This is a genomic window from Sphingopyxis yananensis, from assembly GCF_020687785.1.
GTDB lineage: Bacteria > Pseudomonadota > Alphaproteobacteria > Sphingomonadales > Sphingomonadaceae > Sphingopyxis > Sphingopyxis yananensis.
Genome location: NZ_JAJEWI010000003.1, coordinates 57,672 through 108,550, shown reverse-complemented (window position 1 = coordinate 108,550; position 50,879 = coordinate 57,672). Strand labels below are relative to the sequence as shown.

Sequence of the window (50,879 nt, the reverse complement as noted above, 5' to 3'; positions counted from 1 at the left end):
CGTGTAAGACATGTAGGTCAGGCTTGGCTTTTTAACCTGATTTGCTTGCACCTTAAAGCTGCAAGAACCAGGGCCGCCGCCCACATGTCCCTTCATCGACAATCACAATTTCAAAGATCACACCAGACAAAGAACCGGACAGCCTTCCATCCCTCGAAATTCTCATTCGAGAAACCATGCTATCCGTCTATGTTGGCGACCGGTCAGTGCAGCGTTGCCGCCGCGCCCCGTCCGGTGAAAACGCCTCTAAGCGGACTTAGCTGTACCGTCAACCAATGTTTGTCGACTGTTTTGGTTTTACACCCCATTTTCGGTCTATTCAGCGCCGAAATATCGCTGCCTCTCCCCGCAAAACTGCCAAATTTCATGAATTTAATAAAATTCTATTTTTCCCAGCCAAATCACGCTCTTTTGCGCCCCAAGGCCGCAATCAGCATCAGAAGAACCCGCCGAATCCCGAATCATCTTGTCAGATTCGTTCTATTTTTCTGATTCTTAGCCCTGAAGATGATGATTCTGGTGCGCCGCCCTGTGCGATTCCCAGTCTAGATGGTCACAGATTTGGCATAGCCTGCCTCTGTTCCGTGCAACTGTGGCTCAAAAAGTCGAGCAGCGCCCGAACAGAAGGCAATAATCCGCGCTTGGATGGGAATATCGCATGAACAATGGCTGCCTTGGGACGCCAATCCGGCAAGACATGAACAAGGCGCCCTGCTTCTATGTCTTTCCAGATGAGCATGGTCGGCAATTGCACCACCCCCACACCCGCCAAGGCCGCTTCGCGCAGCACGCTCATATCTTCGGTAATCAAATTGGGCTTGTGCGGGATCGACAGCATTTGGCCGTCCTCATGCTGCAACTGCCACAATTGCTTTTCATGGGGCGATGCCATCGACAGGCTGGGCAAGCCGCGCAAATCTTGTGGTGACGTAAAGCCCCCTCGTTCTAAGGCATCTTCTAACAAGGCCGGGCTGGCCACCAGACATTGGGTGCTGATATCCAATTGCCGCATCATCAACTCGCTGACCTCTAGGGGCGGGAAGCGCGCCCGAATGGCGACGTCAAAGCCTTCTGCAATCACGTCAACGCGGCGGTTGGTGCTTTCCAATTGCAGTTCAATGTCGGGATAGGCCTTGAGGAAAGCCGCGAAGATCGGCCCCAAATGGAAATTCAACAAGGCGACCGGACAAGACACCCGCAAAACGCCCGCTGGTTCGGACCGCACCTGCGCCAATATCTGGTCAGCGGCCTCTGCCTCCACCAGCACAGCGCGGCAGCGTTCATAATAAGCGCGTCCAATGTCGGTCACCGAGAAATGGCGCGATGATCGATTGATGAGGCGTACCCCCACCCGATCTTCCAAGCCCTGAATGCGTCGGCTGAGCTTCGACTTTTGCTCCCCCAAAGCCCGCGCTGCGGGAGCAAATCCCCCATGATCCACCACTTGGACGAAATAATAGAGATCGTTGAGGTCTTGCATCGTTGCATGAATAGAACGCTTAGTCCGATTGAGCAATCTTTTCGCCCCATCGTCGCAAGTCTATATGGTTTTTAACAGCGACCCACCGCTCATAGGACGGTCGCCTCGGAGATTGGTTATGACGAAGGAAATCCTTGGACGCTATGGTTCGGACCGGGGACATTGGGTTGGCGACGGTTTTCCCGTTCGCTCGCTCTTTTCCTATAATCGGCTGGGCAAGCATATCAGCCCCTTCTTGCTGCTAGATTATGCTGGGCCGCATTATTTCGAACCCACAACCGACCAACGCGGTGTCGGTCAGCACCCCCACCGTGGATTTGAAACGGTCACCATCGTTTATGACGGCGAAGTGGAGCATCGCGATTCCGCTGGCAATGGCGGCGTGATTGGTCCGGGTGATGTGCAGTGGATGACCGCTGGCGGCGGCATTATTCACGAAGAATATCACTCCCCATCCTTTGCCAAAACGGGCGGTCCGTTCCGCATGATTCAATTGTGGGTGAATCTGCCTGCCAAGGACAAGATGGCTCCGGCCGCTTATCAAGGCATATTGTCGGCAGATATTCCTGTGGTGAATTTGCGAGATAATGCGGGCACGGCGCGGGTGATTGCTGGGGAATATTTGGGTGCTACGGGCCCCGCCAAAACCTTTACCCCCATCAATATGTGGGACGTGCAGGTCAAGCGGGATGCCATAGTCGATCTGGCTTTGCCCAAAGGGCACACCGCCATCATTGTGGTGTTGAAAGGCCATATCACCGTGAATGGCAGCATGGAAGGCGGCGAAGCCGAAGCCATTTTGCTGAGCACAGACGGCGAAGGTGCGCAAATCTTTGCCAACGGCGATGCAACATTATTGGTGCTGACCGGTGAACCCATTGACGAACCCATTTTCGGTCATGGCCCCTTTGTCATGAACACCGAAAAGGAAATTCGTCAGGCCATTGAAGATTTCAACACTGGCCGCTTTGTTCAGCACGAAGGAGCAACGGAGTAACTGCCGTATCTTAGATGCTGAACATCTGGTCCGATAGGGCTTTCCCCCCCCCGCCCTATCGGACCACCCCACCCCGTCCCTTTTCATATCCCAACGATGGTGCGTGCGCCGCAGCGCATCTTGTCGGCAAAGCGTCTGCGCTTTGCCCGCTCCCTTCGTGCGGCCTTTTGCAGGAAGAATATCATGTCCAAACCCTATGTTCGTCTGGATCGCAACGACGCGGCTGTTTTGCTGGTTGATCATCAAGCTGGCCTGTTGTCGCTGGTCCGCGACTTTGACCCCGATAAGTTCAAGAATAATGTGTTAGCGCTGGGCGATCTGGCGAAATATTTTGAGCTGCCGACCATTTTGACCACCAGCTTTGAAACCGGCCCCAATGGTCCGCTGGTCCCCGAACTGAAGGAACAATTCCCCGACGCGCCTTATATCGCCCGTCCTGGTCAGATTAACGCATGGGACAATGAAGAATTTGTCGCCGCCGTCAAAGCCACCGGTAAAAAGCAATTGATTATCGCAGGTGTCGTCACCGAAGTCTGTGTGGCCTTTCCTGCATTGTCCGCGCTGGCGGAAGGGTATGACGTCTTTGTGGTCACGGACGCATCGGGCACGTTCAATGAAGTGACCCGCCACAGCGCATGGTCGCGCATGACCGCCGCGGGTGCCCAATTAATGACATGGTTTGGCTTGGCCTGCGAATTGCACCGCGATTGGCGCAATGATGTGGATGGGCTGGGCGCGCTATTTTCGAACCATATTCCCGATTATCGCAACCTGATCACCAGTTACAACATCGTAACGCAAGGCAAATAAAAACCTATTGCCCAACAAAGGGTGGCGGATCATTCCGTCACCCTTTGTGCTTATCCCGCCGTTTCCAAGGCCCGCCAATGGCGATAGCCCAGCACCGCCAGCACAGCCATGGCGGCGTATAGTCCCGCCGTCAGCCACAGGGCCGATGCGGCGAACAGGCCAACATAGAATATGTCCACCACCACCCACAGCATCCAACTGGCCGCATAGCGGCGCGCGGTCCAATATTGGGCCAGCAGACTGAAGCTGCTGAGGATGGCGTCCGGCCACGGCAAAGGCGCATCGCTATAATGGCTGGACAACCAACCCGTCAGCCCCGCCCCCACCATGGTCAGCGCCAAGGCCGCCGCCGCATTTCGCCCGCGCAGCGGAACGACGGACACCATGCCATCATCCCCGCGCCCGCGCAGCCACATCAGCCAGCCATATAATATGAACAAGCCGAACAGCAGTTGTAAGATCATATTGGCGTAAAGCTGGGCATCCCAGAATATCTTCACATACAGGCCCGCCGACACCAACACCACGGGCCAGCACCACAGGCTGCGCTTGGTGGTCAGCCATATTCCCAAAAAGGCCAAAGGCACCGCCAATATTTCCAATGACGTCATAAGGCCGACGTCCCTTCGGCAAGGCTGCGCAGGAAATGCTGGCCTTGGTCCGATAGGAACCAATGGGCATGGCCCAAGGCATATCCGTCCCACGCCAAGTCGGCGGCGGCGGCATCGCGCACGATGCCCGCGAAATAATCAACCTCGGACAATGCAAATTCCACATGGACCAGCGGCAACAGGCGCAGCACCAACGCGATATCCGCCGTGCTGAGCGGCTGGATGCTATGATATCCCGCCAGCAAAGCGGCAGCCGCATCAACATCCGCGGCCTCGGTCAACTGACCATCATCCATGCCCAGCCATGGTATGACGCTACGCTCCAGCGCCATCGCCAAATCATGCAAAGCAAAGCTGGGGGCCGCGACACCGAAATCCAGCACCGTCGATACCGTGCCATCTGCCGCCCACAGCAAATTGGATGGGTGCCAGTCGCCATGCGTCCATAATCGCGGCTGCTGGGCAATGGCCGGATACAGGCCGTCCCCCAGTTCCGCCCAAATCTTTGTTAAGGAAGCGCGCCAATTACGCCCCTGAAGATAGGCCGCCACCGCAGGCCGCGCATATATATAGCGATCAGCGGCCAACACAGGATCGGCGGCGGTCAATATCTGCGCGCTGGCCACCAGCGGATAGGGGCCGCGATCCGGCGCATCATATCCCAGCGCCGCATGGTGCAACCGCGCCAAGGCGGCCCCCGCCGCAAAGCTGTGGCGATCATTCAAAAATCCGGTCCATGACAGTCGGTCGCGATAGAGATCCGTTCCCTGCCCTTGTCCGTGCAATTCATAAACCCACGGCCCATCCGCCAGCACCGTGCCCCCGCCATGGGCGCGATACATGGGCGGCACCGACAGGCCCTGCGCCTGTAAATGACGGACGAAACCATGTTCTTCGTTCAACGCCGCCATGCTGCGCAAGCGCGGGTGGTGCCGTTTCAAAAACAACCGCCCCGCACCGCATTCCACCAAGGCCGCCGCCGAAAAGGGGCGCGGGCTGTGCCATTGCAGCGCCTGAAACCCACCCGCATCCGGAAAATGCTGCACCACGCGCGCCGCCTCGGCATCGGTGATGGCGGGCCACACTGGGGTTTCCAACGCCGTGCCCATGCCATGCACCAAATGCCCAGACCCGTTCATCGCGTCAGAACGCCCGCGACAAGGTGCCGACAAACGCCCGCCCACTGCCGATATAATAGCTGGGGGCGCTGCCATAAATGTTGGTGCCACCACGCCCCTCGGTGTCCAGCGCATTGCTCGACACCGAATAAACGCCCGACAAGACCTTGGGGTTGGTGATGTTAATCGCGTTCAGGCGCAAATCCGTGCGCTTGCCATCCAACATCCCCGCCAAATGCACGCCGATAGACAGGTCCAACGTCGCATAAGGCTTGATGCTTTCATCGTTCATAAAGGTCGCATATTGGCGGCCGACATATTTCAGCGCCATGCTGCCAAACAGCAATCCATCGTCATAGCTGCTACCGGCCGCAAATTGATATTTGGGGCTGGCCACCGCATTCTTGCCCTTGGTCGGCAGGAAATCATACCCCACGGGCAGGTCATCCAGCAATTTGGTGCGCAAAATTTCGCCGGACAGATAGATGCCCCAGCCTTCCGTTGGACGATAGCTGATTTCCGCATCCAATCCATGGCTGCGCATGGAACCGGCGTTCACTGTCGCGCTCACTTGCGCGCCGCCATCATTCAAAATAGTCGGCACTTGGCGGTTGCGGAACCAATAGTGGAAAGCTGTCAGCGCCAAGGACAGCTTCGCGCCATTGTAACGATAACCCAGTTCCGACGACACGCTATATTCATTCTTCAGGCTTGTGCTGCCTTGGCTCACCACAACGCCATCATAATAATAGTCGTAAAGCGCAAACTCATTAGGAATGCGGAAGTTCGTGTTCACATTGGCGAAAATCTGCTGGCTGTCACCCACGTCATAGCGGATCGCCGCGCGCGGCAACAAGGCGCTGCTGCTATAGCGAATGTCGCTTTGTGGACCGGGCAAATAATTATGCCCCCGCCGCAGCACATTCACCGCCTTCAACCCCACATCCACGCCCAATTTGTCGCTCAGCGCGATGCTATCCGCCAAAAATGCGCCTTTCGTCACCGTAACGGTGCGGGCATTTTCATAAGCCAACAAGCGGCCATCAGCGGTGCGAATGGCTTTATCCTGATAACCCCATTCATCCACCGGACGGCCATCCGCGTTCAACGACGTATAGCTTTGCGTTACACGGTCGGTGCCATAATCAAACCACAGACCAGCGGTGACGCGGTGCGCGCCCGCTTGCAAGGTGAGTTTGGCAACGTCGCCAACACGGAACTGCTTGCCGGTCCAATTGCCCATCACATTGGCTTTGCCGTCCACCGCGCCGGGCAGATTGATCGGCTCATCCAGCAACTCCGTGCCCAGATAATTGCCCTCGGTCCACAGCTCTGTTCCATAAGGCGAATTGCCATGGCCCATCTGTAGATAGGCCGAATTGTTCAGCGTCAGCCTGTCATTCAGCGCCACTTGCAAGGGCGCGCTGATATAGAGGTTGCGGAACGGCGCACGGTACAAGCGCCAATAATTTAAATTGCCATCGCCATAGTCGGCATCAAAATTATAATCGCGGCCCACGGCCTTCCAATCCGCCTTGGTCACAGCCGGATAGGTCGATGTTTTGGCGTCATTATAAGAGAAAGAGATGCTGGCGCGGTTACTATCGCCCCATGTCGTCAGGAATTTGGCATCCACATGCTGGCGCTTGTCAAATCCCGCCCCGCGCCAATTGTCCGCGCGGTTGTTGGAATAGGATAGAAAGGCCCGAACCCCGCTATTGCCAATCTCGCCCGTATCCACGCGCACAAAGGCACGGCGTGCATCATAGCTACCATAGGACAGGTTCACCAACGCGCCCATCTGGTCCTTGGGGTCATCCAAGGACAGCGAGATCATGCCGCCTGCCGCTGCCACCACTGGGCTATCAATATCCACACTGCCCTGCGCCAGTATGATCTGTTTGATATTTTCCGTGTCCGCAAATTGCGCGGGATAGGCATAGAAATAGCCGATGTCATTTTGCGGCGCGCCTTCCATCAAGACGCCAATACTGTCCTGCCCCAAACCGCGCAGCGTGATGCCGCTGCTGGCGGACAGGCCATAAGGGTCGCTCATCGCCACATTGGCGCCGGGCAAGATATTCACCAATTGAAAGGCATTCATCGTTGGTGCCTGTTTAGTGATGAATTCGCTGGAAATCGCGCTAATGGATCGCGGCGCGTCTTGGGCCGGCAGCAAGCCGACAGGGTCGCGGTGGCCGATCACTTGAATTGGGGCATGGCCGCTATCCTCTGCGCCCGCGTCGGACGCCGCATCAGACGCCATATTCATCGCCAAGGCAGGCACAGCCAAAAATAATGTTGGAAAAACAAGCGCCGCACGGCCAAGATAATGCAATTTTAATGTCATATTCTACGCGTCCACTCCATAGGAGGGACGACAGAAAATCTGCCCACCCTCCCTACGCCGGTATCAACCGGATCAGGTTCAGCGGGTCGTGGTCTGCAAACCACCTCTCAGCCACTGCAACAGCGGCCCCCCGGGGATAAGCGGCCCATACAAGGCTTTGTGACAAGAAGATAGAGGGTGCCGTAGGGAAGCCAGTCAGCCGCACCCACAGGCCCAATTGACCGCACCCCGAAAGCTGGTGGCACAGGCTGGGCTATTCGGCACCATCGGCGCTGAAAAACTGGCAATGCCAGCCATGCAACATAGGCCAATAGCAGAGGATGATGTCAGGAAATATGGAGGCCCGAGCCGGAATCGAACCGGCGTGCGAGGATTTGCAGTCCTCTGCGTCACCACTCCGCCATCGGGCCTCGATGCGTAATCGCGTGGTGACAGCGCCACTAACCAATTCATCGCGCAGTGGCAATGCCTTCTTGTCGCAAATCTTTCATGCACAGCGAATTTTTATCGAAGAATCTCGTGCTAGCCACGGGACAACAAGCCGAAAAGCGCCCGCCAATCCGCAATGCAGGCTTGGCGCGGCGCTGTTCAAAGGCTATGCGCGGGCAGAACACGACTCTTTGCTGTATTGCAATTGTAATACAGCTTGTTCTGGGCTAGGCGTCGTGCCAGTCATGGGCCCAGCGAATCGGATTGACACGGATGGCAACCAAATTGAACGAATCCACTGCTGCTGAAATGCGGTCGGCGATGATCGACTGTCAGCTTCGCCCCACAGACGTTATCGACAATGACGTCGTGCGCGTGATGGGCAAATTGGCCCGCGAAGACTTTGTTCCCGCCGCTTTGGCCAGCGTGGCCTATGCAGATCGCTCGCTTCCCCTTGGCGCGGGCCGCGTGCTGAATGCGCCGCTGGTGACGGGCAGCATGTTGATGAAGGCCGAAGTGACCGCTGGACAGCGCGCCTTGGTCATTGGCGCTGGCACGGGCTATGTCGCCACCTTGATCGCCGAATTGGGTGCCCAAGTTGTAGCCGTCGAAGATAATGCCGATCTGCGAAATGCCGCACCAGCATCGGCAAAAATTGATGCCATTCAATGGGTGGATGCGCCGCTGACGGCGGGCGCAGCAGACAAAGGCCCGTTTGACCTGATTATCATCGACGGCGCGATTGAAGAATTGCCCGACGCGCTGACCGATCAATTGGTTGACGGTGGCCGCCTGATCACCGCGAAGCGTGACGGTGCCGTGGCGCGCCTGCAGCTAGGCATCAAAACCAACGGCATATTAAATCTGCGTCCTTATACCGATATGGACGTTGCGCCACTGGCCGCCTTTGCCGCGCCCAAGGGTTTTCAATTCTAAAATCCTAATATCCACACACAGACTATGACGAGCAAAGCTGTTGTCTTTCTGACCTATTGAAGCGGAACCCCTATGACTCATTCCACCGGCGCCCATCGGCCCCGTCGCAAAATCTTGCTGGCTGGCCTTGTGACCGGCACGATGATGATAGGGGTCCCTGCTGGGGCGGAAACGCTGCAAGAAGCGCTCGTCAAAGCCTATGTCAACAACCCAACCCTAACCGCCGCCCGTGCGGGCCAGCGCGCGAATGACGAAAATGTCCCGATCCAGCGCAGCTATGGTCTGCCGGGGGTTAATCTATCGGGCAATTATAACGACAATATCGCGCAATCGGGCGGCTCGGTTGGTCAACCCGATCGCAGCTTGTCCGCGACCACGCAATTGGCCGTACCCATTTATCAAGGCGGCGCGGTGCGCAACAGCCTGAAGGCCGCCAAGCTGCGCGTTGATGCGGGGCAAGCCAATTTGCGCGCCACCGAAGCCAGCGTTTTTTCCCAAGTTGTTGGCGCTTATATGGACGTCATTCGCGATCAGGCGATTGTCCAACTGAACCGCAACAATGTCGATGTGCTGCGCACCAACTTAGAAGCGACGCGGGACCGCTTTGAAATTGGTGATTTAACCCGCACGGACGTGGCCCAATCGGACGCCCGCTTGGCCCGAGCCGAGGGGGAATTGCGCGGCAGCGAAGCCCAGCTTATCTCCAGCCGTGAAGCCTATATCCGCTTGGTCGGCAGCGCGCCGGATGATTTGCAAGCACCGCCGCCCTTGCCCAATCTGCCAACCACGGTGGATGACGCGGTGAACACAGCGCTGAACAACAACCCCGACATCGCTAGCGCCGCGTTGAATGTCGAAGCCGCCCGCGCCGACATCGGTACAGCCCGCGCGGCGCGCCTACCCAAAATATCGGCAACGGTCAGCGGCACTTACAGCAATTATCTGAACAGTCTGGACAGCATCGTCCCCAATGTCCCTGTCGATCAGGACAATAAAAGCGCGGTGGCGGGTGTATCGCTGACCCTGCCGTTGTTCGCGGCGGGACGCAATTCGGCGCAGGTTCGTCAGGCCCAAAGCCGGTCGAGCCAGTCGCTGGAACAATATATCGAAGCCGAACGCTTTGTGATCGCGCAAACACGCGGGGCCTATGCGGCATGGCAAGCCAATGACCGCGTCATTTCGGCATCCCAGCAAGCGGTGCGCGCCAACGCCTTGTCCCTCGAAGGGGTGCGGGCGGAAAATAGCGTCGGCACGCGGTCGATCTTGGATATTTTGAACGCCGAGCAAGAATATCTGAACGCGCAAGTGCAATTGGTGTCCGCCCAGCGCAATGCCTATGTCGCGGCCTTTTCCTTATTGGCCGCCATGGGCAAAGCCGAAGCACGGGATTTGGGTCTGGACGGCGGCGTTCTCTATGACCCCAATATTCATTATAACAAGGTGCGCGGCCAATTGTCGGATTGGGCCGATTTGCCCACGCCGGTCCAGCACGCCAGCGACACACGCACGGTTCCAGCGGCCAATGCCGATGTGCCAGCTTCGTCGGTCAGCACGGGTCAATAATTTCCATATCATGGAAATCGGCGCAATTGGGGCTTGGCAAGTGTCGCCTTGTGTCGCTAACCATGGTTGATCGTCCATTTTGACGGACAAAAGGGGTCTAGGCTGATGGGCGACATGTCGCGCGAACCATCTATGGAAGATATTTTATCATCCATTCGCCGCGTTATTGCACGCGATGAAGCGACGGTTCAGGCCCGTATGTCGCGGGTCCAGCCTGCCGGTGACGGCGCACAAATGACCGAACAGCCCAATGAATCCATGGCGGAAAAACTCGACCTTCACACCGTCGAAAAAATCACCATGCCGCTGCATGATCATGGTCCGTCAGCCCATGCAGCCCCGCCAGAGCAGACGACTACGCCCAGCCCCCCTGCGGGTGCTGCGCCAACATTCGCCGCACAGCCAAGTCCCGGGTCGGCTCAGACGCTGAACGACACGCTGATTTCCAACGCCAGCGCCGAAGCGGCGCGCCAATCCTTGGAATCCTTAAACACCGCCTTTGCTTTGTCACCCAATTTGGCGGCCGCGGGTGTTTCATCCCCCGCCCGCACCATTGATGATGTGGTGATGGAGGCTTTGCGCCCCATGCTGAAAACATGGCTGGACCAAAATCTGCCCCCCATCGTCGAGGCTATGGTCGCCAAGGAAATCCGCCGGATTACCGGCCAACGTTGATATCCCGCATGGGAAATAGACAGCAAAAGGGCGGCCAATCAGCCGCCCTTTTGCGTTCATAACGGATACTGAACCGATCAGGCCAGCCCAACCCAATGGGCCAGCAAATGCCGCGCAATGGCCAAGAGCGGCGGCGCGACAAAGGGCGCGTTCATATCGCCGGACAAGGCCGCCCGCACATCCGCTTTGTCCACCCACATGGCGGCTTCCAGCTCGGTTTCATCCAACGTCAGCGTGGGGTCATCGGTCACAGCCATACAGGCCATCATCAGCGACGATGGAAAGGGCCAAGGTTGGCTGGCGATATAGCGAATGTCACGAACACGAATGCCCGCTTCTTCGAACAATTCCCGCGCCACCGCTTCTTCGATGGATTCGCCAGGTTCCACAAACCCCGCGAGCGCCGAGAAAAAGGCCGGCGGGAATCCGGGTTGGCGCGCGACCAACACCTTGCCCTGATGTTCGGCAAGCATAATCACCACCGGATCAACGCGGGGGAAATGTTCGGCGTCGCACGCACCGCATTTGCGGCCCCAGCCCGCACGGAACACCAAGGTTTCACCCCCGCAAGATGCGCAAAAGCGATGGCGCGCATGCCAGTCCACCAGAGACCGCGCCCCGCCATAAACCGCCAAATCTTGATCCGACAAAGATGGTAAAAAGCGCATGATCGTGCGCGAACGGGCATCCACACGGCGGCTTGGCACCGCTTCGCGGACAAAATAGCCGATGCCACGCTCATCACGCCCCAACAGCAACAAGGGGCGGTCGTCCATCGGGTCAATGGCTTCCCACAACAAGCCGCCGCCCTCTGCGGGTATAAAATCGACCCCATGCATCGCCAGACAACGGGCGCGCGGGTCCGCCTGCGCTTGTGCCAAGGCGGCATCATCGGCGCGCAATTGATCAGCGCGGTCCAACCACGCCCCTGTAAAACCCAATGGTCCTGACATATTATTTTATATCCTGCATGACGATTTCGGGAAACTTACTTTGAAAATCAAGGCTGTTCGGCGGCAAATATTGGGCATAGGCCGCCACACGATATCCACGTTTGCGGTCCACAAAACCCAATGTTCCCGCCGCGCCGGACCAGCCATAGATGCCCTCACCGCCCGGCGTATGGGCCAGCGACACCCGCCCGCCTGCGCCGAAACCCGCGCCGTCAATGAAGGTGCCTTTGCGCGCAACATGGTCGCCAATCAGGTTGGACATCGCTAGACGCGCCGTTTCCGGCCGCAAAATTCGCGTATTGCCCAATGCCCCCTCGCCCATCAGCATCGCCAAAAACCGGTCATAGTCGCGCGCGCTAGACACCAAGCCGCTGCCGCCATGCAGCGTCTTTGGCTTGTCCAAATATATGCTGGCCCGCGCTGGATCGATGGGGAATAAAATGCCGCCCAGCGGGCTGTAATTGGTGGTGAACCGCCCCACTTCGGATGACGGCACCTGAAACCATGTGCTGCTCATGTCCAAGGGCGTAAAAATACGCTGGCGCAAAAATTCGTCAAAACTTTGACCCGACGCCACCTCAATCACCCGCCCCGCCAGATCAAGACTGACCGAATAACTCCACTGCGTATCGGGTTCATAGACCAGCGGCAAAGCGGCCAAGCGATCAGCAAATTCTGCCAAGCTGGGGGCAATTTGGCCCGTCATGCCGGGCACGGGCAATTTGGTGAAAACGCCGCCCGTCAAACCCGCCTCTTCATAAGCTTGGCGCAGCGGGCCCTTTTGCATGATCGCATAACCAAAACCTGCCGTATGGGTCAGCAAATGACGGATGGTAATCGGCTGTTTGGCGTCCCGCACATCGCTGATCGACCCATCGGGGGTGTTTTGCACCTTCATCTTCGCAAAGGCGGGCAGAAAATCGGCAATCGGCTGATCGAGCCGCACCACGCCATCGTCGATCAAGATCATCATAGCCATTGCCGTAATCGGCTTGGTGTTGGAATATAGCCGCCACAAACTATTGGCATCGACCTTGGTGGACGAATCCATCGCGATATGGCCCGCCGCCATAATCGTCGCTGGCGCTTGTCCTTTGCCGATCATCGCCAGCGTTCCCGCCAATTCCCGCCGCTGGACGAACGACCCAATGAAATCGCGCACATGGGGATAGGCCGATGACGCAGCATTTGCTCCGGCCGTGCGCGCGGCCTGCGCCCACAAGCTAGGGGGCAGCATCAAGGCGCCGCTGGTCGCCGCTGCCGCGCCCAGCCATGCGCGCCGAGACATCATCTGCGTCATATCCTCACCCTTTCGGCTTTGTCCGGCCTTCGTCGCGGCGCCGTTTTTGATCGACCAATTTGCGATAAAGCGTGGGCAGCCCCGCATCGTCAAGCGTTGATATCGGCCACCACTGCCCATCTTGCAGGTCAGCGGCGCCATTTCCATCCACGCCAAAATCCGTTGCATGCGGCGCGTCCAACACATCCACCCCGCGTTCCACCAATGTCAGGGTCAGGTCGAAATGTGTGAAACTATGGTCGACCGATACCCCGCTGTTGCTGCCCAAGCGGTCATCCCCCCATGCCCCCCCGGGCAACGCCCGCATTCCGCCCAACATGCCCTTGGTTGGGCGCGTAACCAGCCAAATATGCTGATCATCCTCGATCCAATAGGCCAAGCCATGGCGGTGCGGCTTCGCCTTTTTGGCGGGTTTTACCGGAACGCTTTCAATATCTGCGCGCCCAACGACGGCACAATCTTGCATCAACGGGCAAATACCACAGGCGGGGCGGCGAATGGTGCAAATGCCCGCCCCCAAATCCATCATCGCCTGAGCAAAATCGCCCGTCCGCGCTTCTGGCACCAAGGGCGCAAGGGCGGCACGAATCAGTTTCTTCGCGGCGGGCAAAGGGGTTTCGATCCAGCGATATCGGGCCATGACCCGTTCAATATTGGCATCCACCACCACGGCGCGCTGTCCAAAGGCAATGGCGGCCACAGCGGCGGCGGTATAATCCCCCACCCCTGGCAAGGCGCGCAGTTCCGCTTCGCTGGACGGAAATTGGCCATCATATTGGTCGGCCACCACACGGGCACAGGCCAGCAAATTGCGCGCCCGCGCATAATATCCCAGCCCCGCCCATGCAGCCATCACATCGGCATCATCCGCCGCTGCCAAGTCGCTCACGCTGGGCCAACTTTGCGTGAATCGCTGAAAATATCCCGCCACGGCGGCGACCGTGGTTTGTTGCAGCATCACCTCTGCCATCCAAATATAATAAGGATTGGGCACCCGCCCGCTGTTCGGCGGGATGCGCCACGGCAAGGCGCGGGCATGGCGGTCATACCACGCCAGCAAGCGCGAAGCGAAGCTGGGGATGCGGGGGGACGGGGCATGGCCGCTAGTCAAGTCGGTTTCGATGCCGCAATAGGGGTCAGAAGTCTGGACGCTCACCCCATGCTTATGGCATGGGTGCGCCTATGACGAAAGCAGCCAGCGGCGATAAGCTCATTTCCATGCCGCCAGCCGAGGCGGGCACGGCGGCAATGGCGGAACCAGCGCCCAACCCTGCCCAACCCAAAAGCCGCCGCAAAGCCAGCAGCAAAAGCAGCGCGACAAAAAACACCAACAAATCAAAAGCCAAGGGCACGCAGCCCAAATATAGCCGCCCACGCGGCGGCGAAGCACGGCGCGTCGCGGAGTTGGTGCCCGAAGTGGGCGGCACCGCCTTTCGCAAATTTGGCTTTATCCAAACATCGGTGGTCAGCCGCTGGGCAGAGATTGTCGGCCCAAGGCTCGCCAAGGTCACCCAGCCGGTGTTGATTCGCTTTCCAACCGGCAGCAAGGCTGGCGGCACATTGCACCTGTCGATCTGCGGCGCGCACGCCCCGATGCTGCAACATATTGGGCCGGACATAGTGGAATCGGTCAATCGCTTCTTTGGCTATGCCGCCATCGCCAGCGTGCGTATGGCCCATGGCCTGACGCCGCCCAAACCCCCAAAGCCCAAACGGGAATTGGGGCCAGTGCCCGCCGAACTCAGCGACTCATTGCGCGAAATTGCCGACCCCGAATTGCGCATGGTGCTGGAACGTATGGCCGCCGGACTAGGTGTTTCGCGCGGCTTGCCACGCAGCGGATAAACGATATTCTGCCGTTTCAAACAATATTCGCGTCAATGCGACAATAAGGTCCACCGGATGTCTTTTTCTTCCCCCGTCACCCGCCGCGCGGCGATCATCGCCTTTTCCGGCGCAGCCATGCTGATGTTCACGGCTGCCGCCCAGCCATGGACCAACACCGTCAGCCGCACGAATATTGGCGCGCACGCCATCGGCAATCCCGCCGCCAAAACTCGGCTGGTCGAATATTTCAGCTATACCTGCGGGGCATGTGGCCATTTCGCCACCAACAGCGGCGCATTGCTGAACAATCAATATGTCAGCAAGGGCACGGTAATTGTGGAATATCGCAATTTGATCCGCGACCCGCTGGACATGACCGCCGCTTTATTGGCGCGCTGTGGCCGTCCGACCCAATTTTACGGCAATCATCAGGCGATATTCACCGCCCAGCGCCAATGGATTGGCAAGGTTCAGGCCGCGACCGAGGCCCAGCAAAAAAGCTGGTATGAAGGCGATATGGCCGAACGCACCAAGCGCATGGCGGTGGACAGCGGCCTGTTCGCCCTGATGAAACAGCGCGGCTATACGGATGCCCAATTAAACGCCTGCTTGGCCAGCGAAGTCAGTTTGGCGGAACTCACCAGCATGACCAATATTGGCCGCACCCAAGACCATGTGACCGGCACGCCCAGCTTTTTTGTTAACGGTGCCGCCGTCGGCAGCTTGGAATGGGACCGCATTAAAACGGCGCTCGACGCCGCGCTCAAGCCCGCTTAAAAGCGGTATCTTCTGTATTCCCCAGCCTCTTCTGATTTATCCAGCCTCTTTTTATCCATAGAGAGTAACCGACTATGAAGCCATCGTTGAAAATCACTCTTTTATCTTCGCTCGCTGCACTGGCCTTGGCGGGCTGTGGCGGTTCATCTGGGGACCAAAGCAAGGAACAAGCCCAAATCGCCAATGTTGCGGCTCCGGCTGGTAAGACATGGTCCGATGTTGTAACCCCGACCGAAGCCGGCGGCATGTTGCTTGGCAACCCAGACGCCCCAATCAAGGTTGTGGAATTTGCGTCCATCACCTGTTCGCACTGCGCCGATTTTTCGGCCAAATCGTCACAAGAGCTGAAGAAAGATTATATCAACTCCGGCCGGGTCAGCTTGGAAATGCGCCACTTTGTGCGTGACCCATTGGACGCCACCGCTGCTGCCGTCTTGCGCTGTGCCCCAACGGAACGCTATTTCCCGCTGCTCGAAAGCACCTTTGCGGGTCAAGCCGACCTGTTCGCTGGCGCGCAGGCCAACCCACAGGCCGGCGAAGCCGCGATGCAATTGGCCCCAGACAAGCGTTTCACCACCTTGGCGACAAGCTGGAAATTGGATGAATTCTTTAAGGCTCGCGGTATCACCGCAGACCAACTCAATACCTGCTTGTCCAACGTCGACAATATTTCCAAGCTGGAAAAGGTCACCAACGCCGCCACCGAAGAATATAAGATTTCGGGCACGCCCAGCTTCCTGATCAACGGCCGCTTGGCCGAAAACACCGCGTCGTGGGAATTGCTGCGTGATCGTCTGCGCAACATGGGCGCTCGCTAAACACGATAAAAATAAGCTATTACCGTGACATAAGATGTGATGAGAACAGCGAAACCCATTAAAAAAACGCCCCGCATCAGCATGTGGGGCGTTTTATCATTTTGAGCTGCGGCCCCTTGGCTCGCGCCATTCCCATGCGATTATGTGGCCGTCCCAACGACCGCCATCGCCGCCAATATCAAAAATCCGGCAAAGCGATTGCTGCGAAATTTGGCCAATGCATCCGCCCCTTGGTTCAGATCCAAGGTCGTCACTTGACCTATAAAATGCAGCGTCACTGGCAGCAGCGCCAGCAAAGCAACAGGGTCGGGCCGAACCTGCCATATCGCCGCGCCCCACAGGGCCAGCGCCGCCGCATAGCAAAGCGCCACCCCACCGCGCACATGACGCCCCATGGCACGCGCGCTAGATTTCACGCCGACCAAGGCGTCATCCTCAATGTCCTGCAATGCGTAAATGGTGTCATACCCAATGGTCCACAGGATGCAGCCCATATAAAGCAGCGCAATCGGCAGTCCCGCAGGTCCGCCCACCGCAACCCAGCCCACCAACGCACCCCAGCTATAGACCATGCCCAGCCACGCTTGCGGCCACCATGTTATGCGTTTCATGAACGGGTAAGCCGCAACCAACAGCACACTGGCCAGCGCCACCAATTGCGCGTTCCACGGAAATTGCAACAGAACGACCAAACCAATCAGACACAACAGCCCCGCCCAAATCGCGGCCGCGCGCATCGACACCAAGCCGCTGGCGATGGGCCGCGACGCGGTACGCGCCACTTGGCGATCCAAATCACGGTCGACCATGTCGTTCCACACACAGCCTGCACCGCGCATGGCAATGGCCCCGACCAACATCCAGATCAGCAAGTCCCAATGGTCCCGCAAGCCGCCCCCCAAGGCGATGCCAAAGGTGCAAGGCCAAAATAACAGCCACCACCCAATCGGCCGATCAAATCGCGCAAGCAGCGCAAAAGGGCGGGCCGAGGGCGGAAGAAAAGCAACAAGGCCCAGATGCTGGGTGTCGGGTGTATGGCGGATCATGCTCATGCCGCTGGGCGATAGCAGAGCAGCGAACAAGGATAAATGAATGTTTCAAAGAGATAGGATTGAGAAGCAAAAGCACATCCCAATCCAAGCCGTTCAGAACACCGTCGTCAGCAAGCCAACACCGGCGCAAAAGGCGCGTCATTGTAAATTTTGGTCAAATCCCGCCCCTCACGAATATTATAAGCAGCGGTCGTATGCAGGCGTCGCGGCCCGAGCCATGCACCATATATCATGGGCTGATAGTCATAGAATACCTCGACAAACATCACAGCCGCTCCGCCAATAGCCGAGATCTGATTGCCTGATGGGCCCATGCCTTTCAGGGCCGTTCCTGTTCGACCATCACCCTCTACGCCATAGCTGGACGGCACCACCAACTCGCCGAAACAGCGTTGCCATTGAATCCGCTGCCCGCCGTCGCTGTTGGTTTCCAGACTGGAAAGGATCAAGCGTCCATGACGAGCAAAGTTCAGCCCTGACCCTTGAAGGCCAACACCCGTAAAGACTTCGTTGACGTCCACTTCACGGACACGGGGTAAAGAGAGACCATTTCCGACCGCAATACGCGATGCATTGTCCGCAGCGGTCAAGGCCAATTGACTAAGCCGCGTCTGCGTCAGCGTCAAATTGACCAATTCCAGCCCTGCGAGCCCCATAAAAATTAACAGCGGTAGCACCAATGCCATTTCGATTATCACGACAGCACGCACATTCGTGGCGAATGATCGGCAACGGCCTAGCCAAGTTACCATCATGTTTTTACAGGGCATCATTTGCACACCACCGTATAGAGTTCCTTGCCAGCATTAAACGGTTGGTTCCGCAAAATTGTAGAAGATGACAAAGTGACCTCCTGTGGCTGGTTGAGCATGGCCCATACTGGCAATGTTCGGCGGAATTTCATTGTCGCGGTATATAAAATGATGTCATCCGCCCCGCCGTTGCCGGCTTTACCTTCGGATATAGCATCCCATTTGCCGTTGCCATTGATGTCTTGGAAACATTCCCCAACATCATATTTTCCGTTCTTATTAGAGTCCGTATAGGATTCTGGTTTGCCAATCTGTTCATAGCTATCAAATGCTGCACGCGTAAAACGCACATCTGCATCCTTGAACACATTGCGAACCTGCGCCTTTACCCGATCGTCCAGTCGACTAGGATTTTCGATATAGGTTTCGAGCGTGGCATAGCGGGCGGCCTGACCCACAGCGCCCTGCAACACGGATTTTCCATATATTTGCCAGCTATAATCAAAAAATCCCATCAAGATCAGGAAAAACAAAGGCCCCACCAGCGCAAATTCCACGGCGGTTGCGGCGCGGTCATGCCCTTTTAAGCGAGCGATGAAATGATTGAGGGCGGCCATCATTCCTCCAACCTCAAGCGCGAAATCTGCCCCGCAATATCTTGGAACGCGGAACTAAGTTCCTTGGGGTCCTTAACGACATATAATTTACCAGCCGTGGCGCAGCCCGATAAGATAGCGTCATATTTCGTATCAAAAGCAATAACCCAAATCGTAATATTTTCTTCCTTGGCCATATTACACATTTGGGTAAAGCGATTGCTATGCAGCGTTTTTAACGAAGCGTCACTTGTATCGATACTGCCGCTGACACGCTGATCTAAATGCTCATACCCCTGATAGGATAAAATCCCCATCCGCTGATCAACCTCACCATCCGTCATGAAAATCAAATGTCGGTTGATAGGTTTCTGATTGGGGGCCTTTTCATTTTCGTCCTTGAACAATCCCTTGCTGGACAACAAACGAAGACCCCAAATCATGCCAGAATCATGATAGGTTCCGCCCAAGGAACGTAAGCTGTCGATATCGCTTTTAAAAGCCGCACGATCCGTCGCCGTACGGGTGGTGAGTTTGACAGCCTTCGTCGGACAATCACCCCAAGCACCCTGCTGTGAAAAACGATCACGATTCGTCGTGGATGTTTGTACGCCAACAGACGATGGCTTGGTACCAAATGTCGATATGTTCCGAGGGAATGTTAAATTTGGGAACGCCATGGTCCAACGAGACGGAGCGTCCGTAGGCATAACGTCCAACTGCATGTCCAGCGCGGCACTCGGCGCGGAACCAGAGAATGACGTGGTATGACGCTCCATCACACAGCCACCCCACTCATATCCCGTTGTGCTGTCATTATTTTCCGTATCCGCGAACAAACGGCTGCCGGTTTTGACAGCCGATACGTCGAACAACCGATCTTCATATCGATAATGACGAAAAGTTTTGGTGGTCGTCGGATTTGGAGCGTCCGCATGGGTCACCGTCACCACGCGGCGTTTCAGCCAACACATATTATCTTTCCACTCATAAGCGTGGTTATAATATCGGTGGGTGGCACCAGACGATTCTACATATCTGCGTGTGTCATCCTTGTCCAAAACATGTGTCGTGCGGTTTGCGTCGGGCACGCTGGCGTTGGTCGGCCTAGAATCGGCAGGTACAGCGCGTGCGTTATTTCCGGTACATCGGGCAGAGCTATTGGCTCCGCTCGCCACAAGCAGATATTCCCATGTGCCATAAGTTGTATTGGTAATATTTGTTACCGAAGTAGGCGGATTCAAGGCTTTATTCGCCGTAGACCAATTGAATTGAATGGCCGGCGACCGCGATGACAGCAATGTATAATCGGATATCCAACTTGGGTTCTTGGCCAGCAAGATATGCCCGACATTTGCCATGGAATTATAAGGCACCATACCGATGCGCAAACGGCCATCGCCCTTGGCCGCCGCCGCCGAAATCGTATCAAAAAACACCATCGCGCTTTCCTTCAGCGCGGACATTCTTGTGCCCTTTCCGGACGCCGTTTCCATGGACCCCGTGACGTCCAACACCAGCATAACGTCCGTATTCGCAATCTCGAGCTTCGCCGAGCAACTGGTCGACAAGTCAAAACCAGCTTTGCTGAATGGCCACATATGCATGATCAATGTCGGCAAATATGCGGTGGCGGTGCCCCGAACATCCGCGCTCGACAAAGCATTGGCACTAAAACTCACCCGTTGGCTGCCATATAGCCCGTCGGGAAAGTTAAAATGGAACATTTTATTCGCTTCGGTTTCAGACTCTGGGCTCCATTGCCCTGCGGCCATATGGCGCCGCCCAGCCAGCGCCCCGGCATCGCAAGCCTGTTGCAAGCGTAGTTGGGCCATGTAAGCGCGGCTAATGTCGATGCCGGACCCGATCATTCCCAACAAGGGTATCAACGCAGCGGCGGTCATGATCAATACATTGCCATTTTCCGCACGCGCAAAACGCTTGCAAGCCGCAGGCAAAATTTTCGTCCAACTATATTTCATGGCCCAACCCCCTAGACCGCATGCGCGGCGAGCCGATGCACATCACGGAAACTGTATCAACCTTAGCACGAAAGCTTTACCAAACGGCTAATTCTTAACCCCTCATCCCATGCACCCATAGCCGATTCATTAAAAAATCCTGACAATTTCTTTGGCCAAAACATGGCTCAATTTGAACCAGCCAACTCTGGACTGGGCCGATGGCTCTGCTATCTCAGCATTTATGTCTATAAAATCCGATGGGCCACCCGCCAGCACCCCGCGCTTATATGTTGATCAACCGCTTGATCTGGCATCAGAACCGGTGGTTGACGGGGCGGCGGCTCATTATTTGGCCAATGTGATGCGCCTGAAAATTGGCGATCCTGTTTTGCTGTTTGATAATATCAGCGGCGAATGGCTGACGACCGCCAAAATGATAGGAAAAAAATCCATCAGCTTTGTCGTGGAACGCCAAATGCGGGAAATCGAATCGGTGCCCGACCTGTGGATTTGCTTTGCACCCATCAAAAAAGTCCGCATGGATTGGGTCATCGAAAAAGCCTGTGAACTGGGGGCCAGCCATCTTCAGCCTGTCGTCACCGAACGGACGATCATCGACAAGATCAAGCCAGACCGCCTGACGGCGCAAATCATCGAGGCGTGCGAACAATGCGGTCGCACCAGTCTCCCAAGCTTGGGTGCCCCCGTAAAATTGCCAGCCCTGCTAAGGGATTGGCCAGAAGAGCGCCGATTGCTGTTCGCCGACGAAAATGGCGGCGTGCCCATGCCCCAAATTCAAGCGCCCCCACCCGCGGCATTGCTGGTCGGTCCGGAAGGCGGGTTCACCCAAAAAGAGCGCGAATTGCTAAATGCTCATTCCGCGGTCAAAGCCATATCCTTGGGGCCGCGTATTTTGCGGGCCGAGACAGCGGCCGTTTCCGGCATGGCCCTGTGGATGGGGCAATATGGGGATTGGGATGTGGCGCAAACATCCTAACGGCCCATAAATCCGTTTATCCGGCAAAAGAAATGATGACTTAAACATTCGCCATATTATGTCCCTGATCACCGATGCTATGTCTGGCGTCAAAACCGGCGATTGTATTTTTCATGGCAGAATTTAAGGGCGCTACATGAGCACGCGAACCGTTTCCAATCATAATGACCCGATCATCGAAGATCGCAGCCAATTGGCCGAGCCCATGGCCAAGGGTGAAAAGCCCCGTGATCGCTGGCGCATTGGTACGGAGCATGAAAAATTCGTCTATCGCCAAGCCGATTTTCGCGCCCCATCCTATGATGAAAAAGGCGGCATTCACGATCTGTTGATGGGCCTGACCCGCTTTGGCTGGGAACCGGTCATGGAAGGCGGCCATGTCATCGCCCTCGCCGGTGCGGACGGCACGGTCAGCTTGGAACCCGCAGGCCAGTTGGAACTCTCGGGCGCGCCGCTTGAAAATCTGCATCAAACCCATGATGAAACCGCTCGCCATATTGAACAGGTCAAGGCCGTGGGCGCGGATTTGGGCTTGGGCTATTTGGGCCTTGGCATGTGGCCGGACAAGACGCGCGATGCGTTGCCGATCATGCCCAAGGGCCGCTATGGCATTATGTTGAAACATATGCCGCGCGTCGGCAATTTGGGTTTGGATATGATGCTGCGCACCTGCACCATCCAGACCAATTTGGATTATGGCTCAGAAGCCGATATGGTGCAAAAATTCCGCACATCGCTGGCGCTGCAACCCATTGCCACGGCTTTGTTCGCTTCATCCCCCTTCACCGAAGGTAAGCCCAACGGCTATCAAAGCTATCGCAGCCATATTTGGACGGACACCGACCCCCAGCGCACGGGAATGTTGCCGTTCGTGTTCGAAGATGGATTCGGCTATGATCGCTATGTCGACTATATGCTGGACGTGCCCATGTATTTCGTCTTTCGCGACGGCCAATATATTGATGCAGCAGGCCAAAGCTTTCGCGATTTCCTAAAGGGTGAACTGCCGGCTTTGCCAGGCGAATTGCCGCATTTGTCGGACTGGAATGATCATCTTTCCACCGCTTTCCCCGAAGTGCGGCTGAAAAGCTTTTTGGAAATGCGCGGCGCGGACGGTGGACGCCAAGACCAGATTGCAGCTTTGCCTGCTTTTTGGGTTGGCCTGCTTTATGATCAGGGCCCGCTCGACGCCGCTTATGATTTGGTGAAACATTGGACGATCGAACAGCAACAGCAATTGCGCGATGCCGTTCCGCGTGACGGATTGTCCGCCGCTGCCCCCGATGGCGGCCCTGTGCGCGACTTAGCACAGCAAGTGCTAGAGATTGCTGCACAGGGGCTGGCGGCCCGCAACGTGGTGAACGCGGCGGGCGAGGATGAAAGCCGCTATCTGGCCCCGCTTCGTAGCATTGTCGCATCTGGCAAATCACCAGCCGCTGAATATTTGGAACGCTATCATGGTAAATGGCAGCAAGACCTGAGCCATGTTTATAAGGAACTGAGCTTCTGATCCGTCAGCCCGTCTAAAACTATATGGCTTACACGATCATTTACTCCGTCGCGACACGGTGAGTCGCGGGGAATTCTTGGGCTCAACTCTGTTTCGTTCCCATGAATCACCGCGCTTTCTATCCATTCACCCTGCCATCCGTCCGATTCGTCCCACAACATTGATATTCGATTCGTCACCGACACCAGCCGCGCCTATCTGATCGTCACGCAATTGGGGAATGGGGGTTCCCCTTTTTTTGACTAACTGCGGGGTCGCAACATTGTTATCGCATCATCACGGTCGGCGCAGCCTGCGCCAACGCTTGTCTGCGTTGTTCCAAGACCATGAAATCTTCATTCGCACTCACGGGCAAGTTCGCTTTGTGACTCTAACGGCGAAGATGCAGAAGCAAATTTTGACGGGGGTTGCGGCACTGCTCGTCCTGTGGGCAGTCATGACCGCCGCGATGATCATCAGTCGGGGACCAAGCGCCAGCGAACTTCAAGAAATTGCCGAGAAACAAGCCGCAACCTCGGCATCCGAACGGCGCATCGCCGCCTATCGCGACAGCCTCGGTGAGTTGGCCGCTGACCTTGATGCCCGCCAAGGCCAATTAGAAGAGTGGCAAAAGGCCTATTTTGGGCAAGACATTCCCAGCGAAGCCACAAATGAAACCGAAGGCGCGCCGATGAAGGTCAGCCAGCTTGCCTCCCCTCCCGCCGACCCCAAACTGCCCCCCGAAGCCCGCAAGTTGATGCAATTGGCCCAACGCCAAGATCACATGTCCGCCCATCTGCTCGCCGCCGTAAAGGACCGCGCGGAAAACGCCGAATTGGCCGTCAAAAAATTGGGTCTGAATCCTGATTTGATCGTGCGCAATGTCGCATCGGGCCGTGGCGGCCCCTTCATCCCCTCTCGCGGGAAATTGGGTAAGGCCAAGCAATTGGGCGGCTCCTTTGCGGATTTGGAACGGGCCTTGTTTCGGATGGAGGTGCTGGAACGCACCTTGGTCGCTTTGCCATCGGGTAATCCCGCCAATGTGATGATGATGTCATCCGGATTTGGGTATCGCAGCGATCCGTTTAACGGGGCCGGTGCGATGCACGCTGGGCTCGATTTTCGTGGTCCCATTGGCACGCCCATTTTGGCTGCGGCGCCAGGCCGTGTGACCTTTGTCGGCACCAAATCAGGCTATGGCCAAGTGATTGAAGTGGATCATGGCCAATCCATTATGACCCGCTATGCCCATTTGTCTGGCTATACCACGCAAGTCGGTCAGCAAGTCGCGGCGGGCGAGCAAATTGGCAAAATGGGTTCCACTGGGCGTAGCACGGGCAGCCATTTGCATTTCGAAGTGCGCTTAAATGGTGTCGCCGTAAATCCGCGCCGCTTTCTCGAAGCCAAGGCGGATGTTTTGGACGTAAAGGCTGATGCTCGTCAACGGGTCGGTGCCGTCGCAGGGCGCGCCATCTGACCTACGCCATCCAACAATCAATATGCTGCGATGATGTCAGCTTTTCCGATGGCGAAAGACCATAAACAAGCCGCATTTGGTCGTTGAATTGGGCATAGAACCCCGCGCCGCATCATAGGCCGGCAATATGCGGGCCAAATCTCGCGCTCTTGCGCTATCGCAGCAGCGCCAATCCATCGCCATTGGCATCGCGTGACGGGTCACCGACCAGTGTAATCGACAATCGGTCCCGCCCAGCATTTTTGGCGTTATACAGCGCCCGATCAGCTGTCCGATACAAAATAGGATAATGTGTGTCAGCCGGTGATTCGGCGACGCCAACGCTCGCGGTAACCCGCAATTCGCCGGTCCACTCGCTCAGATCGCAATCCGAAACAGCGCGGCGCACGGCATCGGCGAAGCGCCGTAATTCCAATCCGTCGACACCGACCAAAAAGAGCGCGAACTCCTCTCCGCCCACGCGGCCAGCGGCACAATAGGCCCCCTCCCAACGCTCAATCTCATTGGCGACGGAACATAATACATGATCGCCCACATCATGTCCGAAGCGATCATTAATCGATTTAAAACGATCAATATCGACCAATATCAAAGCAATGGGCAGTTGTTCGGTGCGGGCATAATCCATCAGCCGCGCTACATGGTCTTGGAATCCGCGGCGATTATTCAATCCGGTCAGGGGATCACGAAGCGCCAATTTCATGGCGCGATCCGCCTCTCGCTTTGCCGCATCCCGTTCATCGCGCAAAATATGCACGCGGCGTGTCGCGGTCAGCGTAGACCATATCGCCAGCCAACTGGATGCCACCAGAACCACCAGTTTCGACCCACCACCCCAAATTTGGTTGTCGATATTCACCACAGATATGAAACCCAAAACCAGCATGGGCACGCTCCATGCGATAATCATGTCCCGCCCATGACGATAGCCGCGCCGCCGCGCCACCACCATGCTGGCGCTGGCCAATAGCAAATTGACCACCACAATCAGCCCCAGCACCTTGTCCAGATAGACAATAGGGGCATGGCGAATCACCGCCAGCGGCACACCCGCCACCGCGATCAACACCGCCAACCACAAATTGGTCGCCCGCATCCAGCGGGGTATGGCCTGTTTGGGCATGGGATGAATGGCGGCGAAAAACCCCAACGCAATGGCCGATGTCGCCAGCAACGTCGCAAATTGTGCCGACGACGCGCCAGCCAAGGATGGAAAGACCATCAAATGCATCTGGGACCAAACCAGCCCCCACGCGATCATCACACCAGCCCACGCCGTCTGCCACAATAATTGCGGACGCCGCATCGCCGATGCCATGGACAGGCTGTATACAAAGCAAATCACCAGCAACATCAAGGCCCCGCTGACCACAGCCGCTACAGATGCGGATTCCTGACTCGCTTTGCCTTCCGGCATGTAACGGATATGCAGCAGACCATAATCGGTCAGGCGATCGAATCGCATGATCGTGGAAACCAGTGGGTATGACCGATTGGGCGCCGTAAAACGCAATTGCCCCCCCACGCGCCAAAAAGTTCCAAAGTCGCCATTACGAACCTGTTTCCAGCGCACCACCCCATCGGCATAAATGAACCCCACGCTCAGCGCATTAAACCGCGTCTGGTTCAACATAATCGCGATATCATTGGTCAAGGGCTGCGCATATGCTGGGTCCGTTTTTAACCACAGGCTTTTCTGCTGATATTGCTGGGGCGCTGTGCCGCACAGGAAATGCAAATCGTTGAACGCGCTATTTTGAAACGACAGATCGGTCACTGCATAGCAATAATCGCCGGTAAAGCTGACATCCGTACGCCCATTCGCCGCCTGCGCACCGTTCAGGCTGCCGAAAAACAGCATGATCAATATCACAGATAAAATCCGCCTCAATGGGCTGATAAGCTTGGTCATTAGCGCTGAAATGCCCCCACCCCGTCGCATATTTAATTCGCTTCAAACCTAATCTCAACCGCGAGTCGCGAAGCCCTGTTTATATTCAGGCGGTTAAGTTTGATTAACTTCGTGGCGTTTGACGACGATAGCTCAAAGCTTCGCCAAGGTGAAGCCGAGAGATGGTTCCGCTGCCTGCCATATCCGCAATTGTACGCGCGACCCGTAAAATTCGGGTAAATCCGCGCGCGGTCAATCGCAGGCGATCCGTCGCATCTTCCATTAACTTTTGTCCTGCCGAGTCCAATTGGCAGTGCTGGTCCAAACATGCCCCGCCCATCTCGGCGTTACTGCGCGTGGTGGTGCCGGAAAATCTCTCGGCCTGCCGTTCCCGCACCATAGCCACCCGCGCAGCCACGGCTGCACTGGTTTCGCTGGGCGCAGAATGAAGCAAGTCCGCCCCCGACACCGCCGATATTTCCACATGCAAATCGATGCGGTCGAGCAACGGACCCGATAATTTGGCTTGATAATCCATAGCGCAGCGCGGTGCGCGGCTGCACGCCAAGGCGGCATCCCCCAAATATCCGCACCGGCAAGGGTTCATCGCCGCAATTAACTGCACCCGCGCCGGAAAGGTCATATGCGCATTGGCCCGTGCCACCGTCACTTCGCCGTTTTCCAATGGCTGGCGCAGCGAATCCAGCACCATGCGTTGAAATTCCGGCAGTTCATCCAAAAATAAAACGCCCAAATGCGCCAAGCTCACTTCACCGGGCTTTACGCGCAGGCCGCCGCCAACCAAGGCCGCCATTGATGCACTATGATGCGGTGCGCGAAAGGGGCGAGCGCGGGTCATCCGTCCTTGTTCCAGCCCGCCCGACACCGATGATATCATCGACACTTCCAAGGCCTCGGTGGGAGAAAGGGGCGGCAGAATCGATGGCAAGCAACTGGCCAACAAAGATTTCCCCGCCCCCGGTGGGCCGCTCATGAGTAAATTATGCGCGCCCGCTGCGGCAATTTCCAAGGCCCGCTTGGCGACTTCTTGCCCCTTCACTTGCGACAGGCATGGCCCGTCCACTATGGTTTCTACCTCGCCCATCGTAGGGGCCGGTAATAAAGCTATGCCGCGTAAGTGATTCAACAAGGATAGCAAATCGGGCACGGCGACAATGTCCAACTCGCCCGCCCAAGCGGCCTCTGGTCCTTGCGCAGCGGGGCAGATCAGCCCGCGCTCTGTCTCAGCGGCGTGCAGCGCGGCCAGCAGCACCCCTTGGCCGCCCGCCACACGGCCATCCAAGCCCAATTCCCCGACGACCACAAAGGATGACAAGCTTTCTTGGTCGACAACGCCCATCGCCCCCAGCAGCGCCAGCGCAATCGGCAAATCATAATGCGACCCCTCTTTGGGCAAGTCTGCAGGCGATAGATTGACCGTGATCCGCTTGGGCGGCAGCGACAAGCCAATCGCCGCCAAGGCGCCCCGCACGCGCTCGCGGCTTTCTCCCACCGCTTTGTCGGCCAACCCCACAATGGCAAATGCGGGCACGCCCGATGATATTTGGCACTGAACCTCTACGCTTCGCGCCTCTAGCCCCAGAAAAGCCACTGTCGATGCAATCGCGACCATCCTCATTCCCCCAAATGAGTTCGGCGCAGCAAACGCCGTTTGAATATGTGATTCGCGGCAATTTCCGCCGCACCCCCTGCCTGTGTGCCGTGTTCGCGATGAATGGAAAATGGCTAATTTGCCATCAAAGCCCCAGCCAGCCGCAACGCCGCCAACAGGCTTTGGTCACGAATCACGATCCGTCGCCGCGCGGCGTCGCGGTGTAATTTGAAGAAAAATTGCCCTAAACCCATAGCAGCACAATATTTTTACGTGATGGCCGACAAAAAATAATCCCGCCTCCGTTCATCGAAGCCATGGGCCTATTTCGTCGCACCAGCCCCTTGCGGCACCGTCCACCCGCCCCCAATTGACCATGGCCATGGACAAAAAACCTTCCCCTCGGCGCGGCCAACGCTCCCCCCAAATACGGCTCATGCTGTTTTCATCGGGCGTGGGACTGGTCATTATTTCGCCAATTATTGGGGTTTTGCCGGGGCCAGGTGGGCTGATTCTCTTTCCGCTGGGTATGATGCTATGCTTGCAAAACAGCCAATGGGCCAAGCGCCGCTATGTCCGTTTCAAAATTCGTCATCCCAAATATGGCGCGTGGACAGACAGGGTTATGCGCCGCCCTACAGCCGCGCGGCGCAGCGCGAGGGACCAAATGGATTCTAAGCAGATGGAATCTTTACACCATGACAATTGACTTTGGCCCGACTCTCGCTTAATCGGCCCATCAATGCGGTCGCCCGCTTGCGGCGGCCTTTTTTTTATTTCGACCGAAGAGATTTGGGGACACCGCGATGAAGCGCACTTATCAACCAAGCCGCCTTGTGCGCAAGCGCCGTCACGGCTTCCGCGCCCGCAAGGCCACTGTTGGCGGCCGCAAGGTTCTTGCAGCCCGCCGTGCCCGCGGCCGCAAGAAGCTGTCGGCTTAATTTTTGGGGGTTGCACCGGCCATGCTGGTGCGAACTCTTGCCAAAAGAAGCGAATTTCTGGCTGCTAATCGCGGCCTTCGCTTTCCCGTGCCCGGCTTTGTCCTGTTGGTTCGCAAGCGCGACGATGGGAATGAACAGCTGGGCATTGGCTATACCGTCAGCAAAAAAGTTGGCAACGCCGTCACGCGTAACCGGATGAAGCGCCGGATGCGCGCGTTGGCGCGCGAAATTTTGCCCGAAAACGGCATAGCAGGCTGTGACCATGTTCTCATTGGTCGGCCAGGCGGTAATGATATCGGCTTTTCCGATTTGGGGGACCAATTATCCTCTGCCCTTCGTCGTGCTACCAAGAAATTGGAACAAGGCATTACGGTGGACACACGCCCTTATCATGGCGGCCGCCGCAAATCTGGCAAATCAGCCCCGCAGAGCGGCCAAACAAGCGGACAGGCAGATCCCAACCCCCACCGCCCACGCGCCGTTCCCCGCATTCGCAAGAAAAAGGGTAGCGAAACCGACGTATCGCTTGCGATACCAGGGTCGCAGACCCCATATTCATCGCCAGCCCCCAATTTGAAACCCGCGAATCCGGGGCATGACGCTGGGGAATAAAAGGGGGTAAGCCCAGCATGTTGGCCCGCCTGCTCATCTTCATCGCTCGCCTGTGGCAAATCGGACCATCGCGCATTTTGCCACCATCGTGCCGCTATTCGCCATCCTGCAGCGCCTATGCAATTACAGCCCTGAAACGCTATGGTGCGATCAAGGGTGGCTGGTTGGCTATAAAAAGGCTATTGCGCTGCCATCCTTGGGGAGGCCACGGCCATGATCCGGTGCCGTAACAAGCACCCTTCCCCCGCAAGATACTGAAGAGAGACGAACGAGCGTGGACGATAAGCGCAATTTATTCGCGGCGATCCTCCTGTCTGTAGCTGTGCTGCTGGGCTGGAATTTCATTGCCGAGCGATTTTTCCCTACCCCTAGCAAGCCCGACGTAACGGCCAATGTGGCTGGCGATACGGGCGCCGCAGCCCCCGCCGCTGGCACCAGCGGTACGCCGGCGGATATTGCTGGCCAACCGGCGCTGCCCAACACGCAGACCAACAGCCCAGCCAGCATCCGTCCCGTCGAGCAAGTTCTGGCACAGGGTCAACGCGTCGCGATTGAAACACCCTCGCTCAGCGGGTCGATCAATTTGGTGGGTGCGCGAATCGACGACATCACCCTGACGAAATATCGCCAGACCATTAAGAAAGACTCGCCGCCGGTCCGCTTGTTCGCGCCAGCCGGTTCGCCCAGCGCCTATTTCGCCAGCATCGGCTGGTCTGCGCAGCGGGTGAATGTTCCAGGTGCCAACACATTGTGGACAGCCAGCGCCGCCAAGCTGACGCCGACCACGCCGGTCACACTCAGCTGGAATAACGGCACCGGCCAGACCTTCCGTATCGAATATAGCATTGATCAAAATTATTTGATCACCGCGAAACAGACAATCGCCAACACGGGCGCTGCGCCCATTTCGGCCAGCAGCTTTGCGTTGATCGACCGTGCTGGCAAACCAACGGACCCGCATGAACAAGATAGCTGGACCATCCATGTTGGCCCTACTGGCTATTTGGACGGCAAATCGGTGTTTGACGTCGATTATGACGATGTCGAAAAGGCATCGGGCCGCAGCGTGCGTTACAACAGCGCCGCATGGTTGGGCTTCACGGACAAATATTGGCTGGCCGCTGTGGTCCCTGCCAAGGGTGAACGCGTCACGGCCGCGATCAGTTCGCCTGCTGCCAACACATATCAAACTTTGTTCGCCCGCGACTTCACGCAAATTGCCGCCGGCCAACAAGTGACGACCACCAGCCGCATTTTCGCGGGTGCCAAGGAAATGGCTGTCCTGTCTGCTTATCAGGACGATCAAGGCATCACACGTTTATCCAACGCCATCGACTGGGGTTGGTTTGAATTTTTCGCGGTTCCTATCTTCAAACTGCTGAGTTGGTTGTTCCATCAAGTCGGTAATTTTGGCTTTGCAATCATGATGCTGACCGTTCTGATCCGTGCCGCGATGTTCCCTATCGCGAACCGCCAGTTCCACAGCATGGCCCAAATGCGCGTCGTTCAACCCAAGATGAAGGCGCTGCAAGAACGGTATAAAAACGACAAACCCAAGATGCAGCAGGAATTGATGAAGCTGTACAAGGATGAAAAAATCAATCCGCTGGCGGGTTGTTTGCCGATCCTGATTCAGATTCCGATTTTCTATGCGCTGTACAAAGTGTTGATGCTGGCGATTGAAATGCGCCATCAGCCGTTCATTTTGTGGATCAAGGATTTGTCGGCGCAAGACCCTGCGACCTTCCTGAATCTGTTCGGCTATCTGGACTTCACCCCGCCATCCTTGCTCAGCTTGGGCGTGCTGGCGCTGATTCTGGGTATCACCATGCACCTGCAATTCAGCCTGAACCCGCCTGCCACGGACCCGATCCAGCAGCAGGTGTTCAAGATCATGCCTTGGCTGTTCATGTTCATCATGGCACCCTTTGCGGCTGGTTTGCTGCTGTACTGGATCACTAACAACATCCTGTCGATCGCGCAGCAACAGTGGATGTATCGTAAGTTTCCTGCGCTGAAGCAGGCAGCAGCGAAGTGAGCGAGGCGATCCATCCCGAACCCATGTCTGCGATGCTCGAAGAACGAGCGCGCAAGCTGTTCATGGGGCAGATTGAATTTCTGAAATCTGCCCCAGCTTTGGAACATCTTCCGGCACCAAGCGTGCCGGAAATTGCCTTTGCGGGCCGTTCCAATGTTGGCAAATCATCTTTGCTCAATGCCCTGACCAACCGCAAAAGCTTGGCGCGCACGTCCGTCACACCGGGCCGCACGCAAGAGCTGAACTATTTCGACGTCGGCAATCCGCTGGTGTTCCGCTTGGTCGACATGCCCGGATATGGCTTTGCCAAAGCCCCCAAGGATGTCGTCAAGAAATGGCGTTTCTTGGTGAATGACTATCTGCGCGGCCGCCAAGTGCTGAAACGCACATTGGTGCTGATCGACAGCCGTCATGGTATCAAAGACGTCGACCTCGACGTGCTGGCCATGTTGGACGAAGCCGCCGTCAGCTATCGCATGGTGCTGACCAAGACCGACAAAATCAAAGCGTCGGAATTGGAAAAAGTGCTGGCCGCGACGCAGGCCGAAGCCCGCAAGCACCCCGCTGCTCACCCGCAAGTCATTGCGACTAGCAGTGAAAAGGGCATGGGCATTGCGGAATTGCGGGCCGCCGTCTTGGAAGCAGTAGAGAGTTGATCTTTGCTTCATGCCCCCCGATGATGGGGGGCATGAAGCTGTTTATCGGTAACAAAGCCTATTCCAGTTGGAGCCTGCGCGGCTGGCTCGCTGTGAAACATAGCGGCCTTTCGTTCGAGGAAGTGACCGTTCCCCTCTATGATGAAAATTGGTCCCGCCGGCGCGAAGGCGATGAATTCGCCCCATCGGGCGGCAAAGTCCCCATCTTGTGGGATGGCGACGATATCGTCGTGTGGGATAGTCTTGCGATCATCGAACATCTCAACGATCTGACGCAAAACAATCGCGCCTTTTGGCCCAGCGACACGGGCGCCCGCGCCATGGCACGATCGATGGCGGCCGAAATGCACAGCAGCTTTGCCGCGCTGCGCCGCGAACATAGTATGAATATCCGCCGCATCTACCCTGCCGCGCCCATCAGCGCGGATGTCACGGCCGAATTGGAACGATTGTATCAAATTTGGCTACAGGCCCGCGCCCGCTATGGTCAAAATGGCGATTTTTTATTCGGCGACTGGTCTGCCGCCGATATGATGTTCGCCCCCGTCGTCACGCGCCTGATCACCTACAGCCTGCCCATGCCGCGCTTCGTACAAGCCTATGCCATGGCGGTCATCCAGCACCCGCATATGCAAGAATGGATCGGCGGGGCCCAAGCCGAAGATTGGGTCATCGAACGATATGAAGATGGGGCCACCGATCGGTCCGTTTAAGGGATACGGTCAGTGTCATATCCCGTGCCATTTTTGCGGAAATAGCCGTCTGGTGTGAACAGCATATCAATGTCGGAATAGCCGCCGCCAATATCATGTTTTTTGCCGCCCCCAATGGCGACAAAAACGCAATCCTCTTGGGTTTCATTGATCAGATGATGCCCATTTTTCACGCCCTTGGGCCACACCGCTATGTCACCTGCCCGCATGATGGTGCGGCCTTCATCTTCGATCAGCACCGCCTCGCCAGCGATCATGATCAGCATCTCATCCTCGCCATCATGCCAATGACGCTGCGACGACCATGCGGCGGGTTTCAACACCACATGACTAGCGGCGAAATCCTGCAATCCCGTCGGCGGGGCCAAACGCCGATACCAGCGCCCCTGCACGGGTTCATCGAAGGGCGCGGGATAGCCCGTTCGGTTGGTCTGCTCGATATGGCTTAAATCCAATTTGGGCATCGTCCATCATTCCCCGTCATGCTTTTTGCTCTTTTCTTTTTGCAAATGCTGGCTCGACGAAGTCCCTGTGGCAAGCGTAAAGGCAAGGGCTATGACCAAGCTGATCGATCCTGTCGCTCTTGCCATCGACCTGATGGCCGCCCCCAGCATTTCGCCCGCCACCGGAACGGTCTTTGATCGATTCGAAGCGGCGCTGAAACCCTTGGGCTTTGTGGTCGAACGCTTTGTGGACGGCGAAGCGCCGGATGGACCGGTCGAAAATCTCTTGGCCGTCCGCCAAGGCCAAGGCCCCAAGCATTTTGGCTTTGCGGGCCATTTGGATGTCGTCCCCCCCGGTGAAGGCTGGACCAGCCATGCCTTTGCGCCGGAAATTCGCGGCGATATGCTTTATGGGCGCGGCGCGGTGGATATGAAGGGCAGTATCGCCGCTTTTGTGGCCGCCGCTGCCGATATCCCAGCACAGGCAGGCACCATCAGCCTGATTATCACGGGCGATGAAGAAGGCCCCGCCACCTTTGGCACCAAAGCCTTGATGGAGCATATGGCCGTGCGCGGCATTAAGCCGGACGTTATCGTTGTGGGCGAACCCACATCGGTGAACCGCTTGGGCGATATGGTCAAAATCGGTCGGCGCGGGTCGGTGAATATTTGGATTGAGGTGCCGGGGATGCAGGGTCATGTCGCCTATCCCCACTTGGCCGACAATCCGATCCCCAAGCTGATCCGCATTTTGTCGGACATTGACGCTATTGTGTTGGACCAAGGCAATGACTGGTTCCAGCCATCGAATATCGAAGTCACCGATTTGGACGTGGGCAACCCCGCCACCAATGTCATTCCCGCCGCCGCGCGCGCGCGTTTGTCGATTCGCTTTAACGACGAACATCGCGGACAAGCCTTGGTCGACCGCATCACCGCCATCGCCCATGCGGTCGAACCCAAAACACAGGTGCGCGGCGTGATTTCCGGCGAATCCTTCCTGACGCCGCCAGGTGAGTTATCGTCGATTTTGTCGGCGGCGATTCATGAGGAAACCGGCCTGACGCCGGAACTGTCAACCACGGGGGGCACATCGGATGCGCGCTTCTTGTCGGCCCTATGCCCCACAGTGGAATTTGGCCTGTGCAACGCCACCATGCACAAATTGGACGAAGCGGTGGCAGTGGCCGACCTCCATCAACTGACGGCCATTTACCGCCGCATCTTGGGCCATGTGTTCGCGGCCTGACGCATAAGGATATGGGGCAGCTCGAAACAGGCTGCCCTTAGGGTCAGGGCCTAATCCCACCCATCCCGCGCGCGGCGCAGAATGATGTAAACCGCCCCTGCCCCGCCATGATTCACATGGGCGGGACGCAAGGCGACAATATGATCGGCAAAGGATGATGCCGTCAGCCAATCCGGCAAAGTAGCGCGAATCGCGCCGCGCGGGCGTTTGTCACTGCCCGTCATCGGCAATCGGCTGGCATCGGGACGCAGCCGCCCCGCCACCACCAACAATATCCGCGCCCCCTGCATCACCGCACGGGCCAAAGATTGTTCCAGCAAAGCCTGCGCCGACGCCAAAGTGTGGCCGTGCAAGTCAATCGACATGTCGGGCCGCACATGCCCTTTTTTCAAGCGGCGGTCCCAATGGCCGTCCAATGTCGCGGCCTGATGTGCGGTCCGGCGCGGCGGCGGCAAGCTAATCGACGGAGGCTTGCCAGACCCAAAGGGTGTAGCCGACGGCAAATGCAGCGGCGTGCGCGGCAATTTGGGCGGCGGCGGCGACACATCGGCCAGCATCTGGGCCATCGGTTTTCGGGCGCGCTTGTGGATCGGGTCGACGGTTGCCGCCACCCGTTGCCACAAAATTTCTTCGTCCGGCTCTAATGTGCGCCGCGGCATTACGGACGCGCCATCACACGCGCTACGCTGGCGCGGGGCAGTAACAATAAGGCCGAACCACGCCCCGCCATGCCGCCTGCAATCCGGCGCGCTTCGTCGCCCGCTCCCCAAAATGTATCGACGCGATTGGCCCCCTTGATCGCGCCGCCCGTATCTTGGGCCACCCACAGGCCATTGGCCTCCGTGCGGTCCAGCGACAGAAAGACAGGCGCGCCCAGCGGAATAAAATTGGGGTCCGCCGCAATGGATGCGCGCCCCGTTACCGGCAAGCCCAAAGCGCCCAACGGCCCCGCACCGGTCAATTCGCGAAAAAATATCCAACTGGGGTTTTCATTCATCACCGCTGCGCCGCGCACAGGGTCGGCGCGCAGATAATTAATGATGCCCTGCATATCCGCGCCGCCGCGCGGCAATTCCCCGCGATCCAGCAGCAATTTCCCAATGCCGACATAGCCGCGCCCATTTTGGGTGTCATAGCCAATGCGCATCACATCGCCACCCGGCAGACGCAGACGACCAGAGCCTTGGATTTGCAAAAAGAAAAATTCGGCGGCATCGGCGGCATAGGCTATTTCCAGCCCCCGCCCAGCCAGCGCACCCTCGCTAATTTCCTTGCGATCATAATAGCGCACCAGCTTGCCCTGTTGGGCGCGCCCACGCACGGTGCGGCCCTTTAAATCGTCTGAAAAATCACCCAGATTCACTTCCACCAAATCATCAGGGCGGCGATAAATAGGCACATTATACGCAGCGCTGCGCGTGCGCGATGCCGCGATTTCGGGTTCAAAATATCCGGTAGCAAAGGCCGCGCCATTGCCAATTTGCACCGTTTGAAAATATTGCGCGAAAAATTGGGTGGCCTTGTCATCCGCCCAATTTGCCGCCGCCGCACAGGCTTCGGTCCAATCTTGGGGCTGGGTCAATCCGCTAGCATCGCTACGTTTTTGCACCGATGGGCACGAAATGCGAAACGCCGCCAAGGCGCGGCTCGCTTGCTGGTCCGTCACGCCAAGGCTGGCAAAGTCCGGCCCCAGCGCCACGCCCGATGTCGCCGCCGTTCCCCCCCCATTCACCACGGAGGCGGGGGCGGGTGTGGGAAGAGTTTGCGGCTTGCTAGGGGCGCGTACCGCAGGGGCAGGCCCTGCGCCCTGCGGGGGAACCGCTGAACACGCACCAAGAGCGACCATCAGCGCCGAAACCACAGGCAGCCGCCAAGACAGCGTCAGCGCGGAACCTTTTGTCCTCCCGCGCTGTCTGCGCTTTACGGCCCAGACAGAAGCGGGCGTCATCATCGCTTAAACCGCGACGGCTTCGTCGAGCAGCCAGTTGGGATCGCGGCTGCCAATCACGCGGCGGAAGGTCCACATATCGTTGGTCTGCGACGCATCCGACATCGAACCCGCAATCACCACATCATTGGCATCGCGTGTCACGCCGCTGATGTCCGCTTGATAATGGACGGTCACATGGGCTTCACCGCCCGAAATGGTGACGTCGGAGATTTTCGCGCTGTCGATGCCGATCAAGCGATTGTCCAGCTTTTCCCCACGCGATTCGCGGTCTTCGATGGCGGCGACAAAGGCGTCATAGCTGTCGCTGTCGCACAAATCGCGCAATGTCGCACGGTCGCCGGACCAAAAGGCTTCGAGGATCATGCGATAAGCCGCCTCGGCACCGCCCATAAATTGGCCCGCATCAAATTGCGGATCGCTGGCCAGCAATTGCCGCAAGCCCGCCTCGGCTTGGGGTTCATAAACCAAATTGGCGGGAACCAGCGCCGGATCGGCGGTTACTACGCCCTGTTGATCGCCCAATCGGGCGGGTACTGGCGCCACGCGCTGATCATCACGGCGGGGCAAAACAGGCTCTTGCTCATGCCCCGTGCGCTTGCCCAGCACCGAATAGAGCCGCATGCCCAAAAATGCAGCAATCATGGCGAGAAGAACGATCGAAAAAGCGGTCACAAGCAAGATCCAATACGGGTCAATCAATATGTTCAGCGGATATAGGGGAACAACGCCTATCTTTCAAATGGCGTTACGCCTGCTTTGTTCCCTTGGCGAGCGGTGCGATGATGTTTTTATTGCACAGCATCCCACTATTCACGCCAGCTTTGCCTCCCTGCCCTTCATAACGGCGCGCATCCACCCTGCAAAAGCCGGCAGCAGGCTTGTTCAATGATTGTGCTGCATCGCCCGCACTGCTAAGCGCCGCAACACGCTTTGCGACAAGGCCTTAAGGCGGCTTTTGCGCGGGCAACGACAAATTGATCCCAAGGAAAGCAGGAAATATGTCCGACCAAACGCCGAGCGAACCCATCCAAGCTCCGCAAACCAATGGCGAAGACACCGCCCCCACCATTGGCCTGATCTCGCAATATGTGAAGGATTTGTCGTTCGAAAACCCCAGCGCGCCTGCGGTTTATCAGTGGCAGTCGGCGCCGCAATTGGACGTACAGTTTAACATTGGCGCGGACGGCGTGGGCGATGGCCTGTTCGAAGTGGTGCTGAAAATCGACGTCACGTCGAAATCGGACGAAGGCACGGCCTTCATCGTTGACCTGAAATATGCTGGCCTGTTTGGCGTGCGCCATGTGCCCGAAGATCAGCTTCAGCCCTTCTTCTTGGCCGAAGCCCCGCGCATCCTGTTCCCCTTCGCTCGCCGCGTCATTGCCGATTGCGTCCGCGACGGCGGTTTCCCGCCTTTGTTGCTGGAACCCATCGATTTCCACGGCCTGTTCATGCAGCAAGTTCAGGCTCAGGCCGAACAAGCCGCACAAGCCGAATTTGGCGCGCCAGTCGGCAACGCATAATCTGGCCAGAAAGGATCAGGCTGATCGTCTGACTATATGAGCAGCCTGATCAAAAATGTTGGCACCATAGGCGGTTTGACTTTGGTCAGCCGCCTTTTCGGTTTTGCGCGCGATATGCTGTTATCCCGCATATTGGGTGCGGGCGGCGTAGCGGATGCGTGGCAATTGGCCTTTCAATTGCCCAATATCTTTCGTCGCCTTTTTGCCGAAGGGGCCTTTTCCGCCGCCTTTGTGCCGTTGTTCAACCGGCGCATGACCAAAGATGGCGATATCAGCGAAGCCCGCGCTTTTGCCGACACCGTGTTGGCGGTGCTGATTCCGATTTTGATTATCTTTTCGGGTCTGATGATGGTCGCCATGCCATGGATCATGGCCCTGTTCGCCAACGACAATATCAAGGCCGACAAGCCTGTCTTTGATCTGGCGATATGGATGGCGTGGATCGCCTTTCCTTATTTGGGCTTTATGAGCATCGCGACCTTGTTCGCCGCCATATTGAACAGCCTGTCGCGCTTTGCCGCCGCCGCTGCGGCCCCTATTTTGCTGAACATCTGTTTGGTGGCGGCGTTATTGCTGGGATTGTTTACAGGCGATGGCAGCCATGCGGCGCGCGAAAATACCGGATTTTATCTGGCGATATCCGTGTCGGTTTCCGGCATATTGCAATTGCTGTGGCTTTATTATTGGGTCCGCAAAGCCGGTTTCCGGCCCGCCCTGCACCGCCCGCGCATCACCGCCGGTGTCAAGGAAATGGGCGTGCTGATCCTGCCCGCCATTTTTGGCGCGGGCGTGTATCAAATCAGCCGCTTTGTGGACCTGTTCTTCATTTCCGAACTGCCGGACAAAAGCATCACCTATTTGGCGATGGCGGACCGGCTGAATCAATTGCCGCTGGGGATTATCGGCATCGCGCTGGGCACCGCCATTTTGCCATCCTTGTCGCGGATGATCGCGCTGGAGGATAGCGGCGGTGCGTCGCGCCTGCAAAGCAATGCGGTGGAATTGTCGATGCTGCTGACCGTGCCCGCCGCCGTGGCTTTATATGTGGCGGGGCCAGCCATCACCAGCGCCTTTTATGTCGGCGGGGCCTATAGCAAGGCCGACGGCCTGATGACCGGCGCGGTGGTTGGCGGCTTGGTGCTGGGCCTGCCCGCTTATGTGTTGGTCAAGGTGTTGGTGCCCAATTTCTTTGCCCGCAAAGACACCCGCACCCCTGTCATCACCGCCGCTGTGGCATTGGCCGCCAATATCGCGCTCAACCTGTTGCTGATTCCCCATATGGGGTTGATCGGCCTGACGGTGGCGGGGTCCATTGCAGCATGGATTAACGTCGCTTTGCTCTATGGCATTTTGCACAAGCGCGGTCTTTATCGTATCAGCCTGTTGGTGGCGGGGCGCATTGCGCGTATCAGCGGCGCGGCGGCCATTATGGCTGGCGTGTTGTGGTGGATCATTCCCCTGTTTGGCGATGCCTTTACGGGCGGCGTGACCGAGCGATTGCTGGCGCTGGGCAGCGTGGTCGGCAGCGGGGCCTTGGTCTTTTTCGGCTGTGCCTTTGCGTTCGGTGTAGTGGATCGCAGCACCCTTGGCCAATTGCGCCGCCGGCCTGCCTAACAGCGGCGCTAAATTTTGAATTATTAACGACGGAAAGACAATATCATGCGGATCGTATCTGGCATTCAGCCCACCGGAAATTTGCACCTTGGCAATTATCTGGGTGCGATTCGCAATTGGGTACGCATGCAGGATGACACAGCGGAAAAGGGCGGCGAATGCCTGTTCTTTCTGGCCGATCTGCACGCCATTTCCATGCCGCATGACCCCGCCAGCCTGACCAAAAACACGCGGGCGATGACCGCCGCTTTGGTCGCCTGCGGCATTGATACCGACCGCAGCTATTTGTTCAATCAGGCCCGCGTTCCTGCGCACAGTGAATTGCAATGGTTGCTGAACGGCACCGCCCGCATCGGCTGGCTGAACCGCATGACGCAGTTCAAGGATAAAAGCGGCAAGAACCGCGAGGGTGCATCTGCTGCGCTGTTCACTTATCCTGTGCTGCAAGCCGCTGACGTGCTGCTGTATCAGGCCACCCATGTTCCGGTGGGCGAAGACCAAAAGCAACATTTGGAACTGGCCCGCGACATTGCGCAAAAATTCAACAATGATTTCGCCAGCGAAGACGCCCCCGTCTTCACCTTGCCCGAAGCGATCATCCCCGCCGATGCCGCCCGAATCATGAGCCTGCGCGACGGATCATCGAAAATGAGCAAGTCCGACCCATCGGACAACAGCCGGATCAACCTGACGGATGATGCCGATTTGATGATGCAGAAAATCCGCAAAGCCAAAAGCGATGCCGAACCTTTGCCATCCGAGCCAGCGGGCCTGGAAGGCCGCCCCGAAGCTCGCAATCTTGTCGCCCTTTATGCCACCTTTGCCGACATCAGTCTGGACGCCGTGCTGCAACAATTTGGTGGTCAGGGCTTTGGCGCATTCAAACCCGCCTTGGGCGAATTGCTGGTCGAACAACTGGCCCCAATCACCAGCCGATTCAATGCGTTAAAGGATGATGATCTGGTGCTGGATGGCATTTTGAACAAAGGCGCGGCCAGGGCGCGCGACGTCGCCCGTCCGACATTGGACGCCGCCTATGACGCTTTGGGGTTGTGCCGGTAAAAACCGCTCCCCCTCTATTTCGGCCTATCGCCATCCAGAAGCAGCGCCCCTTGTGAAATATATCACAGGGGGCGTTTCTGATTTCGGCCATAGAAAAATAGCAGCCTCGCAAAAAAATGCGACAAAGCGGGTTCAACCAAGGTTCAGTTGCTATGATATAGTCATATATAGGAACAGACCCTCTGCTCATCGCGTATGAGCCCCAAGCCAAATGGGCTCGGCATCGCTGGACAGAGGATATTGGAGCATGATGATGAAACAGAAATTGGCTCGCACTTTTGGCATCGCTGTCCTGACCGGCGCGGCCCTTGCTTTGTCCGCATGTGCCACGCCCTTCAAGGCCGATGTCTCGCGCTTTCAAACCCAGCTTCCCGCGCCCCAAGGCCAAAGCTTTACCATTGAAGCGGGCAATCCCGCGCTCGATGGCGGCATTGAATTTGGCCATTATGCCAATTTGGTGGCGGGTGAACTGACAAAATATGGCTATCGCCCTGCCGCTGCTGGCGAAAAAGGCGAATTATTGGTGCGGTTGGACTATGGCATCGACAATGGCCGTGAGCGGGTACGCTCATCCCCTGCGATGATGGACCCATGGTATGGCGGCTATTATGGCCCACGCTATTACCCCATGGTCGTGCGCGGCCCCAATGGTCGCCGCTATGTCTATGGCTATCGTGACCCCTTCATGTGGGGCGGCTTTGGCCCAAGCTGGGGCGGGCGCGATATTGAAAGCTATACGGTTTACACCAGTGACCTGACGCTGCAAATCAGCCGCGCATCGGACGGCTATCGTTTGTTCGAAGGCCGTGCAGAAGCGCAAGCGACCGACAATAATCTGACGCAGATTATCCCGAATCTGATCGAAGCGATGTTCACCAACTTCCCCGGCAATAGCGGTGAAAAGATTCGCATTACCGTGGCCCCGCCCGAAAAGCGTTAAGCCACCGCTACATACCAAAAAGCCCGCATCATAAGACGCGGGCTTTTTTCATATCTGCAAAATCCGTGCATCAAACAGCCAATGGGCATCCAAGATCACGCCAGCCCATGGCCGCGCAACATAGGGGCCAATGCACGGCAAGCTGATCCAGAAAACCACGAACAACTGGCTGGAAAGCAGAAATTTTATCCGTTCAACATACGGCGAATCGCCGCGATATCCGCGTCCAATTCGCCGTCTTTCACGCGCAGATTTTCAATGGTGCGTACGGCGTGAATCACCGTGCTATGGTCCCGTCCACCAAAGCGGCGGCCAATGTCGGGATAGCTGCGGGGCGTCATTTCCTTGGCCAAGAACATCGCCACCTGACGCGGGCGGGCAATGGAGCGGGTGCGGCGCTTCGACGACATTTCCGACTTATCCAGACGAAAATGGGCGCATACCGCCTTTTGAATTTCGTCAATCGACACACGCGGACGCGCGCTGCGGACATTATCAGCCAAGCGAGTCTCGGCCAGCGCCAAGTCAATCGGCGTGCCTGCCAAGGCCGCATAAGCCAGCAATTTGTTCAGCGCGCCTTCCAGCTCGCGGATGTTGCGGGTGAAATTTTTAACCAGATATTCAATCACCGGAACCGGAACATCGATCATCGGCATATCAGCGATACGCTGACGAATGATGCGTTCGCGCAATTCCTCTTCGGGGGATTCGATATCCGCCACCAAGCCGCCCGACAGACGCGACAATAAACGCGCCTCAACACCGTCCAGCATCGCGGGCGGACGATCCGCCGTCACCACCAAGCGTTTGCCCGACACCATCAAATCATCGATCGTATGCAGCAATTCTTCTTGGGTGCTGTTCTTGCCGATCACAAATTGCAGATCGTCCAGCATCAACAAATCAGCGGCGCGCAAGCGGGCCTTAAACGCCATCATGTCGCCGCCGCGCATCGCGGTGACAAATTCCATCATGAATTTTTCTGCCGACATCATGATGATATTGGCATTGGGGTGATGGACCGCATATTGCTGGGCAATGGCGTGCAGCAAATGGGTTTTGCCCTGCCCCGTTCCACCGCACAAAAAGAGCGGGCTGAACAAGGGCGCTTCGACCATTGTGACGCGCCGTGCGGCATTGGCAGCCAAGATATTGCTGCGCGATACCTGAAACCGATCAAAGGATAGGCGCGCATCAAAGGGCAAGGATTGGCCCGTACCGGCCGTAAAGCCGCCTGCCATCACGCCCACCGGCGCTTGCCCGGCATGGGACTGCGCAAAGGCAGATTTCAGCGACGGCGACACCGGTGCATGGTGCAGCGACGCCCGCACAGCAGACCCGTCCAGCGAGACTTTGTCATGATGCGGGCCAGCGTCATGAAAGGGGCCGCCCAAGGGCTGCGCCGCGGACTCCGCGTCCGCGTCAAAATGCGGTATCGCCGGTTCTTGAGCAATCACCGATGCGCGGTCTTGGGTCGCCATACCGCCCACCACCGACACGCTTTGCACCGATGGCAAATGCTGACGCCATGCCAGCAACAGCCGATCGCCAAAACGTTCGTTCACCCAATTGGCCGAGAATCGGCTGGGCGCTTCCAACGTGACCACACCGCTTAGGGCGCAATGGTCCGCGAAGCGCACGGGCTTGAGCCAGTGATCAAAGGTTCGCGCGCCCAAATCCCGACGCAGCCCCTCGGCAATGCGCAGCCACAGGCCGGCAAAATCGCTTTGCGCGCCTCCCAACTGTGCCATCATGCCTTGGATTTGTCCGCTATGGATCACGCCCTACCGCCCTTTAAAAACTCAAAACGCCCCGCCATGCCATAATCCGCCGTTCACGAAATCTGCTGCATGTTCCAGACGCGCAACAGGGTTCTCGGGCCACAGGAGCCCCGTGAACAGATGAATATGTCGATGTAATGGTCACTGGCGATTCCCTGTGACGCCCCCTGTCTAGGCAGGGTAGGGAGAGTCGATCAAGGCCTCGGCCTGTAAAAATATTGAAATAAAAATCTTGACTCAGGAGACAGGCGGGAGTCCCCGATAATTTAGTTTTTATTGTTATTTTTCAGTATTTTACAAAATAATATAGTAAAGTTCGTAGCCGAATCGCCACAATTCCGTCACTTACCGCGGCGCACCAAATGATAGGCCGGCATCGCCCCATGATGCCCATGGGATCCAGTTTCGCAGAACACAAAAAGAACCCGCCGAATCGCATCCGGCGGGTTCTTTTGATTTTACAATTCGGCCAAAGCCGAACCGTAATTATGCGATCGCGTTCACACCCTTGGTCAGGCGCGAGAATTTGCGTGCAACAGTGTTCTTATGCAGCACACCCTTGGCAACGCCGCGAGCCATTTCCGGCTGGGCTGCCTTCAGGGCAACGGCAGCAGCGTCCTTATCACCAGCGGTGATGGCTGCTTCCACCTTCTTCACGAGCGTGCGAATGCGCGAAACGCGATTCTTGTTCACGAGCGTGCGAGCCTGGTTGCGACGAATGCGCTTCTTTGCCTGCGGCGTATTGGCCATAATTTCCTCAAATTTTCCAAACGGTCAAAGTCAGTAGGAGCACGGTTTCATCGAGGTGATGACCAACGCATCAAATGCGAATCATCCTCTCTATGCCACCGGTTCCTTCAGGACCGGACCCTGCTCGAAGGTTGCGCCCATAGCCAGCCACGCCCATTTGGTCAATGGTCAAAGGCCCAAATCACCGCTTAACGCTGGCATTTTGGACAATGGAAGCTGGATCGGCCGCTTTGTGTCACGCGCTCTATCACCCCGCCGCAGCCAGGGCAAGATTCACCTTCGCGGCCATAGACTCGCCAATCATTGGCAAAATATCCCAGCCCGCCATCGGGTTTCACAAAATCTTTCAAGCTCGACCCGCCCGCCGCAATGGCCTGAATCAAAACCGCTTTTATCGCTTCCACCAGTTTGGTGATTTTGGCGCGCGGCACATCCCTGGCCGCCGCCAGCGGGGAAATTTTGGCCATATTCAGCGCCTCGCACACATAAATATTGCCAAGGCCCGCCACCACTGCCTGATCCAGCAGCACCGCTTTCATGGGGGTGCGCCGCCCTGCCAAACGCTGAGCCAAATATTTTGCGTCAAATGCAGGCTCTAGGGGTTCTGGTCCCAAGGCCACAAAAACTGGGAATTGCACCAATGGGTCCCCGCCCACCAAATCCACCGAGCCAAAACGGCGTGGGTCGTGCAAGAATAAGCGGTGTCCGGCCCGAGTCTCCAGCAACAGATGATCATGCTTCCCCACCTCGCCCCCTTCTGTGCGCCAGCGGCCTGACATGCCCAGATGGAAAATCATATGATCGTCGCGGTCGGTGGAAATAATACCATATTTCGCCCGCCGCGACAGACCCGTCACCTGTGCCCCCGTCAGTCGCTGGGCCAGATCTTGCGGGAAAGGCCGCCGCAAATTGGGGCGATAGGTGATCACCGATTGCAGCACCTGCCCGTCCAAAAAGGGCATCAGACCGCGCACGGTCGTTTCGACTTCGGGTAATTCGGGCATGATAGTCACTTCATTATAGTAAAAGGCGAACGATAATCGCGAACCGCCCATGGAACGAAAGCTGCCGAAAAGCGCCTTTACCATGTGGTTCAATGGACCGCCTTTCGCAAGCCCACGACCCTGAACCATCCATCATCTGGGGCAGCGGCAATCGGGCATACCGTTTTTCCACGACAAAATTTGCGCCCGCCCGCCACCTTGGCTAAAGGCCAGCAGATATCGATCCCCCGAAAAGGCACAGGTCCCATGGAAAATCCGCAAACCGCCAGCTTCGGCTATCAAGAAGTCCCCGTCGCGGACAAAGTCGAAATGGTGGGCAAGGTTTTCAGCAATGTCGCCCGCAAATATGACATTATGAATGACGCCATGTCGGGGGGCATGCACCGTTTGTGGAAGGACCGTTTCGTTCGCCGCGTGAAACCGCAGGCGGACGAAGATATTTTGGACATGGCGGGCGGCACCGGCGACATTGCTTTTCGGATGCAGCGCAGCGGCGCCAAGGTCACGGTGTCGGACATCAACCCCGACATGCTGGGCGTTGGCATGGAACGCGCTGCCAAGCGCGGCATCGACAATTTGGTTTGGTCCGAACAAAATGCCGAAACATTAAGCTTCGCCAGCCAGTCTTTTGACGCCTATACTATTGCCTTTGGTATCCGGAACGTCACCGACATTCCCGCCGCTTTGCGCGAAGCGCACCGCGTGCTGCGCTATGGTGGCCGTTTCTTCTGCTTGGAATTTTCCACCAATGTGTGGCCCGGATTCTCGGATGTTTATGACAGCTATTCGCACCGCTTGGTCCCCAAGCTGGGCAAGCTGATTGCCGATGACGAAGACAGCTATCGCTATTTGATCGAATCGATTCGTCGCTTCCCCCCAATGCCGAAATTTGCCGAAATGATAGGCGAAGCGGGTTTCACATCGGTGAAGGTGGAACCGATCATGGGCGGGCTGGTCGCCATTCACAGCGGATGGAAAGCCTGATCATGACCCACATCGCCCCTCGCCTTTCTGCGGGAGCCTTGGCCGCTCTATGACACGCCCTGCAACGCATCTTACCCGCCTGCTGAAGTGGGGCCGCATTTTGGCGCGCCACGGTGCTTTGCGCGGCATTGAAAATGACCCCAACACCCCAGCGCCGATCAAGCGTTTGTGCCGAATCGCCCGTTTCGGGACCGTCCAACCCAAACAGCCCGACTATGCCGCCGCGTTCCGCGCCATTGGTCCGGCCGCAGTCAAGCTAGGCCAGACCTTGGCCACCCGCCCCGACTTGGTGGGCGAGGAAGCCGTTAAAAATCTGCTGCTGCTGCAAGACCAACTGCCGCCGGTGGATTTCGCGCTGATTCGCGCCGAAATTGAAAATAGCTTTGGCCAACCAATCAGCGCGCTCTTTTCGGAATTTGACGAAATCCCCGTGGGCAGCGCATCCATTGCGCAGGTTCACCGTGCCATCACCACGGATGGCCGCCATGTGGCCGTCAAAGTCCGCCGCCCCGGCGTGGACAAGCAATTTGCCCGCGACATTGAAACCTATGAATGGGCCGCCGCCCATGTCGAGGCGCTGGGCGGCGAAGCGGCGCGTTTGCGCCCCCGCGAAATCATTGCCAATTTCCGCCGCTGGACCTTGCGCGAACTGGATTTGCGGCGCGAAGCCGCCTCCGCATCCGAACTGCAAGACGCCATGGCTGGCGTGTCCTATTTCCAAGTCCCCAATATTGATTGGGACCGCACCAATGGCCGCGTGATGACGCTGGATTGGGTCGATGGCATTAAAATCTCGCGCCGCGATGATTTGATCGCGGCAGGCCATGATATGGAACGTCTGGCCGAAAATCTGATCCACGCCTTTTTGCGCCAAGCCATTGCGGTCGGCTATTTCCACGCCGACATGCATCAGGGCAATTTGTTCGTGACGCCCGATGGCAAAATTGCCGCCATCGACTTTGGCATCATGGGCCGCCTGAATCGTCAAGCGCGCTATTGGCTGGCCGAGATTCTCTATGGTCTGACCACTGGCAATTATCGCCGCGTCGCGGAAATTCATTTCGAGGCGCAATATGTGCCCGATTATCACAATGTCGACGAATTCACGTCCGCGCTGCGCGCCGTGGGCGAACCGATGCGCGGCAAATCGGTCAGCGAATTAAGCGTCGGCCAAATGCTCGACAGCCTGTTCGCCATCACCCGCGATTTTGACATGCAAACCCAGCCGCATTTGCTGTTGCTGCAAAAAACCATGGTGATGGTCGAAGGCGTCGCGACCAACATCAACCCCAGCATCAATATGTGGGACGCCGCATCGCCTTATATCCGCAACTGGATTCGCGATGAATTGGGGCCAGAGGCGATGGTCGCCGACGGTCTGCGCAAACAAGTGGATACGCTGAGGCTCATTCCCGACATCATCCGCCGTCTGGACGAACAATTGCCGCGCAAGGGCGCTGCGCCCAAAGCGCCGCCATTGCCCGATGTGCCCTTAATGTGGCGCCGCGGCGACGAACCACGCACTGGCCATTCGGCATGGCGCACCGGTGTTGCGGCCTTGCTAGGCGTCGCAGTCGGCGCGGGCCTGATGCATATCATTGGGCTACATCTGCTCGGCTAGACGATTAAAAATGCTCCAACGCTGATAAGCGGACATTTACGGTCTTGTCTTATGCTGCGGTGGGGCGACTGGGGCTACAGGGACGAACGGCCAGTTCATCGGCGCGGCGGCTGCTGTTATTTTGCGGGAAGATTTATGCCACATTCACAGCAAACGGATATCGTGCCCATCACCATGCCCGACCCGTCTCAAGCGCCAGACCATGGCACGGTGCCGCTCGCCTCGCCCGCCGCCGCTGCGCTGCATAGCCCGCTCGAGGTCGCGATCATTGTGCCGACCCTCAATGAAGCGGCCAATGTTGAACACTTGGTCGACCGGCTGAATCATGTGCTGCATGGCCGCGCGTGGGAATTAATCTTTGTTGACGACAACAGCCCCGATGGCACCAGTGACATTGTCCGCCGCCTTGGCACCCAGCAACGTCATATTCGCGTGATTCAGCGGGTCGGTCGGCGCGGCCTGTCGTCGGCGGTGATAGAGGGTGTGTTGGCCAGCGCCGCCCCAATTATCGCGGTGATGGACGGCGATATGCAACATAGCGAAGACGCTTTGCCCCAATTGATCGACGCTGTCGCGTCGGGCCAAGGCGATATCGCCATTGGCACCCGCTATATTGATGGCGGCGGCACGGGCGACTGGGACGAAAAGCGCGTGTGGATGAGCAAATTGGCCACCCGCGCTGGACAAGTGGCGCTGGGCACCAATGTCAGCGACCCGATGAGCGGTTTTTTCGCCCTGCGCCGCGATGCCTTTGAACGCGCCCTGCCGCGCTTGTCGGCCATTGGTTATAAAATCCTGATCGATATTTTGGCCTCATCGCCTACGCCGCTGCGCGTGGCGGAAATCCCCTATGTTTTCCGCAGCCGCGAAGCGGGCGAAAGCAAAATCGGCGCGCGCGTCATCGCCGAATATGCCGAATTAATCGCCGACAAGACCGTGGGGCGCTATATCCCCATCCGCTTGCTGAAATTCCTGATGGTCGGCGGCTTGGGTGTCATCGTCCATCTGGCCATATTGCGCAGCTTGCTGGGATTTGGGCTGGAATTTATGGGCGCGCAAACGGGCGCGGTGTTGACCGCTATCGCCTTTAACTTCTTCCTCAACAACAGCTTCACCTATGCCGACCGCAAACTGCGGGGCGCGGCGCTGCTGGGCGGTTTGATCAGCTTTTACGCCATTTCATCCATTGGGGCGGTGGCCAATATTGGCATCGGCACATGGGTAGCGGGCCAACAAAATGTCTGGTGGGTCGCGGGCATCGCCGGTGTTCTGGTCGGCGCGATTTGGAATTTTGCCATGTCAGCGGCCATCACATGGCGGAAATAAATCCCATGACCACCGCGCTGGTGCCGATAACCGCCCCGCCGCGCTCACCCGCCGCATGGAATCGCTTTCACCGCATCCCGCGCCTATGGGCCGCGCTGGTTTTGGCGCTGCTCATCGGCCTATGCGTGCTGGGCAGCATCAAGCATACGGGCGGCACCCATGTTCAAGGCGCGACCAGCAAGGCGATGAAGGCCGGTGGGCTGGTGGGCGACCATGCGCTTTATTATGAAATCGCCCGCCGCGTGGCCGACGGCGAAAATTATTACCAAGCCGCCGCCGCGGAACAGCGGGAAAATGGCTATCCGACCAAGCCATTTTTGACGATGCGCTGGCCCACCCATGCCTATTTGCTGGCGATATTTGGCGAAAAATTGCTGACCTTTTTGGGGCTAGCCATTGGCGTCATTACCATTTTTTTATGGCGCAACCGGCTAGCGCAAGACAGCCGCTTGCCGCGCTATGCCCGTTTTGCGGCCTTCATCATCATTCCCAATATCATCATGCTCTTGGCCTATCGCCAATGGATTTATCTGCACGAAACCTTGTGCGCTATCTTGGTGGGGCTGGCCTTGGCCCTATATCGGCCCGATCGCCAATGGCCCGCCATGGTCGCGATGGCCTGTGCCATGGCGATCCGCGAATTTGCCGTCCCCGTCGCCATGATTTTTGGCCTTTTCGCCTTGTGGGACCGCAATTGGCGCGCCGCCGCTGGCTGGCTGGCTTTGGGTCTTACATATCTCGGCCTGTTGGCGCTGCATATTCACGCCGTGTCCCTCGTCAGCTTGCCCACCGATATCGCCAGCCCCGGCTGGACCAGCAGCAGCGGCTGGGTCGGTTACACCAGCTTTGTGCATAATTTGTCGATATTCCGCTATTTACCGGGCTGGGTCGCAGCCTTTGTCACACCGCTTGCCCTATTGGGCTGGGCCGCATGGAAATCGCGTATCGGCAATATTGGTTTTTTGGTTCAGTTATTTTTTGCGCTGTTGCTGGCGGGGGTCGCCCGCGCCAATAATTTTTACTGGGCGATCATGGTCATCCCAACCCTGTTCATCGGCCTGATCTTTGTACCCTCGGCGCTGGCCCAATTGTGGCAATCTTTGCGCACTGGTCGTCAAGGGCCACGAAACCGCATTGCTTGAATAAAAACGGCCAAGGCCATAAGCCAAGGCCATCCAGAACATTAGGTGACGATCAATA

48 protein-coding genes, 1 tRNA gene and 1 riboswitch (1 of these 50 only partly in view) are annotated in these 50,879 nt (G+C 57.2%); of the genes, 27 read left to right on the top strand and 22 right to left on the bottom strand.

Annotation, left to right across the window (positions count from 1 at the left end; translation table 11 throughout):
- Nucleotides 1-553 precede the first annotated feature (553 nt).
- On the bottom strand, nt 554-1,516 hold the full coding sequence (locus tag LKO31_RS02125; protein WP_227688428.1) for a LysR substrate-binding domain-containing protein: 963 nt from the start codon (nt 1,514-1,516) through the stop codon (nt 554-556).
- An 82-nt stretch (nt 1,517-1,598) separates the two neighbouring features.
- On the opposite strand from LKO31_RS02125, the gene LKO31_RS02120 reads away from it, so the two are divergent.
- A complete protein-coding gene (locus tag LKO31_RS02120) occupies nt 1,599-2,477 on the top strand; it encodes a pirin family protein (protein ID WP_227688427.1) in 879 nt (292 codons plus the stop codon).
- Between the two features lie 183 nt (nt 2,478-2,660).
- Nucleotides 2,661-3,287 (top strand): isochorismate family cysteine hydrolase YcaC, encoded by a 627-nt coding sequence (gene ycaC / locus LKO31_RS02115; protein ID WP_227688426.1) that lies wholly within the window; start codon nt 2,661-2,663, stop codon nt 3,285-3,287.
- A 50-nt stretch (nt 3,288-3,337) separates the two neighbouring features.
- On the opposite strand, the gene pnuC is transcribed toward ycaC, so the two are convergent.
- The 4 genes from pnuC to LKO31_RS02095 all read right to left on the bottom strand — a co-directional run bounded on the left by pnuC (nt 3,338) and on the right by LKO31_RS02095 (nt 7,776).
- Nucleotides 3,338-3,898: a nicotinamide riboside transporter PnuC gene (gene pnuC, locus LKO31_RS02110; RefSeq protein ID WP_227688425.1), complete on the bottom strand. Its 561-nt coding sequence runs from the start codon at nt 3,896-3,898 to the stop codon at nt 3,338-3,340.
- Entirely contained in the window at nt 3,895-5,037 is a 1,143-nt protein-coding gene (locus tag LKO31_RS02105; protein WP_227688424.1) for a phosphotransferase enzyme family protein, read from the bottom strand. Before LKO31_RS02105 ends, pnuC begins: the two co-directional genes overlap by 4 nt.
- A gap of 4 nt (nt 5,038-5,041) precedes the next feature.
- Nucleotides 5,042-7,366 carry a TonB-dependent receptor gene (locus tag LKO31_RS02100; protein ID WP_227688423.1) on the bottom strand — a complete coding sequence of 775 codons (2,325 nt, stop codon included), beginning with the start codon at nt 7,364-7,366 and terminating at the stop codon, nt 5,042-5,044.
- A 32-nt stretch (nt 7,367-7,398) separates the two neighbouring features.
- A riboswitch (TPP riboswitch) is annotated at nt 7,399-7,509 on the bottom strand.
- A gap of 193 nt (nt 7,510-7,702) precedes the next feature.
- A tRNA-Cys gene (locus tag LKO31_RS02095) sits at nt 7,703-7,776 on the bottom strand.
- 292 nt (nt 7,777-8,068) lie between these two features.
- Here LKO31_RS02095 and LKO31_RS02090 point away from each other — a divergent pair.
- The 3 genes from LKO31_RS02090 to LKO31_RS02080 all read left to right on the top strand — a co-directional run bounded on the left by LKO31_RS02090 (nt 8,069) and on the right by LKO31_RS02080 (nt 10,969).
- A complete protein-coding gene (locus LKO31_RS02090; RefSeq protein ID WP_227688422.1) occupies nt 8,069-8,731 on the top strand; it encodes a protein-L-isoaspartate O-methyltransferase family protein in 663 nt (220 codons plus the stop codon).
- Between the two features lie 72 nt (nt 8,732-8,803).
- Nucleotides 8,804-10,294: a TolC family outer membrane protein gene (locus tag LKO31_RS02085; RefSeq protein WP_227688421.1), complete on the top strand. Its 1,491-nt coding sequence runs from the start codon at nt 8,804-8,806 to the stop codon at nt 10,292-10,294.
- Between the two features lie 105 nt (nt 10,295-10,399).
- The gene (locus LKO31_RS02080) at nt 10,400-10,969 is read left to right on the top strand and encodes a DUF2497 domain-containing protein (protein ID WP_227688420.1); all 570 of its coding nucleotides are present in this window, start codon (nt 10,400-10,402) and stop codon (nt 10,967-10,969) included.
- 77 nt (nt 10,970-11,046) lie between these two features.
- Here LKO31_RS02080 and nudC read toward each other — a convergent pair whose 3' ends face one another.
- From nudC to LKO31_RS02065, 3 genes are read right to left on the bottom strand one after another with little or no spacing between them, the layout of a single operon-like run.
- Nucleotides 11,047-11,922: an NAD(+) diphosphatase gene (gene nudC, locus LKO31_RS02075; RefSeq protein WP_227688419.1), complete on the bottom strand. Its 876-nt coding sequence runs from the start codon at nt 11,920-11,922 to the stop codon at nt 11,047-11,049.
- A 1-nt stretch (nt 11,923) separates the two neighbouring features.
- Entirely contained in the window at nt 11,924-13,222 is a 1,299-nt protein-coding gene (locus LKO31_RS02070) for a serine hydrolase domain-containing protein (protein ID WP_227688418.1), read from the bottom strand.
- Nucleotides 13,223-13,226: 4 nt separating this feature from the next.
- On the bottom strand, nt 13,227-14,333 hold the full coding sequence (locus LKO31_RS02065; RefSeq protein WP_265104521.1) for an A/G-specific adenine glycosylase: 1,107 nt from the start codon (nt 14,331-14,333) through the stop codon (nt 13,227-13,229).
- 71 nt (nt 14,334-14,404) lie between these two features.
- Here LKO31_RS02065 and LKO31_RS02060 point away from each other — a divergent pair, with 71 nt between their 5' ends.
- The 3 genes from LKO31_RS02060 (at nt 14,405) to LKO31_RS02050 (ending at nt 16,644) form a co-directional block, all read left to right on the top strand.
- Nucleotides 14,405-15,067 (top strand): DUF721 domain-containing protein, encoded by a 663-nt coding sequence (locus tag LKO31_RS02060; protein ID WP_227688417.1) that lies wholly within the window; start codon nt 14,405-14,407, stop codon nt 15,065-15,067.
- A gap of 57 nt (nt 15,068-15,124) precedes the next feature.
- On the top strand, nt 15,125-15,826 hold the full coding sequence (locus LKO31_RS02055) for a thioredoxin domain-containing protein (RefSeq protein WP_227688416.1): 702 nt from the start codon (nt 15,125-15,127) through the stop codon (nt 15,824-15,826).
- A gap of 86 nt (nt 15,827-15,912) precedes the next feature.
- Nucleotides 15,913-16,644 (top strand): thioredoxin domain-containing protein, encoded by a 732-nt coding sequence (locus tag LKO31_RS02050; RefSeq protein ID WP_227688415.1) that lies wholly within the window; start codon nt 15,913-15,915, stop codon nt 16,642-16,644.
- Between the two features lie 140 nt (nt 16,645-16,784).
- Here the strand turns inward: LKO31_RS02050 and ubiA are convergent, their stop codons facing one another.
- From ubiA to LKO31_RS02030, 4 genes are all read right to left on the bottom strand, one after another.
- On the bottom strand, nt 16,785-17,690 hold the full coding sequence (gene ubiA, locus LKO31_RS02045) for a 4-hydroxybenzoate octaprenyltransferase (protein WP_227688414.1): 906 nt from the start codon (nt 17,688-17,690) through the stop codon (nt 16,785-16,787).
- Nucleotides 17,691-17,803: 113 nt separating this feature from the next.
- Complete coding sequence (locus tag LKO31_RS02040) at nt 17,804-18,394, bottom strand: TadE/TadG family type IV pilus assembly protein (protein WP_320443467.1); 591 nt, start codon at nt 18,392-18,394, stop codon at nt 17,804-17,806.
- Between the two features lie 71 nt (nt 18,395-18,465).
- Complete coding sequence (locus tag LKO31_RS02035) at nt 18,466-19,068, bottom strand: TadE/TadG family type IV pilus assembly protein (RefSeq protein WP_227688413.1); 603 nt, start codon at nt 19,066-19,068, stop codon at nt 18,466-18,468.
- The gene (locus LKO31_RS02030; protein WP_227688412.1) at nt 19,065-21,026 is read right to left on the bottom strand and encodes a TadE/TadG family type IV pilus assembly protein; all 1,962 of its coding nucleotides are present in this window, start codon (nt 21,024-21,026) and stop codon (nt 19,065-19,067) included. The genes LKO31_RS02035 and LKO31_RS02030 overlap by 4 nt, the downstream gene beginning before the upstream one ends.
- Nucleotides 21,027-21,249: 223 nt before the next feature.
- Between LKO31_RS02030 and LKO31_RS02025 the strand changes: the two genes are divergently transcribed.
- The 3 genes from LKO31_RS02025 to LKO31_RS02015 all read left to right on the top strand — a co-directional run bounded on the left by LKO31_RS02025 (nt 21,250) and on the right by LKO31_RS02015 (nt 24,971).
- The gene (locus LKO31_RS02025; RefSeq protein ID WP_227688411.1) at nt 21,250-22,005 is read left to right on the top strand and encodes a 16S rRNA (uracil(1498)-N(3))-methyltransferase; all 756 of its coding nucleotides are present in this window, start codon (nt 21,250-21,252) and stop codon (nt 22,003-22,005) included.
- A gap of 136 nt (nt 22,006-22,141) precedes the next feature.
- Nucleotides 22,142-23,515, top strand: a complete 1,374-nt coding sequence (locus LKO31_RS02020; protein ID WP_227688410.1) for a glutamate--cysteine ligase — start codon at nt 22,142-22,144, stop codon at nt 23,513-23,515.
- A gap of 220 nt (nt 23,516-23,735) precedes the next feature.
- Nucleotides 23,736-24,971, top strand: a complete 1,236-nt coding sequence (locus LKO31_RS02015) for a M23 family metallopeptidase (RefSeq protein ID WP_227688409.1) — start codon at nt 23,736-23,738, stop codon at nt 24,969-24,971.
- Between the two features lie 154 nt (nt 24,972-25,125).
- On the opposite strand, the gene LKO31_RS15160 is transcribed toward LKO31_RS02015, so the two are convergent.
- Nucleotides 25,126-25,674 (bottom strand): GGDEF domain-containing protein, encoded by a 549-nt coding sequence (locus tag LKO31_RS15160; RefSeq protein ID WP_407699235.1) that lies wholly within the window; start codon nt 25,672-25,674, stop codon nt 25,126-25,128.
- Between the two features lie 1,312 nt (nt 25,675-26,986).
- Nucleotides 26,987-28,495 carry a YifB family Mg chelatase-like AAA ATPase gene (locus LKO31_RS02005; protein WP_227688407.1) on the bottom strand — a complete coding sequence of 503 codons (1,509 nt, stop codon included), beginning with the start codon at nt 28,493-28,495 and terminating at the stop codon, nt 26,987-26,989.
- 785 nt (nt 28,496-29,280) lie between these two features.
- Here LKO31_RS02005 and rpmH point away from each other — a divergent pair.
- From rpmH to LKO31_RS01975, 6 genes are read left to right on the top strand one after another with little or no spacing between them, the layout of a single operon-like run.
- Nucleotides 29,281-29,415 carry a 50S ribosomal protein L34 gene (gene rpmH, locus LKO31_RS02000; RefSeq protein WP_003046693.1) on the top strand — a complete coding sequence of 45 codons (135 nt, stop codon included), beginning with the start codon at nt 29,281-29,283 and terminating at the stop codon, nt 29,413-29,415.
- Between the two features lie 21 nt (nt 29,416-29,436).
- Entirely contained in the window at nt 29,437-30,027 is a 591-nt protein-coding gene (gene rnpA, locus LKO31_RS15055) for a ribonuclease P protein component (protein WP_320443466.1), read from the top strand.
- Nucleotides 30,028-30,044: 17 nt separating this feature from the next.
- Entirely contained in the window at nt 30,045-30,257 is a 213-nt protein-coding gene (gene yidD / locus LKO31_RS01990; RefSeq protein WP_227688406.1) for a membrane protein insertion efficiency factor YidD, read from the top strand.
- Nucleotides 30,258-30,301: 44 nt separating this feature from the next.
- A complete protein-coding gene (gene yidC, locus LKO31_RS01985) occupies nt 30,302-32,065 on the top strand; it encodes a membrane protein insertase YidC (protein WP_227688405.1) in 1,764 nt (587 codons plus the stop codon).
- Between the two features lie 23 nt (nt 32,066-32,088).
- On the top strand, nt 32,089-32,721 hold the full coding sequence (gene yihA, locus LKO31_RS01980; RefSeq protein ID WP_320443468.1) for a ribosome biogenesis GTP-binding protein YihA/YsxC: 633 nt from the start codon (nt 32,089-32,091) through the stop codon (nt 32,719-32,721).
- Nucleotides 32,722-32,753: 32 nt separating this feature from the next.
- Nucleotides 32,754-33,434, top strand: coding sequence for a glutathione S-transferase family protein (locus LKO31_RS01975; RefSeq protein WP_227688404.1), 681 nt, complete (start codon nt 32,754-32,756; stop codon nt 33,432-33,434).
- Here the strand turns inward: LKO31_RS01975 and LKO31_RS01970 are convergent.
- Entirely contained in the window at nt 33,431-33,898 is a 468-nt protein-coding gene (locus LKO31_RS01970) for a cupin domain-containing protein (RefSeq protein ID WP_227688403.1), read from the bottom strand. The genes LKO31_RS01975 and LKO31_RS01970 overlap by 4 nt on opposite strands.
- A 91-nt stretch (nt 33,899-33,989) precedes the next feature.
- Between LKO31_RS01970 and dapE the strand changes: the two genes are divergently transcribed.
- Nucleotides 33,990-35,126 (top strand): succinyl-diaminopimelate desuccinylase, encoded by a 1,137-nt coding sequence (gene dapE / locus LKO31_RS01965; RefSeq protein ID WP_227688402.1) that lies wholly within the window; start codon nt 33,990-33,992, stop codon nt 35,124-35,126.
- Nucleotides 35,127-35,176: 50 nt separating this feature from the next.
- Here the strand turns inward: dapE and LKO31_RS01960 are convergent, their stop codons facing one another.
- The 4 genes from LKO31_RS01960 to LKO31_RS01945 form a co-directional block, all read right to left on the bottom strand.
- Nucleotides 35,177-35,785: a Smr/MutS family protein gene (locus LKO31_RS01960; protein ID WP_227688401.1), complete on the bottom strand. Its 609-nt coding sequence runs from the start codon at nt 35,783-35,785 to the stop codon at nt 35,177-35,179.
- Nucleotides 35,785-36,972, bottom strand: coding sequence for a murein transglycosylase A (gene mltA / locus LKO31_RS01955; protein WP_265104519.1), 1,188 nt, complete (start codon nt 36,970-36,972; stop codon nt 35,785-35,787). Before mltA ends, LKO31_RS01960 begins: the two co-directional genes overlap by 1 nt.
- Nucleotides 36,973-37,080: 108 nt before the next feature.
- Nucleotides 37,081-37,749, bottom strand: a complete 669-nt coding sequence (locus tag LKO31_RS01950; RefSeq protein WP_227688399.1) for a Tim44/TimA family putative adaptor protein — start codon at nt 37,747-37,749, stop codon at nt 37,081-37,083.
- Nucleotides 37,750-37,822: 73 nt separating this feature from the next.
- On the bottom strand, nt 37,823-37,963 hold the full coding sequence (locus LKO31_RS01945) for a hypothetical protein (protein WP_227688398.1): 141 nt from the start codon (nt 37,961-37,963) through the stop codon (nt 37,823-37,825).
- A 112-nt stretch (nt 37,964-38,075) separates the two neighbouring features.
- On the opposite strand from LKO31_RS01945, the gene secB reads away from it, so the two are divergent.
- From secB to LKO31_RS01925, 4 genes are all read left to right on the top strand, one after another.
- Nucleotides 38,076-38,597: a protein-export chaperone SecB gene (gene secB / locus LKO31_RS01940; RefSeq protein WP_227688397.1), complete on the top strand. Its 522-nt coding sequence runs from the start codon at nt 38,076-38,078 to the stop codon at nt 38,595-38,597.
- Nucleotides 38,598-38,633: 36 nt separating this feature from the next.
- Nucleotides 38,634-40,211: a murein biosynthesis integral membrane protein MurJ gene (gene murJ / locus LKO31_RS01935; protein WP_227688396.1), complete on the top strand. Its 1,578-nt coding sequence runs from the start codon at nt 38,634-38,636 to the stop codon at nt 40,209-40,211.
- 45 nt (nt 40,212-40,256) lie between these two features.
- Entirely contained in the window at nt 40,257-41,273 is a 1,017-nt protein-coding gene (gene trpS / locus LKO31_RS01930; protein ID WP_227688395.1) for a tryptophan--tRNA ligase, read from the top strand.
- 247 nt (nt 41,274-41,520) lie between these two features.
- Nucleotides 41,521-42,213 carry a DUF4136 domain-containing protein gene (locus LKO31_RS01925; RefSeq protein WP_227688394.1) on the top strand — a complete coding sequence of 231 codons (693 nt, stop codon included), beginning with the start codon at nt 41,521-41,523 and terminating at the stop codon, nt 42,211-42,213.
- 185 nt (nt 42,214-42,398) lie between these two features.
- On the opposite strand, the gene dnaA is transcribed toward LKO31_RS01925, so the two are convergent.
- The 3 genes from dnaA to mutM form a co-directional block, all read right to left on the bottom strand.
- Complete coding sequence (dnaA, locus tag LKO31_RS01920) at nt 42,399-43,994, bottom strand: chromosomal replication initiator protein DnaA (RefSeq protein WP_407699234.1); 1,596 nt, start codon at nt 43,992-43,994, stop codon at nt 42,399-42,401.
- 486 nt (nt 43,995-44,480) lie between these two features.
- Nucleotides 44,481-44,744 carry a 30S ribosomal protein S20 gene (gene rpsT / locus LKO31_RS01915; RefSeq protein ID WP_227688393.1) on the bottom strand — a complete coding sequence of 88 codons (264 nt, stop codon included), beginning with the start codon at nt 44,742-44,744 and terminating at the stop codon, nt 44,481-44,483.
- A 188-nt stretch (nt 44,745-44,932) separates the two neighbouring features.
- On the bottom strand, nt 44,933-45,748 hold the full coding sequence (gene mutM / locus LKO31_RS01910; RefSeq protein WP_227688432.1) for a bifunctional DNA-formamidopyrimidine glycosylase/DNA-(apurinic or apyrimidinic site) lyase: 816 nt from the start codon (nt 45,746-45,748) through the stop codon (nt 44,933-44,935).
- Between the two features lie 246 nt (nt 45,749-45,994).
- On the opposite strand from mutM, the gene LKO31_RS01905 reads away from it, so the two are divergent.
- From LKO31_RS01905 to coaBC, 5 genes are all read left to right on the top strand, one after another.
- On the top strand, nt 45,995-46,732 hold the full coding sequence (locus LKO31_RS01905; protein ID WP_227688392.1) for a class I SAM-dependent methyltransferase: 738 nt from the start codon (nt 45,995-45,997) through the stop codon (nt 46,730-46,732).
- A 49-nt stretch (nt 46,733-46,781) separates the two neighbouring features.
- Nucleotides 46,782-48,353 carry a 2-polyprenylphenol 6-hydroxylase gene (gene ubiB, locus LKO31_RS01900; RefSeq protein ID WP_227688391.1) on the top strand — a complete coding sequence of 524 codons (1,572 nt, stop codon included), beginning with the start codon at nt 46,782-46,784 and terminating at the stop codon, nt 48,351-48,353.
- Nucleotides 48,354-48,488: 135 nt separating this feature from the next.
- Nucleotides 48,489-49,679 carry a glycosyltransferase gene (locus LKO31_RS01895; protein WP_227688390.1) on the top strand — a complete coding sequence of 397 codons (1,191 nt, stop codon included), beginning with the start codon at nt 48,489-48,491 and terminating at the stop codon, nt 49,677-49,679.
- A gap of 5 nt (nt 49,680-49,684) precedes the next feature.
- Nucleotides 49,685-50,821, top strand: a complete 1,137-nt coding sequence (locus tag LKO31_RS01890) for a hypothetical protein (protein ID WP_227688389.1) — start codon at nt 49,685-49,687, stop codon at nt 50,819-50,821.
- 57 nt (nt 50,822-50,878) lie between these two features.
- A protein-coding gene (gene coaBC, locus LKO31_RS01885) for a bifunctional phosphopantothenoylcysteine decarboxylase/phosphopantothenate--cysteine ligase CoaBC (RefSeq protein WP_227688431.1) crosses the window boundary here: on the top strand, nt 50,879 shows a 1-nt sliver of it. 1,250 nt of this gene lie beyond the right edge of the window; just 1 of its 1,251 coding nucleotides falls inside the window; only part of the start codon is in view: it crosses the right edge, with 1 base visible at nt 50,879; the stop codon falls past the right edge of the window.

Bases quoted from the DNA above. Each gene is read 5' to 3' on its own strand.
- LKO31_RS02055 (WP_227688416.1), top strand. From the start codon at position 15,125: ATGTCTTTTTCTTCCCCCGTCACCCGCCGCGCGGCGATCATCGCCTTT.
- LKO31_RS02120 (WP_227688427.1), top strand. From the start codon at position 1,599: ATGACGAAGGAAATCCTTGGACGCTATGGTTCGGACCGGGGACATTGG.
- LKO31_RS02035 (WP_227688413.1), bottom strand. From the start codon at position 19,068: ATGATGGCCGCCCTCAATCATTTCATCGCTCGCTTAAAAGGGCATGAC.
- LKO31_RS01925 (WP_227688394.1), top strand. From the start codon at position 41,521: ATGATGATGAAACAGAAATTGGCTCGCACTTTTGGCATCGCTGTCCTG.
- yidD (WP_227688406.1), top strand. From the start codon at position 30,045: ATGTTGGCCCGCCTGCTCATCTTCATCGCTCGCCTGTGGCAAATCGGA.
- LKO31_RS01975 (WP_227688404.1), top strand. From the start codon at position 32,754: ATGAAGCTGTTTATCGGTAACAAAGCCTATTCCAGTTGGAGCCTGCGC.
- LKO31_RS02005 (WP_227688407.1), bottom strand. From the start codon at position 28,495: ATGGTCGCGATTGCATCGACAGTGGCTTTTCTGGGGCTAGAGGCGCGA.
- mutM (WP_227688432.1), bottom strand. From the start codon at position 45,748: ATGCCCGAATTACCCGAAGTCGAAACGACCGTGCGCGGTCTGATGCCC.
- pnuC (WP_227688425.1), bottom strand. From the start codon at position 3,898: ATGACGTCATTGGAAATATTGGCGGTGCCTTTGGCCTTTTTGGGAATA.
- ubiA (WP_227688414.1), bottom strand. From the start codon at position 17,690: ATGATCCGCCATACACCCGACACCCAGCATCTGGGCCTTGTTGCTTTT.
- LKO31_RS15160 (WP_407699235.1), bottom strand. From the start codon at position 25,674: ATGAAATTGGCGCTTCGTGATCCCCTGACCGGATTGAATAATCGCCGC.
- LKO31_RS01970 (WP_227688403.1), bottom strand. From the start codon at position 33,898: ATGCCCAAATTGGATTTAAGCCATATCGAGCAGACCAACCGAACGGGC.
- LKO31_RS02060 (WP_227688417.1), top strand. From the start codon at position 14,405: ATGACGAAAGCAGCCAGCGGCGATAAGCTCATTTCCATGCCGCCAGCC.
- LKO31_RS01960 (WP_227688401.1), bottom strand. From the start codon at position 35,785: ATGCCGCGGCGCACATTAGAGCCGGACGAAGAAATTTTGTGGCAACGG.
- LKO31_RS02020 (WP_227688410.1), top strand. From the start codon at position 22,142: ATGAGCACGCGAACCGTTTCCAATCATAATGACCCGATCATCGAAGAT.
- LKO31_RS01905 (WP_227688392.1), top strand. From the start codon at position 45,995: ATGGAAAATCCGCAAACCGCCAGCTTCGGCTATCAAGAAGTCCCCGTC.
- LKO31_RS02085 (WP_227688421.1), top strand. From the start codon at position 8,804: ATGACTCATTCCACCGGCGCCCATCGGCCCCGTCGCAAAATCTTGCTG.
- trpS (WP_227688395.1), top strand. From the start codon at position 40,257: ATGCGGATCGTATCTGGCATTCAGCCCACCGGAAATTTGCACCTTGGC.
- ubiB (WP_227688391.1), top strand. From the start codon at position 46,782: ATGACACGCCCTGCAACGCATCTTACCCGCCTGCTGAAGTGGGGCCGC.
- LKO31_RS02105 (WP_227688424.1), bottom strand. From the start codon at position 5,037: ATGAACGGGTCTGGGCATTTGGTGCATGGCATGGGCACGGCGTTGGAA.
- rpsT (WP_227688393.1), bottom strand. From the start codon at position 44,744: ATGGCCAATACGCCGCAGGCAAAGAAGCGCATTCGTCGCAACCAGGCT.
- LKO31_RS02080 (WP_227688420.1), top strand. From the start codon at position 10,400: ATGGGCGACATGTCGCGCGAACCATCTATGGAAGATATTTTATCATCC.
- LKO31_RS02030 (WP_227688412.1), bottom strand. From the start codon at position 21,026: ATGAAATATAGTTGGACGAAAATTTTGCCTGCGGCTTGCAAGCGTTTT.
- dapE (WP_227688402.1), top strand. From the start codon at position 33,990: ATGACCAAGCTGATCGATCCTGTCGCTCTTGCCATCGACCTGATGGCC.
- LKO31_RS02090 (WP_227688422.1), top strand. From the start codon at position 8,069: ATGGCAACCAAATTGAACGAATCCACTGCTGCTGAAATGCGGTCGGCG.
- LKO31_RS02025 (WP_227688411.1), top strand. From the start codon at position 21,250: ATGTCTATAAAATCCGATGGGCCACCCGCCAGCACCCCGCGCTTATAT.
- LKO31_RS02070 (WP_227688418.1), bottom strand. From the start codon at position 13,222: ATGACGCAGATGATGTCTCGGCGCGCATGGCTGGGCGCGGCAGCGGCG.
- ycaC (WP_227688426.1), top strand. From the start codon at position 2,661: ATGTCCAAACCCTATGTTCGTCTGGATCGCAACGACGCGGCTGTTTTG.
- rnpA (WP_320443466.1), top strand. From the start codon at position 29,437: ATGCTGGTGCGAACTCTTGCCAAAAGAAGCGAATTTCTGGCTGCTAAT.
- secB (WP_227688397.1), top strand. From the start codon at position 38,076: ATGTCCGACCAAACGCCGAGCGAACCCATCCAAGCTCCGCAAACCAAT.
- yihA (WP_320443468.1), top strand. From the start codon at position 32,089: ATGTCTGCGATGCTCGAAGAACGAGCGCGCAAGCTGTTCATGGGGCAG.
- LKO31_RS01895 (WP_227688390.1), top strand. From the start codon at position 48,489: ATGCCACATTCACAGCAAACGGATATCGTGCCCATCACCATGCCCGAC.
- LKO31_RS02015 (WP_227688409.1), top strand. From the start codon at position 23,736: ATGGGGGTTCCCCTTTTTTTGACTAACTGCGGGGTCGCAACATTGTTA.
- LKO31_RS01890 (WP_227688389.1), top strand. From the start codon at position 49,685: ATGACCACCGCGCTGGTGCCGATAACCGCCCCGCCGCGCTCACCCGCC.
- rpmH (WP_003046693.1), top strand. From the start codon at position 29,281: ATGAAGCGCACTTATCAACCAAGCCGCCTTGTGCGCAAGCGCCGTCAC.
- mltA (WP_265104519.1), bottom strand. From the start codon at position 36,972: ATGGTCGCTCTTGGTGCGTGTTCAGCGGTTCCCCCGCAGGGCGCAGGG.
- nudC (WP_227688419.1), bottom strand. From the start codon at position 11,922: ATGTCAGGACCATTGGGTTTTACAGGGGCGTGGTTGGACCGCGCTGAT.
- murJ (WP_227688396.1), top strand. From the start codon at position 38,634: ATGAGCAGCCTGATCAAAAATGTTGGCACCATAGGCGGTTTGACTTTG.
- LKO31_RS02100 (WP_227688423.1), bottom strand. From the start codon at position 7,366: ATGACATTAAAATTGCATTATCTTGGCCGTGCGGCGCTTGTTTTTCCA.